Origin of the sequence: Dietzia alimentaria 72 (assembly GCF_000226215.1) — a bacterium.
Lineage (GTDB): Bacteria > Actinomycetota > Actinomycetes > Mycobacteriales > Mycobacteriaceae > Dietzia > Dietzia alimentaria.
In genome coordinates this window covers 1-57,671 of sequence record NZ_AGFF01000032.1, presented here as the reverse complement: position 1 = coordinate 57,671, position 57,671 = coordinate 1, and the positions used below count along the sequence as shown (strand labels likewise).

Here is a 57,671-nt window from a genome sequence, read left to right as displayed (position 1 = left end):
GTCTGGGCGATGTAGGCCTCGGGTTGGTAGTAGTCGTAATACGACACGAAGTACTCGACCGCGTTGTTGGGCAACATTTCGCGCAGCTCGTTGGCCAGTTGTGCCGCGAGGGTCTTATTGGGCGCCATGACCAGCGTCGGACGCTGAACCTTCTCGATGAGCCATGCCGTGGTGGCGGACTTACCGGTACCCGTGGCGCCCAGCAGGACAATGTCACGCTCACTGCGTTCGAGGCGCTCGGTTAGCTCGGCGATAGCCGTGGGTTGGTCGCCTGACGGCGTGAATTCACTAACCACTTCAAAGCGGTTCGAGCTGCGTTCGATGTCCCCGATGGGACGAAACTCCGAGTACGACAGCACTGTGGGGTCTACAGGGGCCCCGTCGTCGGGAATTTCGGTCGCAAAAGCCATAGGCTCCAGCCTACGAGTCCGCGGGCGCCTCTGCCGCCCTCGGCGTTACGCCGCCGTCGGAGCGAGCCGTTATCCTAGTCGCAGAACCATCGTTAACATGGCCCAAGTCTGGAGAACCCCATAGTGAGCAGCACTTCTCGTCGTTGTCCCGATCGGAAGCGGCGACCAGTCGCCATGGTCACTGCCGTCTCGCTCGTCGCCGGTGCGCTCACGCTCTCCAGCCCGATCGCCGCGGCGGCCCCGTGCGACCCCTGGCCCCCGGCCGGCGCTGGCGGTGCTGCCGGCGCGACCGGCTCACTGAGCGGTTCTCAGGGCGGGTCACTCGGAGCGCCGTCGAACCCGGCCACCCCGTGGCACAACGGCGACTCGGGCTACATACCTCTCCTCGAGGGGCGCACCACGACGGTCGAACTCCTGACGGGGCCGACCAGTCCCAATAAGACGGTCGAACGCTTCGGGATCAGCGGAACGGACCTGGGCATCCTCTGGGACAACGGTGCTGACGGTACCGACCGGCGGATGATGATGGCGCTCGGTGACACCATGGGCGACTGCAGCGTTGACGGGGACGAGTGGCGCAGCAACATCCTCCTGCGCTCGTCTGACCGCACGCTCTCCGATGGCATGCTGATCGACGATGCACCGTTGGAGCGGGAAGGCATGGCCAAGTCCATTCTTCCGCGCTCTGACCGGCCCGGCGAGGTGACTGTGATCCCGACCGCCGGTGTCGAGGTCGGCGGCACGCAGTACCTGCGCTACATGTCCGTGGCCGAATGGGGCGATCCGGGTGAGTGGATCACCAACTACTCCGCCCTCGCCAAATCCGCGAACAACGGGGACGACTGGGTTCCGGTCGCTGGCAGCGGCCGGCTCGGTGAGGGCAGCCCGGCCCTGATTCCAGGGAACGTCGGGACCCCATACGTCACGCAGCCGGCCGGCCAGATGAGCGCCTTCCTCAAGCACACCGACGACGAAGTCGACTACGTCTACGAGTACATGACCCCGTCCGGGCGCAACGGGACGGCCGTCCTCGCCCGCGTTCCAGAGGCCAACTTCGAAGACATGGCGGCGTACCGCTACTGGGACGGCGTTGGCTGGGTCCCGCAGCACGGCGCCGCGAAAGTGGTCCTCGACGGACGCGTGAGCGAATTGTCAGTGACGTGGAGCGAGCGCCTCGGCCGGTTCATCGCCCTCTACACGGACCAGAACAACAACATCGTCATGCGTCAGGCTCGTACTCCCGAGGGACCCTGGTCCGGCAAGGACATCTTGCTCTCCTACCAACATGTGCCGACGCTCTACGGAGCGTTCGCCCACCCGTGGAGTCCGGCAATTGAGTCCAACGGCAAGGACTTGTTTTTCACCATGTCAACCTGGGACGCGTACAACGTCTTCCTCATGAAGACCGACCTGTCGAAGGTCCCGGCGCGTTCCCTGCCGGATCCGAACGCTCGGATGCGCACCATGGACGACAGCTGGACCCGCGACACTCCCGACCCAGCGGACACCGGCGAGACAGTCCTCGTAGACACCATCCCCATCCCGGAAGGCTGACGTATGACCCGCCCCACTTCCCGTCGTCTCCGCAGTCGATACGTCTCGGTGCTCACCACAACTGCGACGGCTGCGGCCACAATCGCCGCGGTAGGAACCCTGGGGGCGGGCAGCGCCGCCGCCGGGCCCTGTAGCGAGATGTTCGGCAACTTCGGATCACTGCTCGAGCACCGAACAGGCGCGGGGATGGCCGCGGGATCCCTCGGATCGCTCGGTTCGTCCGGCGACACGGGATCGATCGGTTCGCTTTCAGGTTCGCTGGGGTCCGCAGACCGCAGCGGCTCACTGGTGCAGCAGCTCGAGACCGGTTCGCTCGGAAACGGGATCTCCGGCTCAGTGGACCCGCTGGTCGGCTCGGTCTACGGAATGCCGCCGTGGATCACCGGCGAGCAGGGCACCGTGCCCGTTCTGCGCGGCCCCACCCGGTTCGAGCAACTGGTCACCGGCCCGACCAGTCCCTCCGAGAGCATGAGCCGATACGGGGTAGGCGGTACCGACCTGGGCATCATGTGGGACAACGGCGACGCGGCGGATCCCGAGGTGCTCATGGCCTTCGGAGACACCATGGGTGACTGCACCATCCCGGGAAACCAATGGCGCTCCAACGTCCTGTTCCGCTCCGGCGACACCGACATGACCGACGGCATCACCATAGACTCCGCTGCGCTCGGTCAGGACGGACTGGCCAAGTCTCTCGTGCCCCGCGCCGGTGTCCCGGGTGAGGTGACGATTATTCCCACCGCCGGCATTTCCGTTGAAGGCGTCCAATACCTGCGATTCATGTCTGTGGCGCATTGGGGCCAGCCCGGCTCGTGGACCACTAACTATTCGGGCATGGCCTACTCCACCGACAACGGCGAGAACTGGACCGTGGTCCCGGCCATGGCGAGACCCATCACCAACAGCGTGCCCATCGGAACAGGCGGCCCAGAGGTCGACCGAGCCTGGTCGGGCGCGCAGATGAGCTCGTTTCTCAAGACCGAGGAGTACCTCTACGAGTACCTCACACCCTCAGGCCGCCAGGGCGCCGCGATCATCGCCCGTGTCCCGCTGAACGGCTCCCCGACAGCCGACGACCTGGACGGCACCGAGGTGGCGCCTACAGTCGGAGTGCTCGATCCCACCGCATACGAGTACTGGAACGGTTCCGCCTGGGTGTCCGAGGTCGGCAACGCTACGCGGGTTCTGCCTGCTCCCGCCAGCGAACTCTCGACCATGTGGAATGAGCACCTCGGCAAGTACACGGCGATGTACTCGCAGGGCTATAACTCGATCGTTCTGCGGACCGCCGACGAACCCGAGGGCCCCTGGAGTTCACCCACCGTGCTCATCGACTACTCCGTGCTTCCCGGCGTCTACGGCGGTTTCATGCACCCGTGGGCGCAGGGCGACGATCTCTACTACCTCGTGACCACCTGGAACGCCTACAACGTGTTCTTGGTGCGGACGCACCTGCCCGACCTCTTCCCGGGCCCAGGAATGCGAAGGGCCACCGCCCCGACCACGCCTGCCACCGAAGTTGTGCGACAGGTGCCGGTTTCCGAACTTGTCAACGGAGTTGTCCCGACCGAGTGACGCGTCCGGACCCCGGCGCGTCACACACCGGGGCCCGGGCCTCACCCCCTGGTCAGACTCGGTTTCGTGAGGCCTCACACCGAGTGCGCTCCCACTGACGGGTCTCTTCACGGTCCGCGCGCCGAAGGATCTCGGCGTACTCGGCCCGAGCACCCGGGTCCGCACCGATGACCTCCGCCATCAGGAGAGAAAATTCGTGGTCCGGGTTGTCTTCCGACACAATCGTAACCTCCAGCGGACGCGCGGGATCACAGCCGTGGAGGATCGGATCATCTCCCGGAACGTAGCCTGCCCCGACCAACACTGCCCACGCCTGGTCCACCGCGGTGCCGTCAGGGACAGTCACCTGAAGGTCGAGGATGTCCGGTGCGTCCAATCCGTCGACCGCGGTGGGACCCACGTGGTCGACGCGGGTGGCGATCTGCCCTACCACATGGCGCAGTCGTGCGCAGGCCCGCTCGGCCTCGGCGGCCCATTCGTGACGGAACGGCACCACGGTCCGGTCGCCCACCACGGGTGTCGCCGTCCGGCGATTGCGTTCGAATGGCCGCAATCTCGTCTCCACGAGCTCGCGGGTCACCTCCGCGACGGCCCCCCGGTCACCCGAGTTGTCAATGAGCACATCCGCTGCTGCCCTCCGTGCCTCGTCGGTGGCCTGCCTCGCCATCCGGGCGCGAGCGTCATCCTCCGGCATGCCGCGCTGCTCCACGAGACGCCGCAGTCGAATCTCCGCGGGCGTGTCCACGACGATCACAAGGTCATAGCCTGGCGCCATACCACCCTCCACCAATAGCGGCATGTCATGGACGACGATTGCGTCAGCAGGCGCGGTGCCGAACAACTCGGCCGTCCGCTCGCCGATGAGCGGATGCGTGATGGCGTTCAGAGCGGCAGTACGTTCGGCGTCGACAAAAGCCAAACCTGCGAGGGCCGCGCGGTCGAGGGAGCCGTCGGAGGCGAGGATGGCCTCGCCGAACTCCGCCACCAGCATCGCGAGCCCCGGCGTGCCGGGTTCGACGACCTCCCGTGCGATGCGATCGGCGTCCACAATCACCGCCTGCTCTTCCGCGAGTATGGAAGTCACCGTTGACTTGCCAGCACCAATCCCACCGGTCAGACCCACCATCAGCATGGTGCGGAGTGTATGTGACCAATGGCCATGCCGTCCGGAAGGTCGGAAGATAGGGTGTCCCGTGTGAACCGCATAAACTCTGTTCCGCGAGTCATCGCGGCGTTGCCCCTCGCTGTTGCGCTGTCGATAGCGGCAACTCCAGCTCAATCAACTGCACAGTCCGACGGCTCGCTCGCGTCAACCGGTTCGTCTGGGTCTTCCGGATCGTCGGGCTCCACCGGTTCCCTGCTCGGAGAAAGCGGTCCGTGCAACAGCTTTTTCGGCAACATCCCCCCGGGTTCGCTCGGGGCACTACCGGCCACGGGTTCAGCAGCGAACGCCGCCAACTCGGTACTCGACGTCACCGCATCGTCGGTCCGTCGCTTCCCCCGATGGGTCACTGGCGCCAACGGAACCATCCCTGTCCTCAAGGGCGCGACGGCTGTACGGCAGCTCGTCACCGGGCCCACCAGCCCGGCCAAGACCGACCAGCAGTACGACATCCACGGAACGGACCTCGGCATCACCTTCACCCACCAGGGCGAAACGATGGCTCTGTTCGGTGACACTTTCGGAGACTGCACACCTACCGGCAACCAGTGGCGCTCAAACGTCATGCTCGCTACTTCCGGCGGCAGTCCCGAAAACGGGATGGCCGTACTCAGAGCTGTTCCTGCTGATTCGCGGGGCAAGGCAACCGCCCTCGTCCAGGGTGCGCATCAGCCCAATGGAGTAGGCGAGGTCACGGTCATCCCGACGGCCGCGGTCAGCAACGGCACGGACATGTACATGCGGGTCATGTCGGTCCGCGACTGGAACGCTCCCGGCGGTTGGAACACCAACTACTCGGGGCTGGCCAAGTCCACAGATGGTGGCAACACGTGGGAACTGCTCCCCGCCACGATGCGCCGGGTCACTGATTTCACCGGATGGCATGACAGCGTGACGTTAGCGTCCGGCGATCTGCCCGCGCCCGACGAGAGCCGATGGTACGGCGCCCAGATGAGCGCGTTCCTCCAAGAAGGCGACTGGCTCTACGAGTACGTCACGCCGTCGGGTCGGCGCGGGCCGGCGATGCTGGCCCGCGTGAGGCTCGCGGATATCGAGAACCCCGCCGCGTACGAGTGGTATGCGGGACCAGGCGCAGGACCGGAGTGGGCAGAGGCACCGACCGGCTACAACGTCATCCCGGCACGCGTCGAGGAACTCTCGGTGCAGTACAACACGCACCTGGGCAAGTACACGGCCATGACCCCCTCACCCTCCGGCGTCGTCTCCATGCGAGTGTCCGACGATCCCTGGGGTCCGTGGTCCGCGCCCCAGACGATCGTCGACCGGCGCATGTTCCCGAACGGCTATGCCCCGATGATCCACCCCTTCACCACGGACAACGACAGTCGGTATCTGTACTACACGCTCTCGACGTGGGATGCGTACAACGTCTTCCTGCTTCGCACCGACCTCGACGCGTTCAACTTCGACGCTCCGGACGCGAACCCCCGGACCGCAGTGGAATCGCGTGTGACGGTCAAGACCGCCGCCGACTCCGGGGCCATCAACGACCAGGGCGTCATCGATGAGCAGCGGTTGGAGGAGATCGCGGAGGTCGAGCCCGCCGAGGCCGAGCCCATCGTCGAGCCGTCCGGCCGCTGATCGGCCGCCGCGCTTCACCGGTAACCTCCGGGCAGCCCCCGGGGGTTACCGGTGAAGCGCTGGGCGTGATGAGCGTTATCACTGGGTGCGATCCCCTCCCTCGAGCGGACTTCACGATTCCGTAGCCGTCCGAGGGACGTCTCCCCGACCACTACAGAGCACCAACAACAAAGAGAGCGGCCCTGCACCGGGTTCCGGTGCAGGGCCGCTCTTTAGCTAGGCGCCTGTCAGTCGATCACTCGCCGCCGGCGAGCTTGGCGCGCAGGGCGGCAAGCTGCTCATCCGAGGCCAGCGAACCGCCGGTGGTCTCGGACGGTGCGGCCTCGGCCGCAGCCGGGCGCGCGGACGGGGTGGACTCCGACGAGTAGTTGGTCGGCGCGGCCTCGGCGGCTTCCGCAGCTGCAGCGCGTCCCTTCTCGATCTGACCCGTGTGCATCTTGTGGCGACGCTCGGCCTCGGCGTAACGGTTCTCCCACTCCTCGCGCTGCTTCTCGAAGCCCTCGAGCCACTCGTTGGTCTCGGGATCGAAGCCCTCGGGGAAGATGTAGTTGCCCGCCTCGTCGTAGCTGTCGGCCATGCCGTACTTCGACGGATCGAACTCCTCCGTGTAGTCCTCGTCAGCCTGCTTGAGCGAGAGCGAGATGCGACGGCGGTCCAGGTCGATGTCGATGACCTTGACCATGGCGTCGTCGTTGACCGACACGACCTGGTCCGGAACCTCCACGTGGCGCTCGGCCAGCTCGGAGATGTGCACCAGGCCCTCGATGCCCTCTTCGACGCGCACGAACGCACCGAACGGAACGAGCTTGGTGACCTTGCCCGGGACGATCTGGCCGATCGCGTGGGTGCGGGCGAAGTGCCTCCACGGGTCCTCCTGCGTCGCCTTCAGCGACAGGGAGACACGCTCGCGGTCCAGGTCGACGTCGAGGACCTCGACGGTGACCTCCTGGCCCACCTCGACGACCTCGGACGGGTGATCGATGTGCTTCCAGGACAGCTCGGAGACGTGAACGAGTCCGTCGACGCCGCCGAGATCAACGAATGCACCGAAGTTGACGATCGAGGACACGACGCCCTTGCGGACCTGGCCCTTCTGCAGCTGATGCAGGAACTCGGAGCGCACAGCGGACTGCGTCTGCTCGAGCCATGCACGACGCGAGAGCACGACGTTGTTGCGGTTCTTGTCCAGCTCGATGATCTTGGCCTCGAGCTCCTGACCCACGTAGGGCAGGAGGTCGCGGACGCGGCGCATCTCCACCAGCGAGGCGGGCAGGAAGCCACGGAGACCGATGTCGAGGATGAGGCCGCCCTTGACGACCTCGATGACGGTGCCCTTGACGGCCTCGTCCTTCTCCTTGAGATCCTCGATGGTGCCCCAGGCGCGCTCGTACTGCGCACGCTTCTTGGACAGGATCAGTCGGCCGTCCTTGTCCTCCTTGGTGAGAACCAGAGCCTCGACCTCATCGCCCACCTCGACGACCTCACCCGGGTCGACATCGTGCTTGATGGACAGCTCACGCGAGGGGATAACGCCCTCGGTCTTGTAGCCGATGTCGAGCAGGACCTCGTCACGATCGACCTTGACGATCGTGCCCTCGACGATGTCACCATCGTTGAAGTACTTGATCGTGGCGTCGATGGCGGCGAGGAAGTCCTCTGCGGAGCCGATGTCGTTGACGGCTACCTGCGGGGACGTGGGTGTTGTGGTCATAGGTTGGGGTGCTCCGAGGTGGATAGGAATCGTAGGTGGACTGGACGAACGCGAACGCATACGCACGCGACCGTCAACTGTACGCTGCCAGCGTGACGTCCACAAACCCTCCCGGCCATGGTGAATCCGTCCACGCCTCGCGGGCGTGGTGGGACGCCGAGGCGGTCGACTATCACCGCGAACACGGCGACTTCCTCGGGGCGCACTCGCCGGACGGGGAATTCCTGTGGTGCCCCGAGGGGCTGCACGAGGGAGACTGGAATCTCCTCGGCGACGTCGCTGGCCGAGACGTTCTCGAGATCGGATCCGGGTCCGCCCCCTGCGCCCGCTGGATCGCCGGACGCGGAGCCAGGGCCGTTGCCGTAGACCTGTCCTCCGGCATGCTCCGTGTGGGCGCCGAGGCAGCGGGTCGCTCGACTGGACCCGCCTCCCGCGTCCCCCTTATCCAGGCTGATGCCGGTCACCTGCCGTTCGCCGACAGCAGCTTCGACGTGGCGTTCTCGGCCTTCGGCGCGATCCCGTTCGTCGCCGACTCCGCCGGTGTCATGTCCGAAGCGGCCCGCGTGCTGCGTCCCGGTGGACGGTTCGTGTTCTCCGTCAACCACCCGATGAGGTGGATCTTCCGCGATGACCCGGGTCCGGAGGGACTGGTGGCCCTGTTCCCGTACTTCGACCGTTCGCCGTACACCGAGTACGACGACGACGGCCAACTCACCTATGTCGAACACCATCGGACGGTGGGCGACAGAATCCGGGAACTGGTAACAGCGGGCTTCATTCTCCGCGACCTCATCGAGCCGGAGTGGCCGGAGTGGCTGGACCGGGAGTGGGGGCAGTGGAGCCCACTCCGAGGCGGGATCTTCCCCGGCACCGCGATTTTCGTAGCAACTCTGCCCTGACCCGGCCTCAGAGAATCTTGGACAGAAAGTCCTTGGTGCGCTGGTGTGTCGGTGACTTGAGCACGTCGGCGGGCTTGCCTGCTTCCACCACCACACCGTCGTCCATGAACGCCACCGTGTCCGCGACCTCGCGGGCGAAGCCCATCTCGTGGGTGACCACGACCATCGTCATCCCCGCGTCCGCGAGGTCCCGCATCACTCCGAGGACCTCACCGACGAGTTCGGGGTCGAGCGCAGACGTCGGCTCGTCGAACAGCATGAGCTTGGGCTCCATGGCCAGCGCCCTGGCGATGGCGACCCGTTGCTGCTGTCCACCCGACAGCTGCGCAGGATAGGTGTCAGCCTTGGCTGCGAGGCCGACTTTGGCAAGCAATTCGCGGCCCCGATCGGTGGCCTCCGCCCGTGAATGTCCCTTCACCAGCATCGGCGCCTCGATCACGTTCTGTAGAGCGGTGCGGTGGAGGAACAGGTTGAAGTGCTGGAACACCATGCCGATGTCGCGACGCTGCCGTGCGGCCTGCTTCGGCGAGATCTCGTAGAGCTTGTCGCCCTTCTCCCGGTATCCCACCAGCTCGCCATCGACGTAGAGTCGGCCTGCGTCCACCTTTTCCAGATGGTTGATACATCGGAGGAAGGTGGACTTCCCGGAACCGGACGGCCCCACCAGGCAGAGCACTTCGCCGGCGTCAACTTCCAGGTTGATTCCCTTGAGCACCCGGAGCGATCCGAAGTTCTTGCAGACCTGTTCGGCCTTCACCATCGGGGTCAACGCAGGCCTCCGGAAGAGTCGGTGGGCTCGACCGCAGCCAGTGACGACGGCGTGAGACCGTCGGCGTCAGCGAGAGCGCGGAGTTGCTTGGCGGTGAGGTGCCGAGTGGCACCGCGGGAGAATCGCTTCTCCAGATAGTGCTGGCCCACCATGAGCACGCTGGTGATAACCAGGTACCACGTCGCAGCCACCAGCAGCAGCGGGATGGGCTGGAAGTTGACGCCCGAGATGTCACGGGCCTGCCCGTAAAGTTCCCCGGAAACCGGGATTGCCACCACGAGCGACGTGGTTTTGAGCAGGGAGATGAACTCGTTGCCCGTCGGCGGGATAATCACACGCATCGCCTGCGGCAGGATCGTCCGTCGCATTGTCTGACCCCATATCATGCCCAGTGCGGTCGATGCCTCGGCCTGCCCTTCAGGCACCGACGAGATGCCGGCGCGGACGATCTCCGCCATGTAGGCGGCTTCGTTCATCGCCAGGCCCACCACGGCCAGCCAGAACGCCGAATACAGGACCATGGTGTCGTCGAATCGGACGAACTGGAAGTCCGTGAAAGGGATTCCGAATTGGACCTGCCGGTAAAGGGTGAAGATGAGCCCCCAGAACAGCAACTGCACGTAGATCGGCGTCCCCCGGAAGATCCATAGGTACACCCAGGCCACGGCCTTGAGCACGGGATTGCTGCTCATCCGCATCACCGAGAGCACCACTCCCAGGACCACGGCGAGGATCATCGACAACACGGTCAACGCGATGGTGTAGAACACCGCGGTGCCGAAACGGGTGTCGAACAGGTAGCGGCCGTAGGTGTCCCAGCCGTACGCCGGGTTGGTCGCGGCACCCCAGACGAACAAGAACACCAGGATCAGGACGATCGTGGCGGAAACCCAACGCCAGGGGTGTCGGAGCGGTACCGCCTCGATGGGGTCCGGGCCGTCCACCGCGGGGGCTCCTGCCCCCATCTCAGCGGTACTCACCTACCAGTCACTCAGCCCTTCCGGATCTCGGAGTTTTCAATGAGGCCGTCCGTGACGCCCCAGTTCTGCGCGATCGTCTCGAAGTCGCCGGTCTCGATGAGCTTGTCGGCGGCCGCTTCGAGTGCCGCGGTCAGCTCGGAGCCCTTGCGAACCGGCCAGCCGTAGGGGGCCGCGTCAAACACGTCACCGGAGAGCTGCATTTTGCCGTCTGACTGCTTGACCGCGTAGGCGGAGATTGGCGAGTCTGCGGACATCGCGTCGACCTTGCCCAGTGCGACGGCCGTGGAGGCCTCGTCCTGGGAGTCGAACTGGACCTTCTCGATGGCGGGCTTACCGGCGGCGACGCACGCCTCGCTGCGCGCGGGCACGTCCTCCTGATCGGAGACGGTGGTGCGCTGCACGGCGACGTTCAAACCGCAGGCGTCGTCGGGGTCGATGTCATTGCCTGCTGCGGAGGCCCATTGGATGCCGGCTTCGAAGTAGGTCACAAAGTCGACTGTCTCGAGGCGCTCGTCGTTGACCGTGAACGAGGACGCGCCCATATCCATGGTGCCGCCTTCGATGGCGGGGATGATCTTTTCGAAATCCGACTCACGGAACTCGACCTCGAGGCCCATGAGCTGAGCCACTGCGGTCATCACGTCCATGTCGAACCCTACGATCTCGCCCTTTTCGTTCTTGAACTCATTTGGAGCGTACGGCGGGTTGGTACCCACCACGAGGACGCCCTTGTCGCGGATCTCGGCCGGGACGAGCGCGGCGATCTCCTCGTCGGTCTCCAGCGACACCTCGTTGCGGGGCTTCCCATCATCCTCGGGCCCCTCCGTGTTGGTGGTGCAACCGGTGAGCGCGAGGGCCGCGGTGGCGGCGAGTGCCAAGGCGGCGCGCACGCCGCGGCGGGAAGTGAGGGTCATATGAATGCCCTTTCAGGCGTAGTGAAGCCAAATCCGGAATGAACTTAGAGTATCCGGCGACCGCCTCTTAACGGATCACCTCTGGCTGATCAGTGTGCGGCCGAGTCCCAGTCGCGCCCGGTTCCGGTGGACACGTCGAGCGGCACGTCCAGTTCGATGGCGGAATACATGCGGTCTACCACCAGGTCGCGCACCTCGTCGAGCTCCCCGTCCGCGACCTCGAGGACCAGTTCATCGTGGACCTGAAGCAGTAGTCGGCTGCGCAGTCCGCGCTCGGTGATGTCGGCGTCGACCTTCAACATCGCGGCCTTGATGATGTCCGCCGCGGTGCCCTGGATCGGTGCGTTGAGGGCGGCCCGCTCAGCGTTCTCACGCTTGAGCCGGTTGTCGGAATTGAGCTCGGGCAGGTACCGCCGTCGACCGAACAGGGTCTCCGTGTACCCGTCTCGGCGGGCCTGGTCCACCACGGCGTGGAGGTAGTCGCGAACACCCCCGAACCGGGCGAAGTACGCGTCCATCTGCTCCCGCGCCTCCCCCTGGCTGATACCGAGCTGCGAGGCCAGTCCGAACGCGCTGAGTCCGTAAGCAAGGCCGTAGCTCATGGCTTTGACGCGGCGCCGGAGTTCCGGAGTGACCTCGTCGATGGGGACGCCGAACGCCCTCGAGCCCACAAACGAGTGGAGATCCTCGCCGGTTCGGAACGCTTCGATGAGTCCCGCGTCGCGGGACAGGTGCGCCATGACCCGCATTTCGATCTGGCTGTAGTCGGCGGTGAGCAGACAGTCGAAGCCGTCACCCACGACGAACGATCCACGGATCCGACGCCCGTCCTCGGTGCGGACCGGGATGTTCTGCAGGTTGGGGTCCGTCGACGACAGTCGGCCCGTAGCGGCGACAGTCTGGTTGAACGTGGTGTGGATGCGTCGATCGTCACCGATCGTCTTGATCAGGCCCTCGACCGTCGTTCGCATCTTGGTGGTCTCGCGGTGGAGCAACAACGACTCGAGGAACGCCCGGCCAGGGGTGTCCCCGGTCTCCTTGGTCAGAAGCTCCTCGAGTGCTTTGGCATCGGTGGTGTAGCCCGTCTTGGTCTTCTTTGTCTTGGGCATGCCCAGTGTCTCGAACAGGACCACCTGGAGTTGCTTGGGCGAGCCGAGGTTGATCTGTTCCCCGCCGATCGCCGCATAGGCAGCCTCCGCCGCCTGACGTCCGCGGTCCGCGAACCCGTCCCTCAACCCGTCCAGCGCGTCGCCGTCGACCGCGATGCCGATCGACTCCATACGCGCGAGCACGGGGACGAGGGGGAGCTCCATATCCGCGAGCAACTGCGTGCCGTGCACCTGTTCCAGTTCCACGTCGAGTCTTTCGGCGAGGTCCACCACGGCGCGGGCCCTGGTGGCTGACTCGTCGGCCGATTTCTGTTCGGCTTCAGCGTCGTCAACCTCGTCCAGAAGCGAGAGCTGCTTCTCCCCCGCCTCGTGTTCGGGGAGCTCGCGCTGCAGGTGCCGCTGGTACAGCTCTGCCAGGCCGTAGCTCCGCTGCCCCGGGCGGACCAGGTACGCGGCCAACGCCACGTCCATCGTCACGCCGCCGAGCGCGAGTGCACGCCCCATCAGGGCGTGCGTGGCGGCCTTGGCGTCGTGGACCGCTTTGGTGACCGCGTCGTCTTTCAGCCACGCCTGTAGAGCTTTCTCGTCGTCAGGCCCGATGGCTGCTAGGTCGACGTGCCCCGAGGCGCCGCCCGCCGCGGCGATCGTGACGGTCTGGGCGTCCCCCTCGCCGGGCCTGGAGGACCCGACGACGACGAGGCCATGCCTATGCCCCGCCGGCGCGTGGGAGGCCAGCCAATCGGACACCTCCCCGGCGTGCAGCACGGAGGCCTGCTCGAGGTCGACCTCCGCCACGGGCTCGGGGGCACCCTCCGGCAGGAAAGCCGTGAGGAACCGGTCGCGGGCCTGCGGGCCGAACTCGAGCCTGTCGAATAGTGCGTTGACATCGGCGCGCTCCGGGGTGCTCCGGACGAGATCGGGCATCGCCACACCCAGGTCCAGGTCGCGGGTCAACTCCGTGATCCGACGGTTGAGCTGTACCTGCGGCAGGTGCTCGCGGAAGCTGTCACCGACCTTGCCCTTGACCTCGTCCGCGTGGGCGATGAGTTCGGAGAGGCTCCCGTACTGCGTGATCCATTTGGCAGCCGTCTTATCTCCGACCTTGGGTACGCCCGGAAGGTTGTCGGAGGTGTCGCCGCGCAGGGCCGCGACGTCCGGGTACTGAGTGGGGGTGACTCCGTACTTGGCCTCCACCGCTTCCGGCGTGAAGCGAGCGAGTTCGGAGACCCCCTTGACCGGGTACAAGACCGTCACCGAATCGGAGACCAACTGGAGTGCGTCACGGTCGCCGGTGCAGATCAGGGTATCGGCGCCGGCCGCATTGGTGGCGAGCGTCGCGATGATGTCGTCCGCCTCGTGCCCCTCCAGCGATAGCGTGCGCACGCCAAGCGCGACGAGCGCCTCTTGAATTAGTTCGACCTGCCCCTTGAACTCTTCCGGTGCCGCGGACCGGGTGGACTTGTATTCCGGGTATTCGGCGGTCCGGTGCAGGGTGGCGCGCGAGACATCGAACGCCACAGCCAGGTGGGTGGGCTCCTCCGTCGTGACGAGATTGGCGACCATAGACAAGAAGCCGTAGACGGCGTTTGTGTGCTGGCCGGAGGCCGTTGAGAAGTTCTCGGCCGGGAGCGCATAGAACGCGCGGAACGCGAGCGAGTGCCCGTCCAGGAGCAAAAGGCGACTGGGACCGGCCTTGTCCTGGGCATCCGAGGAGGCGGTGCTGACTTCTGCGGTCTGGCTCGAGGTGGTCACACATCCACTCTAGGGGCGTCGTCCGACAAGGGCGCAGGGGTCTTGCGTTAGACTCCTCCATCAGCGGCTCGCCGCTCTCGCCCCCGTAGCCCAATTGGCAGAGGCAACGGATTCAAAACCCGTCCAGTGTCGGTTCGAGTCCGACCGGGGGCACACCTGTGAGACCCTGAGCCTCCCTTCCCCCATTTCGTCACCTCCCGGACATTTCCGGTCGAGAGTTCTAACGGCTGATCCGCCATTCACAGGCCCGCCGCCCCACACGCCAGGGGGGTCGGCCGGTCTACAACATCGCTGTTGTGAAGCCTGTCACCGTACGCTGCCTAATGGTGCTGGCCACCACGGTCCGACTCGGGGGATGATGGTGTCAGCGCGATAAAGCGGTTCCACAAGAACACGACCAGCACGAACAGAAAGAGTCGATACCCATGACCTCCGGTAGACAGACAATCATCTACACCCTCACCGACGAGGCGCCCCGCCTGGCGACGGAGGCCTTCCTCCCTGTCGTGAGCACCTTCGCCGATGCCGCAGACATCGATGTCACCACAAGTGACATCTCAGTGGCCGCCCGCATCCTGGCCACGTTCCCCGAACGACTTACCGATGAGCAGAAACTGCCCGACAATCTCGCCGAGCTCGGACGTCTCACCCTCGAGCCGGACACGAACATCATCAAGCTCCCCAACATCAGCGCCTCGGTCCCCCAGCTGAACACGGCGATCGCCGAGCTCCGCGAGAAGGGCTACGACCTGCCGGTCTATCCGCAGGACCCCAAGACGCCCGAGGAGATTGAGATCGCCGAGCGATACGGCTCCTGCCTGGGCAGCGCGGTGAACCCCGTCCTGCGCCAGGGCAACTCGGACCGTCGCGCCCCGAAGGCCGTCAAGGAATACGCCCGGGCCAATCCGCACTCCATGGGCAAGTGGTCGATGGCGTCGCAGTCACACGTCGCTCACATGACCCACGGCGATTTCTACGCGGGCGAGAAGTCGATGATTCTCGATCACGCCTGTGACGCTCGCATGGAGGTTGTCACCGAGGACGGGAAGACCCACGAGCTCAAGACCGTCTCTCTCAAGGCCGGCACGGTCGTCGACTCCATGTTCATGAGCAAGAAGGCTCTCCTGGAGTTCTACGAGGAGCAGCTCAACGACGCCAAGGAGACAGGCGTCATGTTCTCGCTACACGTCAAGGCCACCATGATGAAGGTGAGCCACCCGATCGTGTTCGGACACGCCGTCCGGGTGTTCTACAAGGACGCCTTTGCCAAGCACGGCGAGCTGTTCGATGAACTGGGCATCAACGTCAACAACGGCATGGTCGATCTCTACGAGAAGATCGAGACCCTCCCGACGGCCAAGAAGGAAGAGATCATCGAGGATCTGCACCGTTGCCATGAGCAGCGGCCAGAACTCGCGATGGTCGACTCCGCCCGCGGCATCACCAATTTCCATTCGCCCTCGGACGTGATCGTCGACGCCTCAATGCCGGCGATGATCCGCGTCGGCGGGAAGATGTACGGCGCTGACGGGCGCAAGAAGGACACCAAGGCCGTCATGCCCGAGTCCACCTTCGCTCGGATCTACCAGGAGATCATCAACTTCTGTAAGACCAATGGTGCGTTCGACCCCACCACCATGGGCACCGTCCCCAACGTCGGCCTCATGGCGGAGAAGGCTGAGGAGTACGGCAGCCACGACAAGACCTTCGAGGTCCCGTCAGCAGGAGTCGCCAACATCGTCGACGCCGCGACTGGCGAGGTCCTGCTCTCGCAGAACGTCGAGGCCGGCGACATCTGGCGCATGTGCACCGTCAACGACGCACCGATCCGCGACTGGGTGCGCCTGGCCGTCGACCGTGCCCGTGCCTCCGGGATGCCGGCGGTCTTCTGGCTCGACACCTACCGTCCGCACGAGGACAACCTGATCAAGCTTGTCCACAAGTACCTCGCTGACCACGACACCGAGGGCCTCGACATCCAGATCATGTCGCAGGTTCGTGCCATGCGGTACACGCTCGAGCGGGCGTGGCGGGGCCTGGACACCATCTCCGTGACCGGAAATATTCTGCGTGACTACCTCACCGACCTGTTCCCGATCCTCGAGCTGGGCACCTCCGCCAAGATGCTGTCGATCGTGCCGCTCATGGCCGGTGGCGGACTGTACGAGACCGGTGCCGGCGGTTCGGCGCCCAAGCACGTCCAGCAGCTGGTGGAGGAGAACCATCTCCGTTGGGACTCGCTCGGCGAATTCCTGGCGCTGTGCGCCAGCCTGGACGACCTCGGCCGCAAGTACGACAATCCCAAGGCGACCCTGCTCGCCCGGGCTCTCGACACAGCGACCGGCAAGCTGTTGGAGAACCGCAAGTCCCCCTCGCGCACGACCGGTGAGCTCGACAACCGGGGTAGCCAATTCTGGTTGTCCCTGTACTGGGCCCAGGAGCTGGCCGCGCAGACCGAGGACTCGGAGTTGGCCGACCGATTCACCGCGCTCGCGGAGAAGTTGAGCGCGGACAAGGACCTGATCCTTGAGGAACTGACCGTCGTGCAGGGCAATCCGGTGGAGCTTGGCGGCTATTACCTACCCGACCTGGAGAAGCTGAAGGCGGCGATGCGGCCGAGCGAGACGCTCAACCGCCACCTCGAGAGCATCCGGTCCTGACCGGAACTCCCTGAGAACACCGCACCCCGCCGGATCTACTCCGGCGGGGTGCGGTGTTTCTCGCGTGTGCAGACAGGCACCGTTCGTTTATGCTTACCCGACTCACTCGGAACGAACCTCTGAGCGAGCCGCAGGGGCACCGCACGCCGGACTCAGCTCATCCACTGCCGCCAAGGAGACCCGTTGACCACCCAGCAGCCCTCGACACCGATCGAGGACGGCGAGCTGACCCATCGGCAGATCCTGGTGATCCTCGCTGGTCTGATGTCGGCGATGTTCCTCGCCAGCCTCGATCAGACCATCGTCAGTACGGCCATCCGCACGATCGCCGACGACCTCCACGGGCTCGACGCACAGGCGTGGGTCACCACTGCCTACCTCATGACGTCGACCATTTCCACGCCGTTGTACGGCAAGCTCTCCGATATCTACGGGCGCAAACCGTTCTTCGTGATCGGCATTGTGATCTTCGTTTTCGGCTCTCTGCTCTGCACTCTCGCCACCTCGATGTACACCCTCGCGGTCTATCGCGGTATCCAAGGACTCGGTGCAGGCGCGCTAATGTCGCTGGCACTGGCGATCATCGGGGACATCATCCCCCCGCGCGACCGCGCCAAGTATCAGGGGTACATGCTCGCGGTCTTCGCGTCTTCGTCGGTGCTCGGTCCGGTAATCGGAGGATTTTTTGCCGGTGCGGAGACCATCTTCGGGATCGACGGATGGCGCTGGATCTTCCTGCTCAACGTGCCGATCGGTGCGGTCGCGTTGGCACTGGTCATGGTCACGCTCAACGTGAAGAACGTCCGCGTGGATCACCGGGTGGACTGGGCCGGTGCCGCGACGATCGTCGTGGGTCTGGTGCCGCTGCTACTGGTCGCCGAGCAGGGCAATTCGTGGGGGTGGGGATCGCCTGCCGCACTCGGCTGTTACGTGGTGGGGCTGACTGGAATTGGACTCTTCCTCATCGTGGAGGCCCGCGCCGGCGAGGAAGCCCTCATCCCACTGCGGTTGTTCCGCGACCGCACGTTCGCGATCGTCACGGCCGGCGGAGTGATCGTGGGCATGGCGATGTTCGGCGGCATGATGACCCTGCCGCTGTACATGCAGATCGTCCACGGCGCCGATCCCATGCACTCCGGGCTGATGATGCTGCCGATGGTGGCGGGCTTGATGGGCGCCTCGATCGTCTCCGGTCAGCTCATCTCCAGGACCGGCAGGATCCGCGAGTTCCCGATCTTCGGCACAGCTCTGGCTGCGGCCGGGCTCTTTCTGCTCTGGACCATCGATGCCGACACGTCCCTGGTTCTGGTGATGGCCTACATGCTGGTGCTGGGCATCGGACTGGGCAACTGTATGCAGCCGTTGACGCTGATCGTGCAGAACGCGGTGAGCCCCCGCGAGATCGGTGTGGCCACCGCATCGGCGACGTTCTTCCGACAGCTCGGCGGAACGATCGGTGTGGCGGTATTCCTGTCCATTCTGTTCAGCCGCGTGGGCGGTTTCATCACCACCGAGTTGGAGGCCGCAAAAGCGGATGGCAGCCTCGCCCGCGGCATCGCGGACGGTCTGGCGGATCCGACCCTGCGACAGGATCCGGAAGCGTTCGGGATCGTCGAAGCGCTCGCTGATCCTGCCACAGGGGCGGGTGCGCTCGAGACCATCACCAAGGATTCCTCGGTCATCAACCGCCTGCCCGAGTTGATCGCCCACCCCTTCGAGCAGGGCTACGCGCTGAGCATGTCCGAGATCTACCTGGTGGCCGGGATTCTGGCCCTCGCGGCGTCGGTGGTCCTGGCGTTCCTGCCCCCGATCGTGCTGCGTACCGCCTCCGCGCAGGTCGAGGCCGCACGCGAGGCAGCCGCTGCGGCCCCGACGGGCACGGATGTGGCGGCGGCCGAGGCCGCCACGACCGACGCCGAGCAGGTTGCGGCCGGCGCGGGCGAGGCCCTCACCGCGGGATATGAGACGGCCCGGGAGGGTACGACGACAACAACGAGCGCCTCCGCAGACGACGCCCGCTGACACCCAGCCGGACCGCGGACGTTATCCCTCGACGTCGGCTTTGAGGTTTGACAGCAACTCGTGCTGGATGCGCTTGAGCCCTCCCGGGGCGAAGGTCCGCTCGAAGAAGCCCCCGATTCCCCCCGCTCCGTCCCACGAGGTGGTCATCTCCACCAGCGAGCCGCCTGTAGCCTCGCGAACCGTGTAGGTGGTGGCCATCGAGGAGTTCTCGTCCTTCTCGACGAGCGACCAGTGCGCGGCACTGTCGTCGACGGTGACCGTGGCCTTGACGTCACGGCTGCGCTTCTTGGTTGCTTGGAGGTGCCATGCGGCGACCGTCCCGTGTCCCTGGCCTCCCTGGATCAGGCGGTAGGCGCTGAACTGGTCAGGCTGAATACGCGGACGGACGCCGGCGTAGTCGGCGATCGCCGTGGACACGGCCTCCACCGGTGCCTCGATGACGATGGTGTTACTCGCGGTGACCCTGCCCATATGTGTGACTCCTCCTCGTGGACCGACCGCATCGCGCCCACCCTCATCTCGGGTGGACGGCACCCTCGGTACGGGCGCGTCGGACCTTCAACCATCCTGCCCGACGCGCCCGCCGGGGCGTAAGATGCGGGGTCCATGAGCTTCGCGGAACCGCGACGTGCGCCAAACACATACCGGCTCAGTGCCCGCGCGCGATCCATTCCTCCAGGTGCGGGGATTCGTCCCCTACCTTGGTGCCATCTCCGTGACCGGTGTGCACGAGGGTCTCAGCGGGCAGCGTGAGGATGCGGTCGCGGATCGACGTGATGATGGTCGGGAAATCCGAGTAAGACCGACCGGTCGCGCCCGGCCCGCCGGAGAACAGGGTGTCGCCGGAGAAGAGCACCCCGGCCTCGGGGACGTGGAACACACACGATCCCGGCGAGTGACCAGGGGTGTTCATCACCTCGACGCGAGTGCCCGCGATCTCCAGGTGCTGCCCGTCCGACAGATCGCCGTGGGTTTCTTCGGGATGCGTCTGGTTCCACAGCATCTGATCACCCGGATGCACCAGGATCGGCGCGTCCAGCCTCTCGGACAGCTCCGGCGCCACGGTGATGTGGTCATTGTGCGCGTGCGAGCAGAGGATGCCCTTGACCTTGCGTCCGGCCACCGCATCGATGATCGGCTGGGCCGTGTGAGCGGCGTCGATCACGAACACCTCGGAGTCATTACCGAGGATCCAGATGTTGTTGTCCACCTCCCACTCGCCGCCGTCGAGCGCAAAGATGCCGCTCGTCACCACCTTGTCGATTCGCAGATCACCGGCATACCCGGCGCTGGTAAAGATCTCACTCACAACGTCACCACCGATCGTAGAACTGAACCGGACTTCATGGCTCCGAACGCCGCCTCCACGGCGTCGATGCCGATCCGCTCGGAGACGAACTTCTCCAGCGGGAGACGACCCTGCAGGTGCAGGTCGACGAGCATTGGAAAGTCACGCTCGGGCAGACAGTCGCCGTACCAGGAGGACTTGAGCGAGCCACCGCGGCCGAAGAAGTCGAGCAGCGGGAGGTCCAGGCGCATCTCCGGAGTGGGTACACCCACCAGGACAACCGTGCCGGCGAGATCCCGCGCGTAGAACGCCTGCTCGTAGGTTTCTGGCCGGCCGACTGCGTCGACCACGACATCGGCGCCGAAACTTCCCGTGAGCCCCTGGATCGCGGCCACTGGATCAGTTTTGGACGAGTTCACGACATGGGTGGCGCCGAAATCACGGGCCCATTCGAGTTTGGTGTCGTCCACATCCACGGCGATGATGGTCGACGCGCCGGCGAGGCGCGCTCCCGCGACCGCCGAGATACCCACTCCGCCACAGCCGATAACGGCGACGGACTGCCCGCGGGTCACACCACCGGTGTTCATCGCCGCGCCCAGCCCGGCCATCACACCGCAACCCAGCAGCCCTGCCACCGCGGGGTCCACCGCAGGGTCCACCTTGGTGCACTGCCCCTCGTGAACGAGGGTCTTGTCGATGAACGCACCGATGCCCAGAGCGGGGGTGAGCACCGTGCCGTCGGTGAGCGTCATGTCCTTCGACGCGTTGTGCGTGGCGAAGCAGTACTGCTGCTGTCCGCGCTTACAGGCGCGGCACTCGCCGCACACCGCACGCCAGTTGAGGACCACGAAGTCACCCTCGGCAACGTGGGTTACCCGGTCCCCCACGGTCTCGACGACGCCGGACGCCTCGTGCCCGAGGAGAAACGGGTACTCGTCGTTGATCCCGCCGTCGCGGTAGGCCAGGTCCGTGTGGCAGACGCCGCACGCCTGCACCCGAACGATGACGTCATTGGGGCCCGGATCGGGAACCACGATGTCAACGAGTTCGACCTCGGCCCCCTTGCTGCGGGCGATGACGCCCTTGACGGTCTGCGACATGGATCGCCTCTCGACTTGGTATAGGACTCTCTCGTCCCACTGTGTCAGAGAAGGCGACCCGGAGGCCATGCAACGCACTGCACCCCGCCTCCCTCTAGGGGGAGACGGGGTGCGCTGTGGTTCAGAAGGGCGCTGCGGGTCAGACGACGACGCCGTTGGCGGCGAGCCACGGAACCGGGTCGATCCACTGGCCGGCCGGGTTCTGCACACCGAAGTGCAGGTGCGGGCCGGTGGAGTAGCCGCGGTTGCCGACGGTGCCGATGACCTGGCCGGCAGTCACTCGTTGTCCCACCGAGACGTTCACGGACTGGTTGTGTCCGTACTCGAGCAGGTAGCCGTCGTCGGTCTTGATCCGGATCCAGAGGCCGTAACCCGAGGCCGGGCCCGCCGCGACGACGGTGCCGGACTTGGCGGCGTACATCGGAGCGTGCATCGGGGCTCCGATGTCCGTGCCGTTGTGGAACGTTCCCCAGCGGTGTGCGAACCCTGAGGTGACGGGTCCGTGAGCCGGAGCGTGCGCGCCACCGACGGACGGGATGCCGACGGAGCCGAGTGCGGCTGCCGGATCGATGGCGTACTGCCGGAGCTGAGCCTCGGTCAAACCCATGCCCTCGATGGCGCCCTGCGCCATTTGGGTGATCTGGTCCACATTGATCTCTGCGGACTGGGCGGAGGCGACGGGAGCGGCTGCCATGGCCGCGCCACCGGAGAGCGCCGCACCGGCGACCGCGCCGGCGACGAGCCTGCCCATGCCGTGGGATGAGCGGACCGCGCGATGGCGGCCGGCGGCCGGGTTGGAGACCTCCACGCCGAGTCGGTCGGCGAGCTCGGTGAAGGTGATACGAGTGGCGTCTGACATCTGGGGAAACCTCAAAGTCGATTGGGTGGAGCGGCGGGCCGACCGGTTTCCCCGGTGGCCTCCAAAAATGTAACAGAATTGTCTCGACACTGTCACGTTGAAAGCACAAAAATATGCAAAAGCGCCGGTGAGCGATGTGCTCACCGGCGCTTGCGAACCGTTATCTGACGGTTATCAGTGGTCCACTTCGCCCATTCGGTGCACCAGGATGAAGTTGGTAGACCCCTCGACGCCGGGGACATTCCCCGCCACCAGCACGATGAGATCGTCCTCGTTGTAGCCGTCGAGAGGTAGCAGCATCTCGTCCGTCGCCTTGACGATATCCGCCGTGTCGTTGATGCGGTCGGTGAGGAAGGTCTCGGCCCCCCACGTCAACGAGAGCTGGTTTCGCATGCGGGAGTCGGCAGTGATGGCGATGAGAGGCAGGGGACTGTGCAGGCGGGCCAGGCGTCGCACCGTGTCGCCGGTCGAGGTCACGGCGACGAGGGCCTTGGCGCCCAGCCGCTCACCGATCTCCTTGGCGGAGTAGGAGATGACTCCTCGCTTGGTACGCGGAATGTGTACGAGTTCCGGTGCAGCGGTCGAGTCCGACTCCACGGCCAGACAGATCGACGACATGGTGCGCACCGAGTCGATGGGGTACTTGCCCACTGAGGTCTCGCCAGACAGCATGACCGCGTCGGCGCCGTCGAGGACCGCGTTGGCCACGTCGGAGGCCTCCGCGCGGGTGGGGCGGGAATTGCTGATCATCGACTCGAGCATCTGCGTGGCTACGATCACCGGCTTGGCGTTCTCGCGTGCGATCTGGATGGCTCGCTTCTGAACCAGCGGGACCTCCTGCAGCGGGAGTTCCACGCCCAGGTCACCACGGGCCACCATGATCGCGTCGAAGGCCAGCACGATCGACTCGAGGTTCTTGATTGCCTCCGGCTTCTCCAGCTTCGCGATGACCGGGACCCGCATCCCGACTTCGTCCATGATCTCGTGCACGAGATCCACGTCTGCCGGGGACCGCACGAAGGACAGGGCGATAAAGTCCACGCCCAGGTCGAGAGCGAAGCGCAGGTCCGCGATGTCCTTCTCGCTCAGCGCCGGAACCGAGACGTTCATGCCAGGGAGGGAAACTCCCTTGTTGTTCGAGACGGTCCCACCCTCGGTAACGATGCAGAAGACGTCGTCGCCGACGACCTTCTCGACGGTCAGGCCAATGTTGCCATCATCGACGAGGAGGCGGTCCCCAGGCTTGGCGTCCTGCGCCAATCCTTTGTACGTGGTGGAGACTCGTTCCTTGGTGCCCTCCACGTCGGCGACGGTGATGGCCACACGGTCGCCCTCTTCCCACTCGTGGCGGCCCTCGATGAAGCGACCGAGGCGGATCTTGGGGCCTTGGAGGTCGGCGAGCACGCCCACGGCTCGCCCGGTCTCCTCCGCGGCCTTGCGGACCCAGCGGTAGTTGGCCTCATGGTCGGCGTGTTCCCCGTGGCTGAAGTTGAGGCGGGCGACATCCATGCCCGCATCGACGAGTTCACGGATGCCGTCCTCGGAGGCGACGGCGGGGCCCAGGGTGGAGACGATCTTGGTACGACGGTTCACTCTCACCAATCTAGTCCCCTCAGCCGCGCGGCTGGTGAACCCAACGTCAACGATCGGTCAACGGGGGTGCATCCTCACCGGAAATGTTCTCTACTGAATCCGGATTCTCGCCAAGAGGTCGCAGCTCGGAGGGATCCTCGCGACCACGCCGGGCGCGCCAGAAATAGATGAGCGCGGCGAGCATCACCACGATGGAGACGATGGTGTTGATCCGGAGACCGAACACCATCGTGGCCGAGTCGGCGCGCAGCAGCTCCACCCAGAACCGACCGAAGCAGTACAGGGCCACGTAGAGCGCGAACACTCGTCCGTGACCCAGCTTGAGACGACGGTCGATGAGGACCAGGATGAGGGCCACGAGGACGTTCCACAACAGTTCGTAGAGGAACGTCGGGTGGACTGTCGCCAACACCTGACCGGTGGAGCGACCGATGGTCTCGGAGTAACCGTAGGTCTCGTCGTAGCGCTGGTAGATCTCCAGGGCCCAGGGGACGTCGGTCTGGCGACCGTAGAGTTCTTGGTTGAAATAGTTACCCAGACGGCCGATCCCCTGCGCCAGGACGATGCCCGGCGCCACCGAGTCCCCGAAGGCTCCGATCGCACGGATGCCCTGCTGACGCAGCCCGATGTAGGCGCCGAGGGCGCCGAGGGCGACCGCGCCCCAGATCCCCAGCCCACCGTCCCAGATCTTCAGAGCGTCAACCGGGTTCTTGCCCTCGCCGAAGTAGCGGTACCAGTCGGTGGCCACGTGATAGGCACGGCCACCGATCAGTCCGAACGGGATGGCCCACAAGGCTGTGTCGATTACCACGCCCTCTCGGCCACCCCGGGAAACCCAGCGCTTCTCGCCCCACCAGATCGCCACGACGATGCCGAGGATGATCCACAGGGCATAGGCGCGCAGGGGAAGCGGTCCGATCTCCCAGACCCCCTGCGGCGGACTCGGGATCACGAGCCCGCACCCTTCCGCCGGACTCCGTCAGCCAGTTCTGCCGTGAGTCGGCCCAGCGCACCCAGCCCCTCATTCGCGGCGGTGATGAGCGCCGAGCCCACGATCACGCCATCGGCATACGCGGCGATTTCAGCGGCCTGTTCACCATTGCGGACACCGAGGCCCACACCACACGCGAGATCCGAGACCTCCCGGACCCGGGCGGTCAACACCTTGGGCGCTTCGGTCACGACGTCTCGGGCCCCGGTGACGCCCATGACTGCCTGGACGTAGACGAAACCCCCGGTCCGTTCCAGCGTCATGGCCAGGCGTTCCGGAGTCGACGACGGCGCAACCATGAACACCCGATCGATCCCGTGGGCGTCAGTGGCCGCGATCCACTCCTGCGCCTCCTCGGGGATCAGGTCCGGGGTGATGACCCCGGCTCCCCCGGCGGCGGCCAGGTCGGCGGCGAAGCGATCCACGCCGTACTGCAGTATCGGGTTCCAATAGCTCATGACCGCTGGCACCGCTCCGGCGTCGGCGACTGCCCGCACAACATCAAAAGTATCCCGGACCCGGAAGCCGGCCGCGATGGCGGTGTCCGCCGCGGCCTGGATCGTCGGGCCATCCATCATGGGGTCCGAGTAGGGAATGCCCACCTCCACGATGTCGCAGCCGTTCGCGACCATCGTGCGCACAGCGGCGATCGAGCCCTCCACGGTCGGGAACCCGGCCGGGTAGTACCCGATGAGTGCTGCCCGGTTCTCGCTCCGACACCGTGTGAAGACGTCACTGAGAACGCTCATCCCTCGACTCCCCCGTCCGCGTAATCGCCGTCGCCGTCGTCGACGCCCTGGCTCGAATCCACCCCGGCCTCGGGCGGGGTCCCCCCGTCGAGCAGACCGAACCACCGGGCGGCGGTGTCCACATCCTTGTCCCCACGGCCGGAGATGTTGACCAGGATCAGGTCCATTCCCTCGGCAGCGAGCTGGGCGGCTCCGGCGACCGCGTGGGCCGACTCGATGGCGGGAATGATCCCCTCCGAGCGACTCAGCTGGGCGAACGCGTCCATCGCCTGGGTATCGGTGATCGGCCGGTACTCCGCCCGACCGATATCCGCCAGACGTGAGTGTTCGGGCCCGACCCCCGGGTAGTCTAGGCCCGCCGAGATCGAATGCGACTCGATCGTCTGACCGTCGTCGTTCTGCATGAGGTGCGCGTAGGAACCCTGGAAGACGCCCGGGTGGCCGGCGTTGATCGTGGCCGCCGTGCGGCCGGTCTTCGCCCCGTCGCCGCCGGCTTCGCAACCCACGAGCCGGACCGAGGCGTCGTCGAGAAACGGATGGAACAGACCAATCGCGTTGGACCCCCCGCCCACACACGCCACCGCGACATCCGGCAGTCGGCCGGCCTGATCGAGGATCTGCGCGCGCGCTTCGGTGCCTACGATCCGCTGGAAGTCCCGCACCATCGACGGGAACGGGTGGGGGCCGGCGGCGGTACCAAAAGCGTAATAGGAATCGTCTGCTCGCGAGACCCAGTCGCGCATGGCTTCGTTGATGGCGTCCTTCAGCGTGGCGGACCCGACCTCGACGGCCTCGACCTCCGCCCCGAGCAGCCGCATCCGCGCCACGTTGAGAGCCTGACGACGCACGTCGACCGCGCCCATGTAGACCTTGCACTCGAGTCCGAGCAGCGCACACGCGGTCGCGGTCGCGACTCCGTGCTGACCGGCTCCGGTCTCCGCGATCACACGGGTCTTGCCCATACGCACGGCGAGCAATGCCTGACCGAGGACGTTGTTGATCTTGTGCGAACCGGTGTGGTTGAGGTCCTCGCGCTTGAGAAAGACGCGTGCGCCGATCTCCGCACCGAAACGCTTAGCCTCGTACAGCGGCGAGGGGCGACCCGAGTAGTGCCGCTGCAGGTTGTCCAGCTCGGCGAGGTACTCCTCGTCCGCGCGGGCCTTGGCGTAGGCGTCAGTCACCTCGTCCACTACAGCCATCAGTGCCTCGGGGACGAAGCGTCCCCCGAACGGCCCCCAGTGGCCCCGGTGGTCGGGCTCATGTCCGGTGGTGGTCCGGAGCACGTCCCCCATCGTGGGCAGTGACGAAAGATCCTTGGAATTCACAGCTCCCAGTCTGCCGGAAGCCGGGCGCAGGGACTTAGCGGGGTCCCTGCGGGCAGGAGGGGTGGGCGCCCGCCGTGGCCAGCGCGTTGCATGCCGCACGAGGATCACCCTGTGTCACGAGCCCTTCGCCGACGAGAACCGCGTCCGCGCCGACGCTCGCATACGCGAGGAGGTCAGAGGCGTCCCGAACTCCGGACTCGGCGATCTTGACCACGTCCGACGGCAAACCCGGTGCGATGCGGGAGAACACGTCGCGGTCGACTTCCAGCGTCTTCAGATTGCGGGCGTTGACACCGATCACGGTGGCGCCGGCCTCGAGGGCGCGGTCGGCTTCCTCCTCGGTGTGGACCTCCACCAGCGCCGTCATACCCAGCGACTCCGTGCGGTCCAGCAGCGACACCAGTGCTTCCTGCTCCAGGGCGGCCACGATCAGCAGCACCAGGTCCGCACCGTGGGCGCGGGCCTCATGGATCTGATACGGGCCCACCACGAAGTCCTTGCGTAGCACCGGGATGTCCACCGCACGACGCACAGCGTCCAGATCCGCCAGGCTCCCGTGAAAACGGCGCTCCTCGGTGAGGCAGGAGATGACGCGGGCGCCACCCTCCTCGTACATGCGAGCCAATACAGCGGGATCGGGGATGTCGGCGAGCGCACCCTTTGACGGGCTCGCGCGCTTGACCTCCGCAATCACACCTACACCGGGTTCGCGCAGCGCCTTGAGCGCGTCGAGCGGTTCGGAGGCCGACTGCGCGGCCTTTTTGACCGATGCGAAGTCGAGGACCGCCTCGCGGGCAGCGACATCCTCGCGGACCCCGTCGAGAATCGAGTCGAGAACGGTACCCACCGAGACCTCCCTTGAGCTGTTGGGGCGGAAAGTGTGATCGACATCAACAATATAGGTCCGCGTCGGGGTTCCCGAATTCGGTCCCACCGGCTACGGCTTCAGCCGGTCGGATCGCGGCCGTCGTCGAGTTCACGCCACAGGTCTCGACCCTCGCCGTCCCCCTCACCGGTTGCGGCAGCCTCCTCACGACGGGCAGCGGGAGTGACGTAACGCCCGTCGCGCTCCACCGGTCGTGCGGGCCAGATCATCACGACGAGCCCGGCAGCGAGCAGCGCCACGGCACCCACTCCAGTGAGGACCGGGCCCGGGGATCTGGTCGAGACCTCCGTGACGTTCGACCACTGCGGGACAGACTCGGAACCCTGGGCGCCCGGCCCCGCATCGGTGCGGGCCTGTCCCTCGTCGCTGGTGATCACGGTGTGCACCCGGTCCTGATCGACGTCGCCGAGCGACGAGAACATCAGTGTCCCGGTAGCCGCACCGAGTAACGCGATAACGGCGCCGACGGCCCTCGCCGCCACCCCCCGTACAAGCGCCACCGCCGCGATCGCGGCGAGGGAACCCAGGGCCAGCGGAACCAGTGCGGGCTGCCAGTCCCCGCCCGACAGTGCGCGGCGGGCTTCACCCGACTGGTCGTTGAACGCAACAACGTCCAGCCACACCATTCGCGAGGCCACCCACAGCAGCACCGCGGCGATCACGAGCAGGATCATCGGCGCCTGCAGTCGCACTCGACGGCTCACCGGGTCGTCCCCGCGTCTCGCAGGGTCTCCGCCGCCGCTACGGCTCTGAGGACCGCCATCGCCTTGTTTCGGCATTCTTCGTCCTCCGAGGCCGCGACCGAGTCCGCGACGATGCCCGCGCCGGCCTGGACGTAGGCCGTGCCGTCCTTGATCACCGCGGACCGGATCGCGATGGCCTGATCGGTGTTGCCCGCGAAGTCCACGTAGCCCACCACACCGCCGTACACCCCGCGGCGCGTGTCCTCGAGATCCTCGATGATCTGCAACGCGCGCGGTTTGGGCGACCCCGACAGGGTCCCCGCCGGGAAGCATGCCGCCACCGCGTCGAGACCGGTACGCCCGTCCGCCAGGCGCCCCGTCACCGTGGAGACGAGATGCATCACGTGGCTGTACCGCTCCACCTGGCGGAATTCGGTCACCACCACGGTGCCGGGCTCGCATACCCGGCCCAGGTCGTTGCGTCCGAGGTCGACCAGCATGAGGTGTTCCGCATTCTCCTTGGCGTCCTCCACCAGGTCCTTGGCCAGCAGCACGTCGTGGTCGTCGTCGTCACCCCGTGGCCTCGTCCCGGCGATCGGATGGGTTATGGCGGTCCCGTCCTGCACCGTCACCAGCGCCTCCGGACTGGAACCGACGATCGTGAACGCCGTGCCGCCGAAGCCGTCCTCCCCGGTCCCGTCCGGGATCGTCATGAGGAACATGTACGGGCTGGGGTTGGTGGTGCGCAGGATGCGGTAGACATCCCGCGGCGAGGCCTGCGTGTCCATCTCAAAGCGCTGGCTGAGCACCACCTGGAACGCTTCACCCGAGTAGATCTGTTCGATGATGTTCGCGACCCGCGAGTGATAGGTCGCCTGGTCGGTCTTTCGGCGGATCTGCGGCGTGGGCGTGTCGAAAACGCTCACCCCACCCGTTCCCGGGGCTGCCAACCGGGCGGTCATCGAATCCACACGCCGCACGGCGTCGGCATACGCTTCCTCGATCCGCTCATCGCTTCCGTCCCAGTTCACGGCGTTGGCGATCAGGTGGATCCGACCTTGATGGTGGTCGAACGCCGCCAGGTCCGTGGCGAGCAACTGCACCAGCTCGGGGACCTCGAGATCGTCGATCGTGTCCGGCTCGATGCGCTCCAGACGACGGATCGTGTCGTAACCCACGTAGCCGACCATTCCGGACGTCAGCGGGGGCAGCCCGTCGATCTGATCGGTACGGAGCAGCTCCAGAGTGCGGCGGAGCGCGTCCCAAGGATCACCGCCGGTGGGAGCGCCCGCAGGTACGTGGCCCCACCAGGTCGCCTCTCCCGTCTGGTCGACGGTCAGCGCGGCCGCGGCCCCACACCCGATGAAAGACCACCGCGACCACGACCGGCCGTGCTCGGCGGATTCCAGTAGGAAGGTCCCCGGGCGGTCATCCGCGAGCTTGACGTACGCAGACAGCGGGGTCTCGGAGTCCGCCAGCACCGTCCGTACCACCGGCACGACCCGATGGCCCCGGGCCAACGCACGGAACTGTTCGAAAGTGGTGGTCTCGGTGCTCATCCGACGGCCTTGCCGCCGATCCCGAAGGAGTCACGGGCCATGTCGTTGACATGCACCCACACCTTGGCGGGGTCCTTGCCCGTGGATTCCGCGTAGGCGGCCGTGACCGCCTCGATGACGCGCGCCTTACCGGCGGCGTCCATCCCGTCGAGCTGATTGATCTGGATGAAGGGCACTAACTCAGTCCTCCTCGAGGAGCGTGGCGGTGTCGAAGCAGCTGAAGGTGCCTTTATGGCATGCGGCCCCGGTCTGGTCGACCCTGAGCAGGACGGTGTCGCCGTCGCAGTCGATTTCAACGCCACGCACGTGCTGCACGTGACCGGACGTCTCACCCTTCACCCACCGCTGCCCGCGCGAGCGCGAGAAGTACACGCCGCGCCTCGTTGCGAGAGTCTCTGCCAGGGATGCGTCGTCCATCCAGGCCATCATGAGCACGCGGCCCGATGTGGCGTCCTGCACGACGGCCGCGACCAACCCGTCGGCGTTCCGGGTCAGCCGGTCCGCGATGGCCGGATCCAACATGTGATCACTCACCGGACGGTCACCCCGTCAGCAGCGAGCGCCTCTTTTACGTCACCGATGGTCATTTCACCGAAGTGGAAGACGCTGGCCGCCAGTACCGCATCGGCCCCGGCGTGGACCGCCGGAGCGAAGTGCTCGACGGCACCCGCACCGCCCGAGGCGATCACCGGGACACTCACGGCCTCGCGGACCGCACGGAGCATCGCCAGGTCGAATCCGGCCTTAGTGCCGTCGGCGTCCATCGAGTTGAGCAGGATCTCCCCCACTCCCAGGTCCTGGCCGCGGCGCGCCCATTCGACCGCGTCGATCCCCGTCCCGCGACGACCACCGTGCGTGGTGACCTCCCAACCGGACGGGGTGGGGTCAGACCCCGGCGGAACGGTGCGGGCGTCCACGGACAACACGATGCACTGGGAACCGAAGCGACGACTGAGCTCGCCTAGCAGCTCGGGACGGGCGATGGCCGCGGTGTTGACGCTGACCTTGTCCGCCCCGGCACGGAGCAACTGGTCCACATCCTCCTCGGACCGCACGCCGCCGCCCACCGTGAGCGGGATGAAGATCTGCTCCGCGGTGCGTTTGACCACGTCGATCATGGTCCCGCGGCCCGAAGAGGAGGCAGTCACGTCGAGGAACGTGAGCTCATCAGCTCCCTGCTCGCCATAGGCGGCGGCCAGCTCGACGGGGTCTCCGGCATCGCGCAGATCGAGGAAGTTGACTCCCTTGACCACGCGTCCCGCGTCGACATCGAGGCAGGGGATGACTCTGGTGGCGAGTGTCATGCTCGGTTCACCTTCCGCTGTCGAGCCACGGGCGCCGGCTCTCGGGTTCCGGGGTACTACGGCGGCGCCCCGCCTCGGAGAAGTTGTAGGGATCACCGAGCTGCGTGATCCTGTCCAGTACCTCGGCGTGGGCCCGCGGCCCCGCTGCGAGAATGGACTGCGACTCGACCGACCACGGCTCACCGGCGAGGTCGGTGACGACGCCGCCCGCCGCTCGGATATGAGAGGCGCCCGCCGCGTTGTCCCACGCGTGGTTACCGAAGCTCACCGCGGCGGACAGCCGACCAGATGCGACGAACGACAGGTCGACGCCGGTGGAACCGAACTTGCGGGTGCGCGCGGAATCGAGGGTCAACCGCTCGAGCACCTCGCGGCGATAAGCCGGCGGATAGGTGGCCCGGGCACCGGTATTGAGTGAACCGAGGCCTACACCGACGTCGCGGATCGAGACGTCGGCCAATGCCGGCAGCTCCCGGTCGTTCTCCTGGAGCGGCCCGCCGGCGACGGAGGTGAAGCGCATGCCGAGCAGCGGCAGCCAGGTCAGGCCGAGAATCGGCTGGCGCTCGTGCACCAACGACACCAGGATGCCCGTAGTGGGGATGCCCAGGGAATAGTTGGCCGTGCCGTCGATCGGATCGACCACCCACAGGGTGCCCTCGTTGACCGGCGGGCCGCCATACTCCTCACCGTGCACCTCAAGGCCGGTGCCCTCGCGGAGTGCGCCTGAGATCTTCCGCTCAAGCTCCAGATCGAGTTCGGTGGCGAAGTCGTTGCGGGAGCCCTTGCTCTGCACTCCCTTCGCCCCGAGACCCTCGATGAACCGGGGGGTGACGTCCTCGAGGACCCGGGTGGCCAGCGCGAGCGCCTCAGCCGGGTCGACGGGGAGGTTGGTCGGCAGGACATTTCCAGTCTGATCGTGCATCTCGGGCCTCCTGCTCGAGGTCGTGCTGCGTGGCTACCAGATGGTCAGGGCGCGATCAGCGGACGCTGACGGCCGCCAGTGCCTCGGGGAGTGTGAAACGCCCCGCGTAGAGGGCCTTGCCAACGATCGCACCTTCGATGCCCTGGGGCACAAGGGTGGCGATGGCCTCGAGATCAGCGACCGACGAGACGCCGCCGGAGGCGACGACGGGCGCATCGGTGGCCGCACACACCTGGGAGAGCATCTCCAGGTTCGGGCCGCCGAGCATTCCGTCCTTGGACACATCCGTCACGACGTACCGCGCGCAGCCGTCCCTGTCCAGGCGCTCGAGTACCTCCCACAGGTTTCCGCCGTCAGAGACCCAACCACGACCGCGGAGCCTGGGATCACCGTCGATCACGCGCACGTCGAGGCCCACCGCGATGCGGTCTCCGAACCGGGCGATGGCCGAGGCGCACCACTCCGGGTCCTCCAGCGCCGCGGTACCGAGGTTCACCCGGGCACAGCCGGTGGCCAATGCGGCTTCCAACGAGGCGTCGTCCCGGATTCCGCCGGACATCTCGACCTTCACGTCGAGTGCGCCCACGACCTCCGCGAGGATGTCACGATTGGAGCCCCGGCCGAACGCCGCGTCGAGGTCGACCAGGTGCACCCACTCGGCACCGTCGCGCTGCCATTGCAGTGCCGCATCCAGCGGTGAACCGTACGAGGTCTCGGTCCCTGCCTCACCTTGGACCAGACGGACGGCCTGCCCGTCGGCGACGTCGACAGCGGGCAGGAGTTCGAGATAAGAAGCGTTGGTCACGGCCGTCAGCCTAGTCCGTCAGTAACGGGGCGATCGCCATCGCCCACTTCAGCCTCGGGCTCGTCCCCGTACTCGGCGCGGATCGCCCTGGCGGTGAGACGGTTGGACACCACGCCCATTGCCACGATCGTCAGCACGAGCCCCAGCAGCGCCACGATCGCCCGCCCGACCGGTGGGAGCGGGAGCAGCGCCGTGGCCGCGGCAGTGAGTGCGAGGACCAGCACGCCGATCCCGGTCACGGCGATCGCAAGCGTCGCGAACGACACCGGGGCCGGGGTGTCCCCTGCCCTAGCCAATGGAGCGGATCCAGTTCTCGAGCAGGTGCAACCCTGCGTCTCCAGATTTTTCCGGATGGAACTGGGTAGCCATCAGAGGACCGTTCTCCACGGCCGCGACAAACGGTTCGCCGTGCCTGGACCATGTGACCCCCGGCGCCTTCAGGTGATCCGACGGCTCCATGACCCACTTGCGGACACCGTAGGAATGGACGAAGTAGAAGCGTTCGTCCGTCGGCATTCCGGCGAACAGGACCGTGTCCTCGGGGGGTTCGACGGTGTTCCATCCCATGTGCGGCAGGATCGGCGCCTCGAGCCTGTCGACCACCCCCGGCCACTCTCCACAGCCGGGGACGCCGGACGAGTCGTCATGCGGGCCATCGGCGAACTCGATGCCCCGGTCGAATAGCACCTGCATACCCACACAGATACCCAGAACCGGTCGGCTCCCGGCGAGACGCTCACCGATGATCCGTGGCCCCTTGACCCCCTCAAGGCCCTTCATGCACGCGGCGAACGCGCCCACACCGGGGACGACCAGAGCATCAGCCTCGATGGCGACGCGGGGGTCAGAGGTCAGTTCGACATGAGCCCCGACACTCTCCAGTGCGCGGTGCGCCGACCGCAGGTTTCCGGAGCCGTAATCCAGGAGTGCCACGCGCGTGGCCCGTGTCGTCATGGATCCATCGTATCGCTGCTGTCGGCGAGGGCCAGATCTCGTGCCGGCCGGGTCCGACGAGCGCCGACCGCGGCCGGGCCACCGACCAAGAGCACTATCCCGGCGGAGACGGTGAACAGCACGACGTAGCCGAACCCTGCGAAGCCACCCATGACGATCGAGCCGAGACCTGTGCCCGCGTCGAAGGAGATGTTCCACGACGCGGAGGCGGTACCCAGTCGGGAGCGCGGCATCCGCTCGAACGAGCCGACCAGTGCCTCGTTCTGCACCGCACCGAACCCCAGGCCAAAGACGACGGTCGGCGCGAGGAACCACCACGGGTTCGCTTCGACGAACAGCATGCCCGCGATGCCGAGCATTCCGAGGGACGCGACACCCAGTCCCGGCCAGACCAGGGCGCCCGGGCCACGACGGTCCGAGATGAGTCCGGCGAACGTGCGGCCCACGATGACGCCGGCGCCGAGCAACCCCAGGCCCACACCGGCAACCACGGCACCGCTGCCGTTGACGATCGAATCGAGAGCTGGCGAGAGGAACGACGCCGCGGCGCCGTACGGCAGCGATACCGCGAGCATCACAAGGAACGGACCGGCGAGCAGCACGAGGATCTGCTTGCTGCTCAGGACGGACGTGTCCGACGCATCAGGTGGCGCCGGGAACACCCGCGGCAGCCTGGACGCCGCGAACAGGCCCACCACACCGAACGCCGTAGCGCTCCATGCCGCGGCCGGCAGACCGAACAGGTCGAGTAGCCACAGGCCGACCGGCAGGAAGATCGCCTCGGAGATGCCCACCGCCAGACCGATCAGGGAGGTGGCGCGCCCGAGCATCCCCGGAGGGGCGAGTTCGGCCACGAGCGCCGAGCCCGCCACGGTCATCATGCCGAAGCCCGCCCCACGGACGCCGCTGATCGCCAGCACGGCGAATGACGAGTCGGACACGGCGAGCAGGCCGGAGGGCAGCCCGAGTAGGGCACTGCCGATGGCCAGCACCCAGCGGTAGCCGATCCGCGAGGTGGCGCGTGGGGTGACCAGCTGGAACAACACAGTGACCGTCATGAACACGCCGGTAGTGGCACCCGCGACGAGTTCGCTGCCTCCGCTGCGGACCACAGCCAGCGGAACGACGGGCAGCAGCAACGAGAAACCGCCGAACGCAAGCAGAACCAGGACGAATGCCGCGGGGACTCCGGGCGTCCTGGCCAGCTTGGAGAACGCCCCCGAACTATTGACCGTCGCTGTCACGCCGGCATCACAGTGCGCCCTTGGTGGACGGGATGCCCGTGATCCGCGGATCGGGCTCGGTCGCCGCGCGCAGAGCGCGGGCCACCGCCTTGTACTCAGCTTCGGTGATGTGGTGCGGGTCCCGGCCGTAGTGGACCACGACGTGCAGCGCGATCCGGGCGTTGTAGGCGAGGGTCTCGAAGACGTGACGGTTGAGAACCGTGCCGTAGGGCGCGCTGTTGTGCCCCACCACGACATACCCTTCCATCATCTCTGGCTCACCGCTGTGGACGCAGTAGGGCCGCCCGGAGACATCGACGATCGCCTCGGCGAGCGCCTCGTCCATGGGCAGCGAGCACTGACCGAAGCGGCGGATACCGCGTTTGTCGCCCAATGCCTGGCCGAGGGCCTGACCCAGCACGATGGCGGTGTCCTCGACGGTGTGATGCGCTTCGATCTCGATGTCGCCGGTCGCACGGACAGTCAGGTCAAAGGCCCCGTGCTGGCCGAAGGCGGTGAGCATGTGATCGAAAAACGGCACTCCTGTGGAGATGTCGGTCTGACCGGTCCCGTCCAGGTTGATCTCCACGACGATCGACGACTCCTTGGTCGTCCGCTCGACGCGACCGACCCGTGTGGCCTGCTCGCTCATGGTGTCTCCTCGGTTCGGGGTTCGATCTCGTCAGCCGCCAGTTCGGCGCTCACCTGCAGTAGTCGGTCGTTCTCGTACTCCAGCCCGATGGTCGCACGAAGTCGACCGGGAATGCCGACGTCGCGGATGAGGACACCGGCGTCAAGGTACCGCTGCCACGCGCGGGCGGCGTCGGTGAACGGGCCGTACAGCACGAAGTTGGCCTCGCTGGGCAGTACCCCGTAACCCTGCTCCTCGAGTCCGGCGGTGACCCGCTTGCGTTCGTCGGCCAGCAGCGCGACGGACGCCAGTGTCTCCTCGGCATGTCGGAGGGCTGCCCTGGCTGAAGCCTGCGTCACCATCGACAGGTGGTACGGCAGCCGGACCAACAGCACTGCCTCCACGAACGACGGGTCGGCAGCGAAGTACCCGAGCCGACCGCCGGCAAAGGCGAAGGCCTTACTCATGGTCCGGGAGACGACGAGCTTCGTGGGGAACTCCGCGAGCAGGGTGCAGGCGCTCGGCGAGGGCGAGAACTCGGCGTACGCCTCGTCCACCACCACGATCCCGGGAGCCGCGTCGAGCAGTTGGCGAAGTTGTTCCGGCTCAACTGTGTGTCCGGTGGGGTTGTTGGGGGTCGTGACGAACAGCACGTCGGGCCGGTGCTCGGCGAGCGCGGCCAGAGCCACGTCCACGTCGATGGACAGGTCCGCGGCGCGCTCCACCGGGATCCACTCGGTGTCGGTGCCGGCGGCAAGGATCGGGTGCATCGAGTAGCTGGGGACGAAGCCCATCGCGCTGCGACCGGGTCCGCCGAATGCCTGCAGTAGCTGCTGCAGGATTTCGTTAGAGCCGTTGGCCGCCCACACCATGTCGACGTCCAGTGGAACGCCGGTCTGCGCGGTCAGGTAATCCGCCAGATCGCTGCGCAGGCCCACCGCGTCGCGGTCGGGATAACGGTTCAGTTCCGCGGCTGCGACGGAGACCGCGGCGGCGATGTCCGCCACCAGTTCCGCACTGGGCGGGTGCGGGTTCTCGTTGGTGTTGAGCTGCACGGGTACATCGAGCTGAGGTGCCCCGTAGGCGCTGCGACCCCGGAGGTTCTCGCGCAGTGGGAGAGCTCCGAGCCCCACGCCGGGGCGTGGTGCGGTCACAGGGCATCATCCCCTGCAGAGAGGTCCTCGAATCGGGCGCGTACGGCTTCACCGTGGGCGGGCAGCCGCTCGGCGTCAGCCAGAGCGACCACCGCGGGGGCGACCTCCTTGAGCGCCGCCATGTCGTAGTCCACGACATGAATTCCACGCAGGAACGTCTGCACGCTCAGGCCCGAGGAGTGGCGGGCGGTGCCGGAGGTGGGAAGGACGTGGTTGGACCCGGCGGCGTAGTCGCCTAGTGGGACCGGCGAGTAGGCGCCCACGAAGATCGCACCGGCGTTGCGCACGCGGGCGGCGTGGCCTGCGGAGTCGCGGGTCTGGATCTCAAGGTGCTCCGCGGCATAGGCGTCTACCACCCGGAGGCCGACCTCAATCGTGTCGACCAGAACGATTCCGGACTGTGGGCCCTCCAGCGCCTCGCGCACGCGGTCGGAGTTGAGGGTGACCTCGTACCGCGCCTCGACTTCGCGGTCCACGGCATCGGCGAACGTCTCGGAGTCGGTCACCAGGACGCTGGCGGCGTTCGGGTCGTGCTCGGCCTGGCTGATGAGGTCATAGGCCACGTGCACGGGATCCGCGGAATTGTCCGCGAGGACCGCGATCTCGGTGGGTCCGGCCTCGGAGTCGATGCCCACCACGCTGCGGCACAGGCGCTTGGCGGCGGTGACGTAGACGTTGCCGGGCCCGGTGACTATGTCGACCGGCTCGAGGACCTCACCATCCGTGTCCTCCCCTCCGTACGCCAGTAGAGCCACGGCCTGACCGCCGCCGACCGCCCACACCTCGTCCACGCCGAGCAGTGCGCACGCACCGAGGATGGTGGGGTGGGGCCAACCGCCGAAGTCAGACTGGGGTGGCGAGGCAACGACGAGCGATCCTACGCCCGCGACCTGGGCGGGCACCACGTTCATGATGACGCTGGAGGGGTAGACGGCCTTACCGCCCGGGACGTAGAGACCCACACGCTCGACCGGTACCCAGCGTTCGGTGACGAAGCCGCCGGGTGCGACTTCCGTGACCGTGTCACTGCGCCGCTGCGCCGAGTGGACGATGCGTGCGCGTCGGATCGCCTCGGACAGGGCTGCGCGAACCGTGGGGTCGAGATTCTCCTCCGCCTCGGCGATCACGTGTGCGGGTACACGCACCGTCTCGGGGCGGACGCCGTCGAACTTCTCGCCGTACTCGAGTGCCGCGGCCACGCCGTGGTCGCGGACCGCTTCGACCACCGGGCGCACCGTGTCGACCACGGAGTCGATGTCGGCGGCACCGCGCGGGAGCGTGCGGCGCAACTCAGCGGTGCCGAGTGTGCGACCGCGCAGGTCGATGCGGGAGAGCATGGCGTGGCCTTTCCTAGGGATCACGGGATCGCCGAGCGCACTGATGGGCTTGCGACCGCCTCGGGACAGTCTAGTTGCGCCCTCGTTCGCTGCTATCCGGCACACCTGACAGGGTGTCCGGCCCACCCCGACACCGACCTCTCGGCCGGATCACCCGTCATACGACCGCGCCGTCGACCAGCTTCACCTGGTCGTCACACCGAGCGGCGTTGTGCGCGTCGTGGGTGACCAGCATCAGGGCCACGTCGAACTCGCGGGCGGTATCCAGCAGCAGGTCCATCACGGCCTCCCCGGACTCCGAGTCCAGCGCGCTGGTGGGCTCGTCGGCCAGCAGTAGGGACGGCTCCCCCATGAGCGCGCGAGCCACGGCGACCCGCTGACGCTGTCCACCGGAGAGCGCACCGACCGAGCGCCCGGCCGCGCCACCCAGTCCCACCACGTCCAGCAGTTCGTCGGCCCGTCGGCGCGCGTCACGGCGCGTCTGACGCGACGGCCTGGAGCCCAGCCAGACCATCGCCTCGAGCTGTTCGCGCGCGGTGAGCGATTCGATCAGATTGGACTGCTGGAACACGATCCCGATCTCGGTGCGCCGTAGCTCGGCGGCGCGGGCGCGGTCGACTGTTGCCAGGTTCACGAGCGCGTCCGCGGTCCGGAGCCAGACCTGTCCGGAGTCGGGCCGGGTCAGCGTGGCGGCAACCGCGAGCAGGCTCGACTTGCCCGAACCTGATGGTCCGGTCACCGCGAGGCTGTGACCGCGCTCGATGTCCACGCTGACGTGGTCGACGGCGGTAACGCGTCCCTCGCCGTCAGGGTAGGTGAGCAGCACGTCCTCGAGCCGGAGCGCGGGGCCCGCGCTGCCAGGCTTGTCGAAGCGGCTGCTGATCCTGTCGGTGACTGTGGCGGTGGCCATTGCGGTTCTCCTTGGGGTGTCGAAAAACGGGTTGTGTGAGGACGACGACGAGGGCGTGGCCCGGCTGGCGGTGAGCGGCCTCATCGCGCCGCCCCCAGAGCGGAGTTGGGATCGGCGGTCACGACGGGCCGCAGTGAGATAGCTGCCCCGGCCAGACCGAGCACGGCGAGGATCGCGGCCGGGAGCAGAGTCGTGCCGGCGGACACCACGAACGGCACGGCGCCGGCCATCACGAGTCCGAGCGCCGCGGTGATCGCGACCCCGCCGCCCACTCCGACCGTCAACACGATCCCGGCCTGGCCGATCGAGTCGCGAACCACCGCGGCGGTGGACGCCCCGAGTGCCTTGAGCACGGCGACGTCGCGGCGACGCTGCATGCCCCACACGGCGAAGAACGCACCCACGACCAGCGCGGTCACGGCCAGCAGCATGTAGGTCATGGTGTTGAGCGAGGTGTTCTCGGCGCGATGTGAGGGAAGGGCGCCCACGAGCCCGTCGCCGTCGACCAGTGCCAGGCCAGAGCCGTCGGCGACGAGTCCGGAGTCCAGTGCGTCGACGCCCACGGCCATGGCCGTGGCGGGCCCGCCGCGCGGGGCGAGATCGCGCCAGGTGTCGAGGTCGGTCACCACGACCGGGCTGTGCGAATGCCAGAGGTCACCCGCGTGGCCGGCGACCGGGAGTTGGTCGCCGTCGATACCGATTGACCGGACGTCCGAGCCCATCTCGTCGTCGATCCCGTCGGAGACCAGGACCTCTCCCCCCGCGGGGGGCGTGACTGATCCCACGGGTGCGGCCAGGCCCACGGCGACGGCGGAGACCCCCGTCTCGGTGCCGTCGTCCAGGTTGATGCGGGCGATACCCACCGGGACCGCAGCGGGGTCCGACTCGGTGACGGCTGCGATCTGCTCGTCGGTGAGGGCGGCGCGGTCGATATCGACGGGACCGGATTCGTCGGCGGGCAGGACGAACGAGGAGTCGTTTGAGCCGAGTGCCCGGAGCGCGGACACACTCTGGTTGGCCAGGCCTGCGGTGAGGCCGAGCAGTCCGGCGACCAGGACGGACAACAGCAGGACGACGCCCGTGATGAGGGCGAAGCGCCACCGGGCGGTGCGCAGGTCACGCAGTGCGAAGAACATCTGGGTTTCCTCTCGTGAAGGTGTACCCCAAGCCTCGTCGGGTGAGCGGCGTTTCGGATCGGCCGTCGGGTTGGTTGCGCGGGACCGAAAGGTTGACGCGGGCCTCAACCTTTCGATGGATGCCGGTGTGTCCCGCAGCGACTAGCGTCGTCCACGTGACATCTGCGCCCATGACCTATATGGAGCTCCCGCCCGAATCAGTGGGGGTCCGAGCGGTGTCAGCTCAGCTTCAGGTCGCCTTGCACACGTTGGTGGCGGCGCTGCTGGTTCTCACGCTGATCAGCGCGCATCGCACCACGGCGGGCGAACCCAATCTCCCAGCGGTGGCCGCGGCCGTGGGATTCGCGGTCGTGTACGGGGCCGGGACCGTGTGGGAGCGGCGGCGCAGCACAGGCCGAACTGCCAGGCTGGGGTGGTTAGCCGCGGTGCTCGCGCTGTGGGCGGCGTTGGTGGTGCAGATTCCGGAAGCCGCGTACCTGGTGTTCCCCCTGTTCTTCGTGGCCCTGTTCCTGCTCGGCGTGTGGGCCGGCGTGGCGGCGGTCGTGCTGCTGGCGACGATCGCGGTGGTAGCACTCGGGCTGCATAGCGGCTTCACTCCCGCAGGGGTGGTCGGTCCCGCCGTCGGTGCGGTGGTGGCGTTGGGCCTGTCGGCCGGTGTGCGGGCGCTGTATCGCGAGTCCCAGGCGCGGCGCGAGGTGATCGCGGAGTTGGTGGCAACCCGGTCAGAGCTCGCCTCGCGGGAACGCGAGGTGGGTCGAGAAGCCGAGCGGGCGCGGTTGGCCGGCGAGATCCACGACACCGTCGCGCAGGGGCTGTCGAGCATCGGGATGTTGCTGCACGCCGCCGAGCGCTCGGATCCGCAGCATCGCGCCATCGAGCAGATCCGTCTGGCGCGTGAGGTCGCGGGCGAGAACCTCACCGAGACACGCCGCCTGATCGAGGCGTTGAGGCCGACACCGCTGGAGGGTGCGTCGTTGACCGGCGCCTTGCGCCGCGTCGCCGCGAGGGTGCGATCCGAGAACCCGTCGCTCGAGATCTCCGTGGAGGGTGGCCTCTCCGCCGAGCCTCCCGCAGAGCCCGCGGCGGTGTCGGTGCGCGTCGCGCAGGAGGCTCTGACCAACGCGGTCAAGCACGGTTCCCCGGAGCGCATAGTGCTTTCCCTGGCCGACTCCGCCGAGGGGATCACGCTGACGATCACCGACGACGGGCACGGGTTCGACCCGGACGCACCCAGGGCCGACGCGTCGTTTGGTCTGGACGGGATGGCGCGGCGGGTACGCGATCTGGGTGGCACGCTCGCCGTTGAGTCCGCGCCCGGACGGGGTACTACGGTGCGCGCGGAGTTACCGCTGCACGTGAAGGGAAACCGATGACGACGACGAGGATCCGTGTGCTGCTCGCGGACGATCACGCGGTGGTGCGGACCGGTCTGCGTGCGCTTTTGGCTTCTGATCCCGCTATCGAGGTGATCGCCGAGGTGTCCAAAGCCGAAGAGGCGGTCGAGCGTAGTCGGATCGGTGACGTGGACGTGGTTCTGATGGATCTCCGCTTCGCCGGTGACGCCACTGCCGGGGTCCGCGCCACTGCCAGGATCCGCGAACTCGCCGACCCCCCGCAGGTTCTGGTCCTGACCAGCCACGACACCGACGGGGATATCGTCGGCGCCATCGAAGCCGGGGCGTGTGGCTACCTGCTCAAGGACGCCGGGCCCGACGAGTTGCTGGGCGCGGTGCGCGCGGCAGCCGCAGGCGAGAGCGCGCTTTCTCCCACTGTCGCAGCGACACTCATGGGTCGACTGCGCAATCCGCGGCCGGTCCTCACCGACCGCGAGGTCGAGGTGCTGCGTGCGGTGTCCGCGGGGTCCACCAACCGTCAGGTCGCCGCGTCTCTACACGTGTCAGAACCCACGGTGAAGACCCATCTGGTGCATGTGTTCGACAAGCTCGGCGTGACTTCTCGAACCGCCGCGGTGGCGAAGGCCCGTGAGCTCGGTCTGGTCTGAGCCGACCAGCGCATGACCTGAGCCGACCAGACTCACTTTCAGCCGTGGGTTGAGTCGGGAATACTCAATTACCATCGTCTGTTGCACAGGATGCGACGCCGGAAACGCCGGCGCGACCCGATCAGTCGCAGAGGAGACACCCATGGCCACCAGCAACCGATTCGATCCGTTCCGAGAGCTCGACCGACTCTTCGGCGAAGGGCTGCGAAGCGCTACGGCGTCGAGCGCTCTGCCGATGGACCTGTACAAGGACGGAGACAACTTCGTCGGACTCATCGACATGCCCGGCGTGGACCCGTCCTCGATCGACATCGCTGTCGAGGACCGCACGCTCACGGTTCGCGCCGAGCGACGCTCCCCCGCCGGCAGTGATGCCCAGTGGCTGATGCACGAGCGCCAGGCCGGCACGTTCGCCCGCCAGCTCGCGATCGGCAAGGGCCTGGCCACCGACAGGATCGAAGCCGACTACACCGACGGTGTTCTCCGCCTCGTTATCCCGGTGGCCGAGGACGCACAGCCGCGCAAGATCGCGGTCTCGCACGGCAACCAGCGGGTCGACCAGTCGGAACTGGTCGAGGGTTCGTCCGAGGGTGAGGCGGCTGTCGAAAGCTGAGCCGTCACCACCTGCCACACACCGCCGCCCCGGCTTCGGTCGACGCCGGGGCGGCGGGGTCCTGCCGGGCCAGTGTCAATCAGCACCGACCGCCACGGATCGTCGACAGTTCGGGCGCGAGCGCATCGGCCATCGCTGACAGTGCGGCTACTCCGGCCTCGAACGATGGGGCGTCGACCGCCATCGCCACGGCCACATCGCCGTCGACCCCCGGCACCAGTCCGTACTGCCGCACGAGGTAGCCACCGCTCTCACCCGGCCCCCATCCACCCTTAAATCGCGCGCCCGGAATCCGGCCGAGACCCCATCGTTGATCCTGTGAGACCTCGCCCATCAGTTCCACGACCGGACCGGCGGCGTCCAGGCAGGGAAGCGCTCCTGCAAACCGGGCCTGGTCAACCAGCGACCAGCGGGTCTGGCCGAAAATCGAGTACTCCGCCCGGGTACGGACCGCCGGAACAGGCGCGCCCGTGACGCCGCCTTCCGCGAGTACCTCCGTCACCGCGCGCGACGCCGACGCGCCCCCGCCGAGGGCAGCCCACAGACTCTCGGCGGCCGTGTTGTCCGAATCCCTGATGGCGGAACTCGCGCTCCCGGCGGTCTGCTGGTCGACCCGGGTCGCCGCTATCGCCAGCGGAACCTTGATCGTCGACCAGGCCACCCCGTCCTGCCACACTCCGGCGGTGAGGATCTGCCCGTCCCCACCGGCCGGGGTGAGCGCGATGCCAGCCCTCTGTCCGACTATCCGATCGAGCATGGCGGCGGAATCGTTCGCCATCGCCCCGGTCTCGAGGTGCGGGGACTGCGTCACCGCTACGCCCGTACGCTCGGGCAGGGGCGCCTCACCTGGCTGGGCCGGTTCGCCGGTCACCGTGGCAACCGTCGACGTGACGAACACCGTTTCCCTGGCGACGCCGGCCGACTCGCAGCCGCTCGCGACGAGGGCCACGATGCCGAGCACTCCAATGGCAAGCGACTTCGCCGGCAATCTGACGTCAGAGTTCCCCGGCTGAGCCATCAGTAGATGTAGACCACGGCGTTGTTACCACCGGTGCAGGTCACCACGGCGCCCCCCGAACACGACATCGTGTACACCGCACCCGTCACGGGACTGTAGGCGTTGATCGTCGCGAACTGTCCGTTTCCGGCTGCGAGCTGATACTCCGACCACACGGAACCGGCGAACTCACACGAAGTCTGATTGGAGCCCACCGCCGCGCTCGAATATTGTCCCGCGCCGGTGTTCAGGCACTCATAGGCGCCCGAGGGTCTGCCACCCTGCGCCGGCCGGACAGGCGGCGCGGCCTCCGCGGATCGTACCGGCGGCTGGCCCGCAGATTCCGTCGCCGTCACCTGCACCGTCGACGTGACCGGGCCGGCCACGGGGTCGGCCCCGTTCAGCCGGGGGAGCAAGAGAACAGCCACCAGCGCGATCAATCCGATGAGCAACATCACCACCACGGTGAGCGCCACGATCAGTACCGGCGACATCCCCTGTTTCTGCGGTACAGGTCCGTTACCCGGATGTTGAACCGGCGCGAACTCCGACGTGAACGGGCCATCCCATCCCTGAGGCGGATTCTGATTCATCGAATGGCTCCCTTTAACCGGGTGTTTACCCTCCCAAACAATGCGGGATAAAAATGATCTTAACTCAATCCCCGCGGCGTCAATGGTCCCGGCGGCGGTGAGATCAGGTCAGGAATCCGGCGAGGGCATCCGGGCCGCCCACCACAATGAGAACATCCGTTGCCCGGGACAGCCCTACATAGAGGCGCTCCCGCACCCTGTCGAGATCATCGGGGTGATTGCACACCAGCACTACCGCGGGCCGCTCAAGTCCCTTGAAACCCAGCACGTGGCCGTAGAAGATGTCCTCCCCGCTCCAAAAGGTCTCCCAGTAGGCATCATTGCCGTCGTCCTGGAGCTCGACCTGCATCGGGTGACGGGAACCGGTGGTCAGCAGCGCGACGTCTTTCGGCTGCCAGCCCTCGTCGAGCAGACGCATCGCCTCGTCGTCGCCGGTGGCGATCGGATCCGAACCCTCGGGGACGGTGACGTAACGGACCTCCGGCCCGGTGCCCCCGCGCAGTTCCATCCGCTGCCCCACCAGCGGCATAAAGGCGCTGGCGATCTGCCTGGTGTTGCGAAGGTTGTGATCCAGAACGAGAGGGACCAGGTCGACCGGCGGTCGCCCGGCGCGGTCGAACACGCTCTGGCCGATGTCGCCCACGATCATCAACCGGCCGTTCTCGCGGTCGCGCAACGCGCCGATCACCGGGTGCCACCAGCTGTCCGCAAAGTCCTGGGCCTCGTCCACGATCACGGCGTCGAACCTCTTGCCGTCGGGAAGTTTGTCCGCCAGGTCCGCCATCCGGCGCGGCAGTTCCTCCTCCCACCACCGCACGGTCTCCTCCGAACGAACCCGCTCGTCCGGTCCGACCGGGGCACCCCACTCCACCCCGAGCGCGTGGAACTCGCCCACGTACGCGGGCTGCTCCCGGCGCCGCCACCCACTCGTCACCCGCTTGAGGTAACTGGCCAGGCCGTGCGAGTAGCAGATCAGCGCAACGCGTTGGCCGGCCCGGGAGAGCCGTCGGGCCTGCTCTAACGCCAGATAGGTCTTTCCACTGCCCGCTCCACCGCGGATCTCCACCCGCGGTAGCGCGTCGATCGCCCGCAACAGCACCGACTGCTCCCTGGTGAGCGCGTCCGCGATGGAGGCGTTCTCCGCGGCACGGGCCACCACGTCCCGCTGGGGCAGTCCGCGACCGCCGAGTACGTCGGCCAACCGGTTGACGGTGTCCACGGACAGGAACGGGCGATCCTGCGGTCCTGAGTCCTGTGCGAGCCTGTGGGCGATCGAGGCGAGCTGGTCGAGCTGGTCACGGTCGACGATCCGGTTCCTCCGGATGTCCGGCAGTGCAAAGTCGTCCGGGATCGAGGCGTGCGGGAACACCAGCATGTGCGTCCAGCGCTGATACTGATCCGGCCACCGCGGGTCGGCGCTGACGTACCCGCGAAGGGCGTAGAGAGCCTCACGACACTGGGTGACCGGGTCGATCGGGAATCGTTTGGTTCCACTGCCCTGAACCCACTGGCCGTTTTCGTGCGCGATCCATCCGGATTTGATCTCCATGGCGACGATTCCGGCGCCCGGCATCGCCACCAACACGTCGACCTCGTGCTCCTTCTCATCGGTCGAGACGCGCTGCCCAACAACGATGAGGCAGTCCTCCGAAAGCTGGTCGCGCAGGAGATCGACGACCTGCGATTCGGAGTGGTGGCCGTAGACGGGATTCTCGGGCAGAACGCGGGGCATGCACCAACATCTACCCGCCGGGCCAGCGATGCGGGTCGCACTCCGCGTTACCGGCTCCGTTCCCCCGCCCCGCATGCGTGCCGACCACCACCGGACTGTCACAATGAACAGTGTTCAGGTCGCGGGGCGGCCGCCATGTATGCGAGGAGAATCATGACCATGTCGATCGACCGGGCCCCTGCCCGTAGTACTACCAGGGATCTGGCCCAGATCGCGGTATTCGCCGCCCTGATCGTCGTTCTCGGCCTGCCCGGCCAGATCAGCATCGGCTCCGCGGGCGTTCCCATCACGCTGCAGACGCTCGGCGTGATGTTGGCCGGTTCGCTTCTCGGCTGGCGCAAGGGTGCGCTGTCCGTCCTGGTGGTGATGGTGATCGGTCTGGCACTGCCGGTCCTGGCCGGAGGCCGCACCACGCTGACGTCACTCGCGGGCCCCACCGCCGGATTCCTGATCGGCTGGATCCCGGCGGTCTTCGTGATCGGCCTGCTCACCGCCTGGATGATGCCCCGCTACCGCCTCGTTCCGGGGCTGCTCATCAACATCCTCGGCGGCCTCGTCGTGATCTACGCGTTCGGCGTGGCCGGCATGCTGCTGCGAACCGAACTGACCCTGGGCGGGGCAATCGGCGCGAACACCGTCTTCCTGCCCGGCGACCTGGCAAAGGCGGTCGTCACTGCGATCGTCGCGCAGCAGGTGCACAAGGCCCGCCCGGGACTGATCGCGCCACTGCGCGGAAAGCGGGCCACTGCAGCGTGACCGGGACCGACCCCACCGGCGCGGTGGAGATCCGGTTCGACGGCGTGGGTCACTCCTACGGCGATCGGACCGTTCTCGCCGGGGTCGACCTGACACTCACCGAGCGGCGGATCGGGATCGTGGGAGTGAACGGCGGCGGCAAGTCAACTCTCGCCCGCATGATCAACGGTCTGGTCGTCCCGACCTCCGGCACGGTGACGGTCGACGGCCTGGACACCCGCCGCAAGGGTGCCAAGGTTCGCCGTCGGGTGGGGTTCTGCTTCACCGATCCGGACACCCAGATCGTCATGCCCACCGTCGCGGAGGACGTGGACTTTTCCCTACGCCGTTCGGGGATGGACAAGCAAGAACGACGACGACGAGTCGAGCAGGTTCTCCAGTCGTACGGTCTGGCCGAGCACGCGGATCATCCATGCCACCTCCTCTCCGGCGGGCAGAAGCAATTGTTGGCGCTCGCGGCGGTGCTGGTGACCGAACCTGCCGTGATCGTGGCCGACGAGCCCACCACCCTGCTCGATCTCCGTAACCGGTCACTGGTGGCCGACACGTTCGGAGCGCTGCCACAGCAGCTCGTGGTGGTGACCCACGATTTGGACCTGGTCGCCGATTTCGATCGTGTGCTGGTGGTCGACGGCGGCCGCGTGGTGATCGACGACACCCCGGGCCCGGCCCTGTCCGGATACCGCCGGATCGCGTTGGAGCGTTAGTGTTCGCCACCTATCAGCCGGGTCACTCGCTGCTACACCGCATGCCTGCCGGGTGGAAGATCCTGCTGGTGTGCGTGCTGATCCTCGCGGTGTCCCTGGGGATCAGCGAGCCCTGGCACGTCCTTCCCGCACTGGGCGGAACGGCCATGTTGTACGCGATCGGCCGAATCCGACCGCGCGCCGCCTGGGAGCAGATCCGTCCCGTGCTACCGATGCTCATCGCGATCCTCATCCTGCAGTGGGTCGTCGCCGACCTCGACACCGCGATCCGGGTGAGCGGATCTCTCCTCGTGGCCATTGCCGTCGCAGGCCTCGTCGCGGTGACAACTCGGATCTCGGACATGCTCGACGCCGTCACAAGGGCCGCGCAACCATTGCGGTTCGTCGGCGTCTCACCCGACCGCATCGCGCTGGTCCTGGTGCTGACGATCCGCGCCATTCCACTACTGGCACGGCAATTGCAGCAGGTCACCGAGGCACGTAAGGCCCGCGGCCTAGGTATGTCGGTCCGCGCGCTGGTCGTTCCCACCGTTCTGGGGGCGCTCACGACAGCGGATCAGCTGGGCGATGCCCTCGCCGCCCGCGGCGTCGACGACTGAGCCCCGCCGAAAGCTGTTTTTCGACTGCCGACAGGCCTACGGTGGGGTATGACCGGGATCACATCAACGTGAGCGGTCGGCCGTCGCAGACGCATGGAGGTGGACAGGCGATGTCACAGGAACAGGAGAGCACCGCCCCGAACAGCTTCGGGGCCCGCAGCACGCTCGACGTCGACGGGAATTCGTATGAGATCTATCGATTGGACTCGATCGAAGGGTCAGCTCGACTTCCCTACTCACTGAAGGTTCTTCTGGAGAACCTGCTCCGCAACGAGGACGGCCGCATGGTCACCTCCGCCCAGGTGGAGGCGGTCCGCGACTGGGATCCGGCGTCTGAGAACAATCCGGAGATCCAATACACGCCCGCGCGCGTGCTCATGCAGGACTTCACCGGCGTCCCGTGCGTTGTCGACCTCGTGGCCATGCGGGACGCGATGACCGAGCTCGGCGGGGATCCCGCCTCGATCAACCCGCAGATCCCGGCAGAACTCGTGATCGACCATTCAGTCATCGCGGACTCCTTCGCGAGCCCGGACTCGTTCGGCATCAACGCCGAACTAGAATTCCAGCGCAACCAGGAGCGCTACCAGCTGCTCCGGTGGGGGCAACAGTCCTTCGACGACTTCGTGGTGGTCCCACCCGACACCGGAATCTGCCACCAGGTCAATCTCGAGTACCTGTCCCGGGTCGTGTTCACCCGGCCGGGGTCCGATTCCACGCAGGCGTACCCGGACACCCTCGTCGGCACCGACTCGCACACACCGATGGTCAACGGCCTGGGTGTGCTCGGCTGGGGCGTCGGCGGGATCGAGGCCGAAGCGGCGATGCTCGGACAGCCGATGAGCATGTTGATCCCCCAGGTCATCGGCATCCGGCTCGGCGGCGAGATGCCGGAGGGCACCACGGCCACCGACCTCGTGCTCACCGTGGCCGAGTTGCTCCGCGGGATCGGGGTGGTCGGAAAGTTCGTCGAGTTCTTCGGCCCCGGCGTCGCCAATGTCCCGCTGGCCACCCGCGCCACGATCGGCAACATGAGTCCGGAATACGGGTCCACGGCCACGATGTTCCCGATCGACGCCGAGACCCTCGACTACATGCGGCTGACCGGCCGTGAGGATCATCAGATCGCGCTGGTCGAGGCGTACGCGCGCGAGCAGGGCCTGTGGCACGACCCCGAACACCTCCCGGACTTCACCCGGGTGGTTGATCTCGACTTGTCGACCATCGAGGCATCCATCGCCGGCCCACGTCGCCCACAGGACCGCATCGCCCTCGGAGATGCCCCCCGAACGGTGCTCGGGCTTCTCCGCGACGACTCCGACCGCTCGTCCTCCGGCAAGGGAGGGATCGATGACGCCTCAGCCCACTCGTTCCCCGCGTCCGATCCCGTTTCGCCCGGGGCGCGACCGACCAACGAGCCACCACCGCGCCAACTGTCCGAGGAGCAGCTCACGGCCAATGCCAAGCTCGGCTGGCCCAGCGATCCGACCGAGGTGGTGATCAATGGAAAGAACGCGATTATCGACCACGGCGACGTCGTGATCGCCGCCATCACCTCCTGCACCAATACCTCTAACCCCTCGGTCATGCTGGGCGCCGCGCTGCTCGCCAAGAAGGCCGTCGAGCGTGGTCTACGCACCCGCCCCTGGGTCAAGACCACCCTCGCACCCGGGTCCCGCGTCGTCACGGACTACTTCGAGCGCTCCGGTCTCACGCCCTACCTGGAGGAGCTGGGATTCCACCTCGTCGGGTACGGATGCACCACATGCATCGGCAACTCCGGTCCCCTCATCCCGGAGGTCAGTGCCGCAGCCGAGGCGGAGGACCTGACCGTGTGTTCCGTGCTGTCGGGCAACCGCAACTTCGAGGGTCGGATCCATCCCGAGGTCAAGATGAACTTCCTGGCCTCGCCTCCCCTGGTGATCGCGTACGCGCTCGCCGGCAGCCTCCACACCGATCTGCTCACCGAACCGCTCGGCAGCAACGACGACGGCGAGGAGATCTATCTCCGCGACATCTGGCCCACCGGTGAGGAGATCAAGGAAGTCGTAGACGCGAACGTCGAGGCGGCCATGTTCACCGATGGCTACTCCGACGTCTATGCGGGAGACGCCAACTGGCGGGGCATGGATATCGTCGAGGGCGACGTCTACGACTGGGATGACGAGTCGACGTACATCCAGCGTCCTCCCTATTTCGACGGCATGCAGGTCAGTCCCGAGCCGATCCGCGACATCTCCGGTGCGCGAGTCCTGGCCAAGCTCGGCGATTCCGTGACCACCGACCACATTTCGCCCGCCGGCGCAATCAAAAAGGACAGCCCCGCCGGCAAGTACCTCACGGACAAGGGCGTCGACCCGAGGGACTTCAACTCCTACGGGTCCCGCCGTGGCAACCACCACGTCATGATCCGCGGCACCTTTGCGAATGTCCGGCTCCGGAATGAACTCGTCCCCGGTGTCGAGGGCGGCGAGACAAAGCTGTGGCCGGACGGCGAGCAGATGAGCATCTACGACGCGGCGATGCGGTACCGGTCCGACGACGTCCCGCTGGTTGTCCTCGCAGGTGCCGACTACGGTTCCGGCTCGTCCCGGGACTGGGCCGCCAAGGGCACGATGCTGCTCGGCGTGCGGGCCGTCATCGCCAAATCCTTCGAGCGCATCCACCGCTCCAACCTCATCGGAATGGGTGTGCTGCCGCTGCAGTTTCCCGCCGGCGAGGACGCGGATTCACTCGGGCTCGAGGGCGACGAGGTGTACTCGGTCACCGGGCTGGAGGGCATCTCCGAACTACCGGACGAGGTCACCGTCACCGTCGAGAAGGACGGCAAGAGCCGGGACTTCCAGGCTAAGGTCCGGGTGGACACCCCGGCGGAGGAGGCGTACTACCTCAACGGCGGCATCCTGCAGTACGTCCTCCGCCAGCTCGTGGCCGCAGGAGGCGCATGATCAGGATTCTGCGGCCCCGCGGCGCCAGTAGCCCATGAACGCTCTTCGTCGAGGTCGACGGTGTCGGCACGGCGCACGGTGTAGGTCCGGCCACGGTCATGCGTTCCCCTTTCTCGTCCTGGTTCCGGCCCGTCCCCGCGGCAGCACCACGGGGTGGCCGGTAGCCGGGTCGTTGATGATGTCGGCGTCCAGGTCAAACACCCGGCGCAGGGTCTCCTCGGTCAGCACCTCGTGCGGAGTGCCGGCGGCCACCACACCGCCCTCGGCCACCGCCACCAAATGGTCTGCAACGCGTGCGGACAGACTGAGCTCGTGCAGGACCGCGACCACCGTCCGACGGCCCACTACTTGCTCCGCAGTCCCGCCTGCGCCGGGCATCGGCAGGTCGTGGACCAGGTCCAGCACGTCGAGCTGGTGCGCCAGGTCGAGAAACGAGCACGGCTCGTCGAGGAGCAGGGTCGGGGTGGCCTGGGCCAACACGAGCGCCACCCAGACGCGTTGTCGTTGACCGCCAGACAGCTCATCGACCCGACGATGTGCGAACTCCGCGGTGCCGGTCATGGTCAACGCTTCAGCGACGGCGAGGTCGTCGTCGCCCCCTCCCCACCACCGTCGGTGCGGGTGGCGTCCTCGGGCGACCAGTTCCGCCACTGTGAGCCCCTCGGGCACGAGCGGCGACTGGGGTAGGAAGGCCACCGAGCGCGCGTATTCACGGGACTTCACCGAGCCGAGCTCATGTCCGGAGGCCTCGATCGATCCCGACACCGGCTGCAGCTGGCGTCCGAGGGCGCGCAGGATCGTGGACTTGCCGCAGCCGTTCGCGCCGATCAAGACGGTGGTCTTGCCTGCGGGGACGTCAAGATCGAGGTCGCGGATAACTGGCTCGGCGCCGTAGCCGAGGGTCAGACCGCGGAGCCGGAATGCAGGTGCGTCCCCGGACACCGGGGTCGTAGCGGTGCAGGCAGCTTCGGCAGGTGCACTGGCGACGGGCACGGTCATCCTCATCAGGCGACCTTTCTCGAGCGAAGGAGGATCCACAGCATGGCGGGGGCGCCGATCGCGCCTGTCACCACGCCGGTGGGGAGATCAACGGTGGACAGGGCCTCTGAAGCCACGATGTCGGCGGTCACCACGATCACGGCACCGGTCAGCGCTGCGGCGAGGATCCCGGGCCGGCCGCGGCCGAGTGCAGTGGCGGCCGGAGTTGACAGAAGGGCTACGAACGCCAGCGGTCCCGCTACAGCTGTAGCAGCTGCGGCGAGCACGGTGCCCACACCGAGGGCTGCCGCACGGGTCGGCACCGGTCGGGCACCGAGTCCCACGGCAAGCTCTGGGCCCAGTTCTGCGGGACGGAGCGCTGTATGGAGCCACGCACCCAGTGGTAGCAACACGACAAGCGCCATCGACAACCATGCGATACGGCTCCCCGATGCGCCTGCCAGCGAGCCGACGGTCCACACGGCGGCCTGCTGCGCATCCGTGAGCGAGAGTCGCGCGATGAGCTGGGTGACCACAGCGGTCCCGAGCGCCGCCACCGCCACACCGCCGATCAGGAAGCGTTGCCCCACGATCCCCGTGTGTCGACCCGCGGACGCGCAGAGAACGATGACCAGAGCGATCCCGGAGCCGATGAGTGCGGCGGGCACGATCTCCACCCCACGCAGCCCCCACAGCGCCATGCCGGCCACGGCCCCGGCAGAGGCCCCGTGCGAGATTCCCAGGATGTCCGGGCTGGCCAGCGGGTTGCCAAGTACACGGCGAAACAGTGCGCCTGACGCACCAAACGCGAGTCCTGCGAGCGCGCCGAGGACCGCCCGGGGCAGCTTGTCCTCCATCACGACGAAGGTCGCGCCGGGGATGGTGGCACCGCCCAAGATCGCGAAGAAGTCTGGGAAGGTCACCGTGTAGCGGCCCAGCAGTACACGCGCGGCCATCAGCGAGACAAGGGTGGCAGCCAGAGCCACGACGACGACGAGGGCATTCCGCCGGCGCTTGGTGGAAAGCCGGCGAACCAGGATCTCGGCCTGGCTCATGGCGCCCCTACTCCCCTGTTGGCCCTCAGCAGCGCGATGAGGAAGGGCACTCCGATCGCCACGGTCATCACACCCACCGCGATCTCGCCTGGAGGTGCGATCACGCGCCCCGCCGTGTCCGCGAACAGCAGCACGGCGGGGCCGGAGACAAGCGACAGCCCCAGGACCACGCGGTTGCTCACGCCGACCAGTCGGCGCAGCAGGTGTGGCACGAGCAGACCGAGGAACGCGATGGGGCCGGCGAGCGCGGTCGCGACGCCGGACAGGACCACGGCCCCGGTCAGTACAACGGCCCGACCGGCCACCGGTCCTACGCCGAGCCCCCGGGCGAGGTCGTCTCCGAGCGCGAGCGCGTCGAGGGAGGCTGCGCCGGCCAGGACCAGCACGAGCCCCACGGCGAGGAACGGCAGCGCCGCGCCGATTTCCGCGATACCGGAGCGCGCAACCGTGCCCAGGCCCCAGAAACGAAACCTGTCGAGCACAGCGGGCAGCGCGATCACCAGCGACGATGTGACCGCCGTGCACCCGGCTGTCACGGCGGCGCCCGCCAGGATGAGACCGGTATCGGAGTCCGCGCCGAGGCGCCCGGCCCCCACCACGACCATGCCCGCGAGCAACGCACCGGACATCGCGAACACCGCCACGGCGGTCGGCCCGGCGGCGGGGGCCAACGCGAGGCCCAGCACCACTCCGAGCGCGGCGCCGGCGGTGAGCCCGAGCAGACCCGGGTCGCCGAGGGGGTTGCGGGTGGCGCCCTGTAGTCCGGATCCCGCCACTGCCAGAGCGGCACCCACGAGAATCGCTGTGATGGTCCTGGGTACCCGAGCCGTGACCACGACCTCGCTCATGTCCGCACCGGATCCGGGAGCGAGCGCCGCGCTGAGGTCACCCGCCAGATATTGCGTCGGCAGACCCGCCAATACCGACCACACGACTGATGGGTCGACGGTCCGGGCACCCACGAACAGCGACGCGGCCACGCCCGCGATCAGCAGCGCCAGCGACACCACCGTCCCGGTCACGACACGGCGACGCCCCGCCGCGGGCTCGGCGGCCTGTTGCCGACGTGTCGGGGCGATCACTGTTCCTGTCACCGACGTCAGCCCTGCTCGGCCGCCGCGATGATGTCGGGCACCACGTTCTTGATCGCCCATGGAAGGCTCAACGGCGAGGCCGCGGAAATGGACAGTACCTGCTGCTCGTCGGACTGGGTCACCATTCGCCCGGCCTGGACCGCAGGGATACGGCCGAGCAAGGGGTCGGACTCGATCGCCTGACGGACACGCTCGGAGGAGACGTAAGTGACCAGGATGTCGGCGGCCAGTTCATCAGCCCGTTCGGGCGACCAACTGACGGCGAACTCGTCGGGCGAGCCGCTGGCCGCCTTTGCGACGGCGGGTGCCTGGACCATACCCAGTTGCTCGAGGAAGCGCGGGCGGTTGTCGACGTCCGTGAAGGCGTAGATCTTCTCGGCCGCCTCGGGGTCGAGCGTGCCGTAGATGAACGTGGTCCCCCTGATCGACGGACTGTCGGCGGAGACCTGCTCGATCTCCCCCTCAACCTGCGCGATCAGTTCCTCAGCGGCTTGCGAGCGGCCCAGCGCCTCGCCGATGAGCCGGGTGGAGTCCTGCCAGGCGGTGCCGTAAGCCACGTCTCCCTCGGGCATCGCCACGGTCGGGGCGATCTTGGACAGAATTTCGTACTCCTCCTCCGTCATCCCGGAGTAGGCACCCAGGATGAGGTCGGGTTCGATCGCGGCGATCGCCTCGGTGTTGATGCCGTCGGTCTCCGAATACAGCGCGGGCATCTGAGCCCCCTGCTCGGCGAGCTCGGCATCAAACCAGTCGGTGGAGCCGGCCGCGTTGGCGCCGAACGAGTTGCGCGGCATCCCCACTGGGACCACGCCGAGCGCCAGGGACACGTCCGCATTGACCCACGAGACCGTGGTCACGCGCTGGGGCGCAGCGGGGATCTCCGTCTCACCGTATGCGTGCTTGATAGTGCGCGGGAAGTCGCCTTCACGCTCGACATCAGTGGTTGCGGTCGACTCTTCAGACCCGCCCACCGCTCCGGTCGAGCATCCCGCCAACATCGCCAGCAGCGCCACGATCCCCGCCAAGGCCAGTAGTGCGCTGCGCCGTTTCGAGCCGAGCCCGCGCGAGCCGGCGGGATAGTCGGTGCCCCCTGGCAGGGACAGGGGTGGTGCGGCAGGTGCACTCATGGGATCTCCGGTTCAATTCAACTTAGGTTTGGCTTACCTATGACGGGCGCAACATTAAACCGATGGCAGCCCCGACCGCAAGGCTGGTGAGGGGTTCGCCGACTTTACCAATGCAACAATGTGATTCATCCCACTCGCATTGTGCTTAGGTGAGCCTATCCTTCATGGCCTCCGCCGGTGGCCACGTCCCCGAATAAGTCGGAGCGCCAGCGGAGAACGGGCCGACCGCACCGGACCCGGGGATGGGCGCCACGCGCAACAGGATGATTCTGCGGACTATTTGCGGCCGCACGCCTGGCCGGATCACCCGGCCGTTGAGCGTCCGGGTGGGTCTAGCCTGGCTCCACGACCCGGCGCCCCTTTTGGTGAGTGACAGATTTGCGCACCAAATCAGCGACCTCGGCATACAGCTGCTAACCGCTCGGACGCGCCCTCCCGCGCCCGGGACCACTGCAGCAGTGATGGGCACGGTACTCGAGACCGCCTTCGACGAACTTTCCGTCGGCAGACCCCCGGGCGCGAGCCCCACGCGCCGGCTCGCCTCGAAGCCGGGCATCAGGAACCGGGCCGTGCACCGGCTCAACGCCCGTGCTGACTTCTAGCAGCTCGGCCCCCTCGGCCTGCCCGACAAAACGGCCATGCCCTCGATCTGTCGCGCAGACGTCGCCTTCGAGTCGGAGATAGGTTGCCGGACGCGGGCGATCCCGTCAAGGGCTGAGTGGTCGAGCTCGGGGCCGGTGATCCGGCCCTGTGACGGCTTCAGCTGGGAGTGCTGCGCGAGGTCGCCGCCATCGGCTATCTCGGCGATGCCTATCACCGGGCTGCAGAACAGGCCTCACCGGGCATCTGAACAACCCGAGAACTCGAGGCGGGGCCCGCGAAAGAAACGAATCCCCTGATCACCAACATCAGATCAGGTTCACCGGCTCGGAGGTACACCCCGGCCGACGTGTCGACTCGGCCGGGGCTCGCCAGAAGGGCCTGAGTGGGCTCGAGTTAGTTCTCGGGCGAAAGCGAGGACCCGGAAAGCGAACCCAAACGCTCGCCGACGATGTTTTCCACGGACTCGGTAGCGGAGCCGGTATCCACCTTGTCGGCGAGCGAGTTCCCGACGAGCGGCACGCCCCCGACGATCTCCCCGACCGAGCCCTCGATATCGCCGGCGACAAGCGAGTCAGCTGAGCGGGCTACAGGATTGAGGACACCGCACACGATGCCTACTGGGATCGGCAACGGGATGCCCGTCGCCTGCGCCGCCCACCCTGCCACGGTGCCGATATTGCAGCCGACCGCGGCGGTCGAGCCGATCGGGCCGGTGGTGTACCCCGGAAGCGAACCGGTGACCGACGCGGGAGCGAGCTCCCCTAGCGAACCAAGAGGCCCTTCAGCTTCGCCCTCGCCCGCATCCTTGCCTTCGACGTTCCCGTCGGCCTGCCCAGAAGGCGACGCACTCCCCAGCCCGCCCGAGGACAAACCGGATTCCTCCGCCGAGGCGGCGCCTGCGGAGGCGACAAGGAGTGCGGTAGCCAAGGCTCCGGCATAGGCGATGGTCTTGGTCATGGGTGGCCTCCGAGCAAACATGAGGGGCGGTCGCCCCAACGTGATCAACGAAACGTCAGTCCACCACATATAGAGACTGAACGGGGATCCGTTACTCGCTCGGCACCGCTACGCCGCACTAATACGTAAACTACCCCTTGCGTGTTCGAATGTGTGTGCGTAAACTAGAACACAGATTCGATTCAGGTGCGGGGCTGGTTTCCCGCTGATGACAGGGGGCGAGGATGGTTGGTGATCCCGCCCCAGGTTCGATGTCCGCGCTGGTTACTGCCGCGACGGCGGGCTGGCGGGCGGAAAATCGTGGCGCCGCGCAACGGTTGATCGCCTGCTATGAGGTGTTGCAGGAGTGCATCCGTCAGGGCCAATCCGGTATCGACGA

General features: G+C 67.0%; 52 protein-coding genes and 1 tRNA gene (1 of these 53 running past the window's edge). 14 read left to right on the top strand and 39 right to left on the bottom strand.

Annotated elements, in window-relative coordinates; genetic code table 11:
* Positions 1-410, bottom strand: partial view of an excinuclease ABC subunit UvrB gene (uvrB, locus tag ON04_RS15380; RefSeq protein ID WP_010542536.1) — the start only. It extends 1,720 nt beyond the left edge of the window; the window shows 410 of its 2,130 coding nt (coding positions 1-410); its start codon is at positions 408-410; the stop codon falls past the left edge of the window.
* Between the two features lie 174 nt (positions 411-584).
* Between uvrB and ON04_RS15375 the strand changes: the two genes are divergently transcribed.
* Entirely contained in the window at positions 585-1,964 is a 1,380-nt protein-coding gene (locus tag ON04_RS15375) for a DUF4185 domain-containing protein (protein ID WP_010542535.1), read from the top strand.
* Between the two features lie 3 nt (positions 1,965-1,967).
* Entirely contained in the window at positions 1,968-3,539 is a 1,572-nt protein-coding gene (locus tag ON04_RS15370; protein WP_010542534.1) for a DUF4185 domain-containing protein, read from the top strand.
* Between the two features lie 52 nt (positions 3,540-3,591).
* Here the strand turns inward: ON04_RS15370 and coaE are convergent, their stop codons facing one another.
* Positions 3,592-4,671, bottom strand: coding sequence for a dephospho-CoA kinase (gene coaE, locus ON04_RS15365; protein ID WP_010542533.1), 1,080 nt, complete (start codon positions 4,669-4,671; stop codon positions 3,592-3,594).
* 63 nt (positions 4,672-4,734) lie between these two features.
* Between coaE and ON04_RS15360 the strand changes: the two genes are divergently transcribed.
* Entirely contained in the window at positions 4,735-6,303 is a 1,569-nt protein-coding gene (locus ON04_RS15360; protein ID WP_158217849.1) for a DUF4185 domain-containing protein, read from the top strand.
* 235 nt (positions 6,304-6,538) lie between these two features.
* Here ON04_RS15360 and rpsA read toward each other — a convergent pair whose 3' ends face one another.
* Positions 6,539-8,014 (bottom strand): 30S ribosomal protein S1, encoded by a 1,476-nt coding sequence (gene rpsA / locus ON04_RS15355; protein ID WP_010542531.1) that lies wholly within the window; start codon positions 8,012-8,014, stop codon positions 6,539-6,541.
* 92 nt (positions 8,015-8,106) lie between these two features.
* Between rpsA and ON04_RS15350 the strand changes: the two genes are divergently transcribed.
* On the top strand, positions 8,107-8,913 hold the full coding sequence (locus ON04_RS15350) for a class I SAM-dependent methyltransferase (RefSeq protein ID WP_238529350.1): 807 nt from the start codon (positions 8,107-8,109) through the stop codon (positions 8,911-8,913).
* 7 nt (positions 8,914-8,920) lie between these two features.
* On the opposite strand, the gene ON04_RS15345 is transcribed toward ON04_RS15350, so the two are convergent.
* From ON04_RS15345 to polA, 4 genes are all read right to left on the bottom strand, one after another.
* Positions 8,921-9,673 carry an amino acid ABC transporter ATP-binding protein gene (locus tag ON04_RS15345; protein WP_193350655.1) on the bottom strand — a complete coding sequence of 251 codons (753 nt, stop codon included), beginning with the start codon at positions 9,671-9,673 and terminating at the stop codon, positions 8,921-8,923.
* A 5-nt stretch (positions 9,674-9,678) separates the two neighbouring features.
* A complete protein-coding gene (locus tag ON04_RS15340) occupies positions 9,679-10,647 on the bottom strand; it encodes an amino acid ABC transporter permease (protein WP_033444381.1) in 969 nt (322 codons plus the stop codon).
* A 26-nt stretch (positions 10,648-10,673) separates the two neighbouring features.
* The gene (locus tag ON04_RS15335) at positions 10,674-11,576 is read right to left on the bottom strand and encodes an ABC transporter substrate-binding protein (protein ID WP_010542527.1); all 903 of its coding nucleotides are present in this window, start codon (positions 11,574-11,576) and stop codon (positions 10,674-10,676) included.
* A gap of 89 nt (positions 11,577-11,665) precedes the next feature.
* Entirely contained in the window at positions 11,666-14,437 is a 2,772-nt protein-coding gene (gene polA, locus ON04_RS15330) for a DNA polymerase I (protein WP_010542526.1), read from the bottom strand.
* Between the two features lie 79 nt (positions 14,438-14,516).
* Between polA and ON04_RS15325 the strand changes: the two genes are divergently transcribed.
* The 3 genes from ON04_RS15325 to ON04_RS15315 all read left to right on the top strand — a co-directional run bounded on the left by ON04_RS15325 (position 14,517) and on the right by ON04_RS15315 (position 19,119).
* A tRNA-Leu gene (locus tag ON04_RS15325) sits at positions 14,517-14,590 on the top strand.
* 272 nt (positions 14,591-14,862) lie between these two features.
* Positions 14,863-17,097 (top strand): NADP-dependent isocitrate dehydrogenase, encoded by a 2,235-nt coding sequence (locus ON04_RS15320; RefSeq protein ID WP_010542525.1) that lies wholly within the window; start codon positions 14,863-14,865, stop codon positions 17,095-17,097.
* 183 nt (positions 17,098-17,280) lie between these two features.
* Positions 17,281-19,119 carry an MDR family MFS transporter gene (locus tag ON04_RS15315; protein ID WP_010542524.1) on the top strand — a complete coding sequence of 613 codons (1,839 nt, stop codon included), beginning with the start codon at positions 17,281-17,283 and terminating at the stop codon, positions 19,117-19,119.
* A gap of 21 nt (positions 19,120-19,140) precedes the next feature.
* Here the strand turns inward: ON04_RS15315 and ON04_RS15310 are convergent, their stop codons facing one another.
* The 24 genes from ON04_RS15310 to ON04_RS15195 all read right to left on the bottom strand — a co-directional run bounded on the left by ON04_RS15310 (position 19,141) and on the right by ON04_RS15195 (position 40,531).
* Complete coding sequence (locus ON04_RS15310) at positions 19,141-19,590, bottom strand: SRPBCC family protein (protein WP_010542523.1); 450 nt, start codon at positions 19,588-19,590, stop codon at positions 19,141-19,143.
* 178 nt (positions 19,591-19,768) lie between these two features.
* On the bottom strand, positions 19,769-20,428 hold the full coding sequence (locus ON04_RS15305; protein ID WP_010542522.1) for an MBL fold metallo-hydrolase: 660 nt from the start codon (positions 20,426-20,428) through the stop codon (positions 19,769-19,771).
* The gene (locus tag ON04_RS15300) at positions 20,425-21,510 is read right to left on the bottom strand and encodes an S-(hydroxymethyl)mycothiol dehydrogenase (RefSeq protein WP_010542521.1); all 1,086 of its coding nucleotides are present in this window, start codon (positions 21,508-21,510) and stop codon (positions 20,425-20,427) included. The genes ON04_RS15305 and ON04_RS15300 overlap by 4 nt, the downstream gene beginning before the upstream one ends.
* 139 nt (positions 21,511-21,649) lie before the next feature.
* On the bottom strand, positions 21,650-22,369 hold the full coding sequence (locus tag ON04_RS17250) for a M23 family metallopeptidase (RefSeq protein WP_010542520.1): 720 nt from the start codon (positions 22,367-22,369) through the stop codon (positions 21,650-21,652).
* Between the two features lie 174 nt (positions 22,370-22,543).
* Positions 22,544-23,962 carry a pyruvate kinase gene (gene pyk / locus ON04_RS15290; protein WP_010542519.1) on the bottom strand — a complete coding sequence of 473 codons (1,419 nt, stop codon included), beginning with the start codon at positions 23,960-23,962 and terminating at the stop codon, positions 22,544-22,546.
* A gap of 46 nt (positions 23,963-24,008) precedes the next feature.
* Positions 24,009-24,914 carry a prolipoprotein diacylglyceryl transferase gene (gene lgt, locus ON04_RS15285; protein WP_010542518.1) on the bottom strand — a complete coding sequence of 302 codons (906 nt, stop codon included), beginning with the start codon at positions 24,912-24,914 and terminating at the stop codon, positions 24,009-24,011.
* Positions 24,911-25,702, bottom strand: coding sequence for a tryptophan synthase subunit alpha (trpA, locus tag ON04_RS15280; protein ID WP_010542517.1), 792 nt, complete (start codon positions 25,700-25,702; stop codon positions 24,911-24,913). Before trpA ends, lgt begins: the two co-directional genes overlap by 4 nt.
* Positions 25,699-26,994, bottom strand: a complete 1,296-nt coding sequence (trpB, locus tag ON04_RS15275) for a tryptophan synthase subunit beta (protein ID WP_010542516.1) — start codon at positions 26,992-26,994, stop codon at positions 25,699-25,701. Before trpB ends, trpA begins: the two co-directional genes overlap by 4 nt.
* A 67-nt stretch (positions 26,995-27,061) precedes the next feature.
* On the bottom strand, positions 27,062-27,874 hold the full coding sequence (gene trpC / locus ON04_RS15270) for an indole-3-glycerol phosphate synthase TrpC (protein WP_010542515.1): 813 nt from the start codon (positions 27,872-27,874) through the stop codon (positions 27,062-27,064).
* Between the two features lie 98 nt (positions 27,875-27,972).
* Entirely contained in the window at positions 27,973-28,617 is a 645-nt protein-coding gene (locus ON04_RS15265) for a TIGR02234 family membrane protein (RefSeq protein ID WP_238529349.1), read from the bottom strand.
* Positions 28,614-30,155 carry an anthranilate synthase component I gene (locus tag ON04_RS15260; RefSeq protein WP_010542513.1) on the bottom strand — a complete coding sequence of 514 codons (1,542 nt, stop codon included), beginning with the start codon at positions 30,153-30,155 and terminating at the stop codon, positions 28,614-28,616. The genes ON04_RS15265 and ON04_RS15260 overlap by 4 nt, the downstream gene beginning before the upstream one ends.
* Positions 30,152-30,331, bottom strand: a complete 180-nt coding sequence (locus tag ON04_RS15255) for a tautomerase family protein (protein ID WP_010542512.1) — start codon at positions 30,329-30,331, stop codon at positions 30,152-30,154. The genes ON04_RS15260 and ON04_RS15255 overlap by 4 nt, the downstream gene beginning before the upstream one ends.
* Before the next feature lie 4 nt (positions 30,332-30,335).
* Positions 30,336-30,677 (bottom strand): phosphoribosyl-AMP cyclohydrolase, encoded by a 342-nt coding sequence (hisI, locus tag ON04_RS15250; RefSeq protein WP_010542511.1) that lies wholly within the window; start codon positions 30,675-30,677, stop codon positions 30,336-30,338.
* 8 nt (positions 30,678-30,685) lie between these two features.
* Positions 30,686-31,459, bottom strand: coding sequence for an imidazole glycerol phosphate synthase subunit HisF (gene hisF, locus ON04_RS15245; RefSeq protein WP_010542510.1), 774 nt, complete (start codon positions 31,457-31,459; stop codon positions 30,686-30,688).
* A gap of 7 nt (positions 31,460-31,466) precedes the next feature.
* Entirely contained in the window at positions 31,467-32,381 is a 915-nt protein-coding gene (locus ON04_RS15240) for an inositol monophosphatase family protein (protein ID WP_010542509.1), read from the bottom strand.
* Between the two features lie 55 nt (positions 32,382-32,436).
* Positions 32,437-33,186, bottom strand: a complete 750-nt coding sequence (priA, locus tag ON04_RS15235) for a bifunctional 1-(5-phosphoribosyl)-5-((5-phosphoribosylamino)methylideneamino)imidazole-4-carboxamide isomerase/phosphoribosylanthranilate isomerase PriA (RefSeq protein ID WP_010542508.1) — start codon at positions 33,184-33,186, stop codon at positions 32,437-32,439.
* Between the two features lie 5 nt (positions 33,187-33,191).
* A complete protein-coding gene (locus tag ON04_RS15230; RefSeq protein WP_010542507.1) occupies positions 33,192-33,452 on the bottom strand; it encodes a hypothetical protein in 261 nt (86 codons plus the stop codon).
* A 22-nt stretch (positions 33,453-33,474) separates the two neighbouring features.
* Positions 33,475-34,140, bottom strand: coding sequence for an imidazole glycerol phosphate synthase subunit HisH (gene hisH, locus ON04_RS15225; protein WP_010542506.1), 666 nt, complete (start codon positions 34,138-34,140; stop codon positions 33,475-33,477).
* Complete coding sequence (locus ON04_RS15220; protein ID WP_010542505.1) at positions 34,137-35,384, bottom strand: MFS transporter; 1,248 nt, start codon at positions 35,382-35,384, stop codon at positions 34,137-34,139. Before ON04_RS15220 ends, hisH begins: the two co-directional genes overlap by 4 nt.
* Positions 35,385-35,391: 7 nt before the next feature.
* The gene (gene hisB / locus ON04_RS15215) at positions 35,392-36,015 is read right to left on the bottom strand and encodes an imidazoleglycerol-phosphate dehydratase HisB (RefSeq protein WP_010542504.1); all 624 of its coding nucleotides are present in this window, start codon (positions 36,013-36,015) and stop codon (positions 35,392-35,394) included.
* Positions 36,012-37,148, bottom strand: coding sequence for a histidinol-phosphate transaminase (locus ON04_RS15210; protein WP_010542503.1), 1,137 nt, complete (start codon positions 37,146-37,148; stop codon positions 36,012-36,014). Before ON04_RS15210 ends, hisB begins: the two co-directional genes overlap by 4 nt.
* Positions 37,145-38,485 (bottom strand): histidinol dehydrogenase, encoded by a 1,341-nt coding sequence (hisD, locus tag ON04_RS15205; protein WP_010542502.1) that lies wholly within the window; start codon positions 38,483-38,485, stop codon positions 37,145-37,147. The genes ON04_RS15210 and hisD overlap by 4 nt, the downstream gene beginning before the upstream one ends.
* A 157-nt stretch (positions 38,486-38,642) precedes the next feature.
* On the bottom strand, positions 38,643-39,395 hold the full coding sequence (locus ON04_RS15200) for an ABC transporter ATP-binding protein (protein ID WP_010542501.1): 753 nt from the start codon (positions 39,393-39,395) through the stop codon (positions 38,643-38,645).
* 80 nt (positions 39,396-39,475) lie between these two features.
* Positions 39,476-40,531, bottom strand: a complete 1,056-nt coding sequence (locus ON04_RS15195; RefSeq protein WP_010542500.1) for an FtsX-like permease family protein — start codon at positions 40,529-40,531, stop codon at positions 39,476-39,478.
* Between the two features lie 155 nt (positions 40,532-40,686).
* Between ON04_RS15195 and ON04_RS15190 the strand changes: the two genes are divergently transcribed.
* The 3 genes from ON04_RS15190 to ON04_RS15180 all read left to right on the top strand — a co-directional run bounded on the left by ON04_RS15190 (position 40,687) and on the right by ON04_RS15180 (position 43,146).
* Complete coding sequence (locus ON04_RS15190; protein ID WP_238529348.1) at positions 40,687-41,904, top strand: sensor histidine kinase; 1,218 nt, start codon at positions 40,687-40,689, stop codon at positions 41,902-41,904.
* Positions 41,901-42,533, top strand: coding sequence for a response regulator (locus ON04_RS15185; protein WP_010542498.1), 633 nt, complete (start codon positions 41,901-41,903; stop codon positions 42,531-42,533). The genes ON04_RS15190 and ON04_RS15185 overlap by 4 nt, the downstream gene beginning before the upstream one ends.
* A 142-nt stretch (positions 42,534-42,675) precedes the next feature.
* On the top strand, positions 42,676-43,146 hold the full coding sequence (locus ON04_RS15180) for an Hsp20/alpha crystallin family protein (RefSeq protein ID WP_010542497.1): 471 nt from the start codon (positions 42,676-42,678) through the stop codon (positions 43,144-43,146).
* A 79-nt stretch (positions 43,147-43,225) separates the two neighbouring features.
* On the opposite strand, the gene ON04_RS15175 is transcribed toward ON04_RS15180, so the two are convergent.
* The 3 genes from ON04_RS15175 to ON04_RS15165 form a co-directional block, all read right to left on the bottom strand.
* Complete coding sequence (locus ON04_RS15175; RefSeq protein WP_141564830.1) at positions 43,226-44,164, bottom strand: hypothetical protein; 939 nt, start codon at positions 44,162-44,164, stop codon at positions 43,226-43,228.
* Complete coding sequence (locus ON04_RS16035) at positions 44,164-44,637, bottom strand: hypothetical protein (protein ID WP_010542495.1); 474 nt, start codon at positions 44,635-44,637, stop codon at positions 44,164-44,166. The genes ON04_RS15175 and ON04_RS16035 overlap by 1 nt, the downstream gene beginning before the upstream one ends.
* 202 nt (positions 44,638-44,839) lie before the next feature.
* Positions 44,840-46,468, bottom strand: coding sequence for an NERD domain-containing protein (locus ON04_RS15165; protein ID WP_010542494.1), 1,629 nt, complete (start codon positions 46,466-46,468; stop codon positions 44,840-44,842).
* A gap of 153 nt (positions 46,469-46,621) precedes the next feature.
* Between ON04_RS15165 and ON04_RS15160 the strand changes: the two genes are divergently transcribed.
* The 4 genes from ON04_RS15160 to acnA all read left to right on the top strand — a co-directional run bounded on the left by ON04_RS15160 (position 46,622) and on the right by acnA (position 51,478).
* Complete coding sequence (locus ON04_RS15160) at positions 46,622-47,224, top strand: biotin transporter BioY (protein ID WP_010542493.1); 603 nt, start codon at positions 46,622-46,624, stop codon at positions 47,222-47,224.
* Positions 47,221-47,931, top strand: coding sequence for an energy-coupling factor ABC transporter ATP-binding protein (locus ON04_RS15155; RefSeq protein WP_010542492.1), 711 nt, complete (start codon positions 47,221-47,223; stop codon positions 47,929-47,931). The genes ON04_RS15160 and ON04_RS15155 overlap by 4 nt, the downstream gene beginning before the upstream one ends.
* A complete protein-coding gene (locus ON04_RS15150; RefSeq protein ID WP_010542491.1) occupies positions 47,931-48,530 on the top strand; it encodes an energy-coupling factor transporter transmembrane component T family protein in 600 nt (199 codons plus the stop codon). The genes ON04_RS15155 and ON04_RS15150 overlap by 1 nt, the downstream gene beginning before the upstream one ends.
* Positions 48,531-48,640: 110 nt before the next feature.
* The gene (acnA, locus tag ON04_RS15145) at positions 48,641-51,478 is read left to right on the top strand and encodes an aconitate hydratase (protein WP_010542490.1); all 2,838 of its coding nucleotides are present in this window, start codon (positions 48,641-48,643) and stop codon (positions 51,476-51,478) included.
* 96 nt (positions 51,479-51,574) lie between these two features.
* On the opposite strand, the gene ON04_RS15140 is transcribed toward acnA, so the two are convergent.
* The 5 genes from ON04_RS15140 to ON04_RS15110 form a co-directional block, all read right to left on the bottom strand.
* Positions 51,575-52,483, bottom strand: coding sequence for an ABC transporter ATP-binding protein (locus ON04_RS15140; RefSeq protein ID WP_010542489.1), 909 nt, complete (start codon positions 52,481-52,483; stop codon positions 51,575-51,577).
* The gene (locus ON04_RS15135; RefSeq protein WP_010542488.1) at positions 52,483-53,511 is read right to left on the bottom strand and encodes a FecCD family ABC transporter permease; all 1,029 of its coding nucleotides are present in this window, start codon (positions 53,509-53,511) and stop codon (positions 52,483-52,485) included. Before ON04_RS15135 ends, ON04_RS15140 begins: the two co-directional genes overlap by 1 nt.
* Positions 53,508-54,605: a FecCD family ABC transporter permease gene (locus tag ON04_RS15130; protein ID WP_238529347.1), complete on the bottom strand. Its 1,098-nt coding sequence runs from the start codon at positions 54,603-54,605 to the stop codon at positions 53,508-53,510. Before ON04_RS15130 ends, ON04_RS15135 begins: the two co-directional genes overlap by 4 nt.
* A gap of 5 nt (positions 54,606-54,610) precedes the next feature.
* Positions 54,611-55,732, bottom strand: coding sequence for an iron-siderophore ABC transporter substrate-binding protein (locus ON04_RS15125; protein WP_010542486.1), 1,122 nt, complete (start codon positions 55,730-55,732; stop codon positions 54,611-54,613).
* Between the two features lie 996 nt (positions 55,733-56,728).
* Complete coding sequence (locus ON04_RS15110; RefSeq protein ID WP_010542483.1) at positions 56,729-57,292, bottom strand: hypothetical protein; 564 nt, start codon at positions 57,290-57,292, stop codon at positions 56,729-56,731.
* Positions 57,293-57,671 lie beyond the last annotated feature (379 nt).

Coding starts and splice junctions, on each gene's coding strand:
- ON04_RS15375 (WP_010542535.1), top strand. CDS start 585: ATGGTCACTGCCGTCTCGCTCGTCGCCGGTGCGCTCACGCTCTCCAGC.
- ON04_RS15370 (WP_010542534.1), top strand. CDS start 1,968: ATGACCCGCCCCACTTCCCGTCGTCTCCGCAGTCGATACGTCTCGGTG.
- coaE (WP_010542533.1), bottom strand. CDS start 4,671: ATGCTGATGGTGGGTCTGACCGGTGGGATTGGTGCTGGCAAGTCAACG.
- rpsA (WP_010542531.1), bottom strand. CDS start 8,014: ATGACCACAACACCCACGTCCCCGCAGGTAGCCGTCAACGACATCGGC.
- ON04_RS15345 (WP_193350655.1), bottom strand. CDS start 9,673: ATGGTGAAGGCCGAACAGGTCTGCAAGAACTTCGGATCGCTCCGGGTG.
- ON04_RS15340 (WP_033444381.1), bottom strand. CDS start 10,647: ATGGGGGCAGGAGCCCCCGCGGTGGACGGCCCGGACCCCATCGAGGCG.
- ON04_RS15335 (WP_010542527.1), bottom strand. CDS start 11,576: ATGACCCTCACTTCCCGCCGCGGCGTGCGCGCCGCCTTGGCACTCGCC.
- ON04_RS15320 (WP_010542525.1), top strand. CDS start 14,863: ATGACCTCCGGTAGACAGACAATCATCTACACCCTCACCGACGAGGCG.
- ON04_RS15310 (WP_010542523.1), bottom strand. CDS start 19,590: ATGGGCAGGGTCACCGCGAGTAACACCATCGTCATCGAGGCACCGGTG.
- ON04_RS15300 (WP_010542521.1), bottom strand. CDS start 21,510: ATGTCGCAGACCGTCAAGGGCGTCATCGCCCGCAGCAAGGGGGCCGAG.
- ON04_RS17250 (WP_010542520.1), bottom strand. CDS start 22,369: ATGTCAGACGCCACTCGTATCACCTTCACCGAGCTCGCCGACCGACTC.
- trpA (WP_010542517.1), bottom strand. CDS start 25,702: ATGAGCGTTCTCAGTGACGTCTTCACACGGTGTCGGAGCGAGAACCGG.
- trpB (WP_010542516.1), bottom strand. CDS start 26,994: ATGGGGGACGTGCTCCGGACCACCACCGGACATGAGCCCGACCACCGG.
- ON04_RS15260 (WP_010542513.1), bottom strand. CDS start 30,155: ATGAGCACCGAGACCACCACTTTCGAACAGTTCCGTGCGTTGGCCCGG.
- hisI (WP_010542511.1), bottom strand. CDS start 30,677: ATGTTGGATCCGGCCATCGCGGACCGGCTGACCCGGAACGCCGACGGG.
- hisF (WP_010542510.1), bottom strand. CDS start 31,459: ATGACACTCGCCACCAGAGTCATCCCCTGCCTCGATGTCGACGCGGGA.
- ON04_RS15240 (WP_010542509.1), bottom strand. CDS start 32,381: ATGCACGATCAGACTGGAAATGTCCTGCCGACCAACCTCCCCGTCGAC.
- hisH (WP_010542506.1), bottom strand. CDS start 34,140: ATGACGACACGGGCCACGCGCGTGGCACTCCTGGATTACGGCTCCGGA.
- hisB (WP_010542504.1), bottom strand. CDS start 36,015: ATGAGCGAGCAGGCCACACGGGTCGGTCGCGTCGAGCGGACGACCAAG.
- hisD (WP_010542502.1), bottom strand. CDS start 38,485: ATGCTCTCCCGCATCGACCTGCGCGGTCGCACACTCGGCACCGCTGAG.
- ON04_RS15200 (WP_010542501.1), bottom strand. CDS start 39,395: ATGGCCACCGCCACAGTCACCGACAGGATCAGCAGCCGCTTCGACAAG.
- ON04_RS15195 (WP_010542500.1), bottom strand. CDS start 40,531: ATGTTCTTCGCACTGCGTGACCTGCGCACCGCCCGGTGGCGCTTCGCC.
- ON04_RS15185 (WP_010542498.1), top strand. CDS start 41,901: ATGACGACGACGAGGATCCGTGTGCTGCTCGCGGACGATCACGCGGTG.
- ON04_RS15180 (WP_010542497.1), top strand. CDS start 42,676: ATGGCCACCAGCAACCGATTCGATCCGTTCCGAGAGCTCGACCGACTC.
- ON04_RS15175 (WP_141564830.1), bottom strand. CDS start 44,164: ATGGCTCAGCCGGGGAACTCTGACGTCAGATTGCCGGCGAAGTCGCTT.
- ON04_RS16035 (WP_010542495.1), bottom strand. CDS start 44,637: ATGTCGCCGGTACTGATCGTGGCGCTCACCGTGGTGGTGATGTTGCTC.
- ON04_RS15165 (WP_010542494.1), bottom strand. CDS start 46,468: ATGCCCCGCGTTCTGCCCGAGAATCCCGTCTACGGCCACCACTCCGAA.
- ON04_RS15160 (WP_010542493.1), top strand. CDS start 46,622: ATGACCATGTCGATCGACCGGGCCCCTGCCCGTAGTACTACCAGGGAT.
- acnA (WP_010542490.1), top strand. CDS start 48,641: ATGTCACAGGAACAGGAGAGCACCGCCCCGAACAGCTTCGGGGCCCGC.
- ON04_RS15140 (WP_010542489.1), bottom strand. CDS start 52,483: ATGAGGATGACCGTGCCCGTCGCCAGTGCACCTGCCGAAGCTGCCTGC.
- ON04_RS15135 (WP_010542488.1), bottom strand. CDS start 53,511: ATGAGCCAGGCCGAGATCCTGGTTCGCCGGCTTTCCACCAAGCGCCGG.
- ON04_RS15125 (WP_010542486.1), bottom strand. CDS start 55,732: ATGAGTGCACCTGCCGCACCACCCCTGTCCCTGCCAGGGGGCACCGAC.
- ON04_RS15110 (WP_010542483.1), bottom strand. CDS start 57,292: ATGACCAAGACCATCGCCTATGCCGGAGCCTTGGCTACCGCACTCCTT.